The 44,904-nt window shown below is 68.5% G+C and carries 46 protein-coding genes, 1 tRNA gene and 1 pseudogene; 34 read left to right on the top strand and 14 right to left on the bottom strand.

What is annotated here, in order from left to right:
• The first annotated feature begins 254 nt into the window (after positions 1-254).
• The 8 genes from AB0H36_RS20890 (at position 255) to AB0H36_RS20855 (ending at position 6,819) form a co-directional block, all read left to right on the top strand.
• The gene (locus tag AB0H36_RS20890) at positions 255-935 is read left to right on the top strand and encodes a hypothetical protein (protein ID WP_360525515.1); all 681 of its coding nucleotides are present in this window, start codon (positions 255-257) and stop codon (positions 933-935) included.
• Positions 932-1,072, top strand: coding sequence for a hypothetical protein (locus AB0H36_RS20885; RefSeq protein WP_360525512.1), 141 nt, complete (start codon positions 932-934; stop codon positions 1,070-1,072). Before AB0H36_RS20890 ends, AB0H36_RS20885 begins: the two co-directional genes overlap by 4 nt.
• Complete coding sequence (locus AB0H36_RS20880; protein ID WP_360525509.1) at positions 1,069-1,548, top strand: GNAT family N-acetyltransferase; 480 nt, start codon at positions 1,069-1,071, stop codon at positions 1,546-1,548. Before AB0H36_RS20885 ends, AB0H36_RS20880 begins: the two co-directional genes overlap by 4 nt.
• Before the next feature lie 170 nt (positions 1,549-1,718).
• Positions 1,719-2,711 carry a hydroxyacid dehydrogenase gene (locus tag AB0H36_RS20875; protein ID WP_360525506.1) on the top strand — a complete coding sequence of 331 codons (993 nt, stop codon included), beginning with the start codon at positions 1,719-1,721 and terminating at the stop codon, positions 2,709-2,711.
• Between the two features lie 114 nt (positions 2,712-2,825).
• Positions 2,826-3,767, top strand: coding sequence for an ABC transporter permease subunit (locus tag AB0H36_RS20870; RefSeq protein ID WP_360525503.1), 942 nt, complete (start codon positions 2,826-2,828; stop codon positions 3,765-3,767).
• Between the two features lie 5 nt (positions 3,768-3,772).
• Positions 3,773-4,684, top strand: coding sequence for a carbohydrate ABC transporter permease (locus AB0H36_RS20865; RefSeq protein WP_360525533.1), 912 nt, complete (start codon positions 3,773-3,775; stop codon positions 4,682-4,684).
• Between the two features lie 34 nt (positions 4,685-4,718).
• The gene (locus AB0H36_RS20860; RefSeq protein WP_360525500.1) at positions 4,719-6,272 is read left to right on the top strand and encodes an ABC transporter substrate-binding protein; all 1,554 of its coding nucleotides are present in this window, start codon (positions 4,719-4,721) and stop codon (positions 6,270-6,272) included.
• A gap of 10 nt (positions 6,273-6,282) precedes the next feature.
• Positions 6,283-6,819 carry a LacI family DNA-binding transcriptional regulator gene (locus tag AB0H36_RS20855; protein ID WP_360525498.1) on the top strand — a complete coding sequence of 179 codons (537 nt, stop codon included), beginning with the start codon at positions 6,283-6,285 and terminating at the stop codon, positions 6,817-6,819.
• Here AB0H36_RS20855 and AB0H36_RS20850 read toward each other — a convergent pair.
• The 5 genes from AB0H36_RS20850 to AB0H36_RS20830 form a co-directional block, all read right to left on the bottom strand.
• Entirely contained in the window at positions 6,799-7,890 is a 1,092-nt protein-coding gene (locus AB0H36_RS20850; RefSeq protein ID WP_360525495.1) for a LacI family DNA-binding transcriptional regulator, read from the bottom strand. The genes AB0H36_RS20855 and AB0H36_RS20850 overlap by 21 nt on opposite strands.
• 104 nt (positions 7,891-7,994) lie before the next feature.
• Entirely contained in the window at positions 7,995-9,020 is a 1,026-nt protein-coding gene (locus tag AB0H36_RS20845) for a LacI family DNA-binding transcriptional regulator (protein ID WP_360525492.1), read from the bottom strand.
• A 405-nt stretch (positions 9,021-9,425) separates the two neighbouring features.
• Positions 9,426-9,812: a large conductance mechanosensitive channel protein MscL gene (gene mscL / locus AB0H36_RS20840; RefSeq protein ID WP_360525489.1), complete on the bottom strand. Its 387-nt coding sequence runs from the start codon at positions 9,810-9,812 to the stop codon at positions 9,426-9,428.
• Between the two features lie 121 nt (positions 9,813-9,933).
• The gene (locus AB0H36_RS20835) at positions 9,934-10,551 is read right to left on the bottom strand and encodes a hypothetical protein (protein WP_360525486.1); all 618 of its coding nucleotides are present in this window, start codon (positions 10,549-10,551) and stop codon (positions 9,934-9,936) included.
• A 60-nt stretch (positions 10,552-10,611) separates the two neighbouring features.
• A complete protein-coding gene (locus tag AB0H36_RS20830) occupies positions 10,612-10,926 on the bottom strand; it encodes an FmdB family zinc ribbon protein (RefSeq protein WP_360525483.1) in 315 nt (104 codons plus the stop codon).
• A gap of 187 nt (positions 10,927-11,113) precedes the next feature.
• On the opposite strand from AB0H36_RS20830, the gene AB0H36_RS20825 reads away from it, so the two are divergent.
• Positions 11,114-13,651, top strand: a complete 2,538-nt coding sequence (locus AB0H36_RS20825) for a penicillin acylase family protein (protein WP_360525480.1) — start codon at positions 11,114-11,116, stop codon at positions 13,649-13,651.
• A gap of 3 nt (positions 13,652-13,654) precedes the next feature.
• Here the strand turns inward: AB0H36_RS20825 and AB0H36_RS20820 are convergent, their stop codons facing one another.
• Genes AB0H36_RS20820 through AB0H36_RS20810 form a run of 3 tightly spaced genes read right to left on the bottom strand, consistent with a single transcriptional unit; the run spans position 13,655 to position 16,186 of the window.
• Positions 13,655-14,719 carry a serine hydrolase domain-containing protein gene (locus AB0H36_RS20820; protein WP_360525477.1) on the bottom strand — a complete coding sequence of 355 codons (1,065 nt, stop codon included), beginning with the start codon at positions 14,717-14,719 and terminating at the stop codon, positions 13,655-13,657.
• Positions 14,719-15,627 (bottom strand): phosphotransferase, encoded by a 909-nt coding sequence (locus AB0H36_RS20815; RefSeq protein ID WP_360525474.1) that lies wholly within the window; start codon positions 15,625-15,627, stop codon positions 14,719-14,721. The genes AB0H36_RS20820 and AB0H36_RS20815 overlap by 1 nt, the downstream gene beginning before the upstream one ends.
• Positions 15,620-16,186, bottom strand: coding sequence for a 5-formyltetrahydrofolate cyclo-ligase (locus tag AB0H36_RS20810; protein WP_360525471.1), 567 nt, complete (start codon positions 16,184-16,186; stop codon positions 15,620-15,622). Before AB0H36_RS20810 ends, AB0H36_RS20815 begins: the two co-directional genes overlap by 8 nt.
• A 65-nt stretch (positions 16,187-16,251) precedes the next feature.
• Here AB0H36_RS20810 and AB0H36_RS20805 point away from each other — a divergent pair, with 65 nt between their 5' ends.
• The 17 genes and pseudogenes from AB0H36_RS20805 (at position 16,252) to AB0H36_RS20725 (ending at position 30,283) form a co-directional block, all read left to right on the top strand.
• Positions 16,252-17,640, top strand: a complete 1,389-nt coding sequence (locus tag AB0H36_RS20805; protein ID WP_360525468.1) for a UTP--glucose-1-phosphate uridylyltransferase — start codon at positions 16,252-16,254, stop codon at positions 17,638-17,640.
• A 21-nt stretch (positions 17,641-17,661) separates the two neighbouring features.
• Positions 17,662-18,132, top strand: a complete 471-nt coding sequence (locus tag AB0H36_RS20800) for a GNAT family N-acetyltransferase (RefSeq protein WP_360525465.1) — start codon at positions 17,662-17,664, stop codon at positions 18,130-18,132.
• 33 nt (positions 18,133-18,165) lie between these two features.
• Positions 18,166-19,392, top strand: coding sequence for a gephyrin-like molybdotransferase Glp (glp, locus tag AB0H36_RS20795; RefSeq protein WP_360525462.1), 1,227 nt, complete (start codon positions 18,166-18,168; stop codon positions 19,390-19,392).
• A complete protein-coding gene (gene moaC, locus AB0H36_RS20790) occupies positions 19,389-19,895 on the top strand; it encodes a cyclic pyranopterin monophosphate synthase MoaC (protein WP_360525459.1) in 507 nt (168 codons plus the stop codon). Before glp ends, moaC begins: the two co-directional genes overlap by 4 nt.
• Positions 19,892-20,380 carry a MogA/MoaB family molybdenum cofactor biosynthesis protein gene (locus tag AB0H36_RS20785; protein ID WP_360525456.1) on the top strand — a complete coding sequence of 163 codons (489 nt, stop codon included), beginning with the start codon at positions 19,892-19,894 and terminating at the stop codon, positions 20,378-20,380. Before moaC ends, AB0H36_RS20785 begins: the two co-directional genes overlap by 4 nt.
• Complete coding sequence (locus tag AB0H36_RS20780) at positions 20,380-20,997, top strand: GNAT family protein (RefSeq protein WP_360525453.1); 618 nt, start codon at positions 20,380-20,382, stop codon at positions 20,995-20,997. The genes AB0H36_RS20785 and AB0H36_RS20780 overlap by 1 nt, the downstream gene beginning before the upstream one ends.
• Before the next feature lie 97 nt (positions 20,998-21,094).
• Positions 21,095-21,916, top strand: coding sequence for a hypothetical protein (locus AB0H36_RS20775; protein ID WP_360525450.1), 822 nt, complete (start codon positions 21,095-21,097; stop codon positions 21,914-21,916).
• Between the two features lie 85 nt (positions 21,917-22,001).
• A tRNA-Ala gene (locus tag AB0H36_RS20770) sits at positions 22,002-22,074 on the top strand.
• Positions 22,075-22,506: 432 nt separating this feature from the next.
• Positions 22,507-23,181: a hypothetical protein gene (locus tag AB0H36_RS20765; protein ID WP_360525447.1), complete on the top strand. Its 675-nt coding sequence runs from the start codon at positions 22,507-22,509 to the stop codon at positions 23,179-23,181.
• A 958-nt stretch (positions 23,182-24,139) separates the two neighbouring features.
• Positions 24,140-24,376, top strand: a complete 237-nt coding sequence (locus AB0H36_RS20760) for a hypothetical protein (protein ID WP_360525444.1) — start codon at positions 24,140-24,142, stop codon at positions 24,374-24,376.
• Between the two features lie 60 nt (positions 24,377-24,436).
• On the top strand, positions 24,437-25,411 hold the full coding sequence (locus AB0H36_RS20755; RefSeq protein ID WP_360525530.1) for a phosphotransferase: 975 nt from the start codon (positions 24,437-24,439) through the stop codon (positions 25,409-25,411).
• Positions 25,411-26,178, top strand: a complete 768-nt coding sequence (locus AB0H36_RS20750) for a Type 1 glutamine amidotransferase-like domain-containing protein (protein ID WP_360525441.1) — start codon at positions 25,411-25,413, stop codon at positions 26,176-26,178. Before AB0H36_RS20755 ends, AB0H36_RS20750 begins: the two co-directional genes overlap by 1 nt.
• Before the next feature lie 137 nt (positions 26,179-26,315).
• Positions 26,316-26,747 (top strand): Fur family transcriptional regulator, encoded by a 432-nt coding sequence (locus AB0H36_RS20745; RefSeq protein ID WP_360525438.1) that lies wholly within the window; start codon positions 26,316-26,318, stop codon positions 26,745-26,747.
• 33 nt (positions 26,748-26,780) lie between these two features.
• Positions 26,781-29,000, top strand: coding sequence for a catalase/peroxidase HPI (gene katG, locus AB0H36_RS20740; protein WP_360525435.1), 2,220 nt, complete (start codon positions 26,781-26,783; stop codon positions 28,998-29,000).
• 107 nt (positions 29,001-29,107) lie between these two features.
• On the top strand, positions 29,108-29,626 hold the full coding sequence (locus AB0H36_RS20735) for a helix-turn-helix transcriptional regulator (protein ID WP_360525432.1): 519 nt from the start codon (positions 29,108-29,110) through the stop codon (positions 29,624-29,626).
• Between the two features lie 59 nt (positions 29,627-29,685).
• Positions 29,686-29,862, top strand: a pseudogene (locus AB0H36_RS20730) (nucleotidyl transferase AbiEii/AbiGii toxin family protein); the annotation flags it as partial.
• Between the two features lie 61 nt (positions 29,863-29,923).
• A complete protein-coding gene (locus tag AB0H36_RS20725) occupies positions 29,924-30,283 on the top strand; it encodes a nucleotidyl transferase AbiEii/AbiGii toxin family protein (protein ID WP_360525527.1) in 360 nt (119 codons plus the stop codon).
• A 41-nt stretch (positions 30,284-30,324) separates the two neighbouring features.
• Here the strand turns inward: AB0H36_RS20725 and AB0H36_RS20720 are convergent, their stop codons facing one another.
• Positions 30,325-30,846: a sigma factor-like helix-turn-helix DNA-binding protein gene (locus AB0H36_RS20720; protein ID WP_360525524.1), complete on the bottom strand. Its 522-nt coding sequence runs from the start codon at positions 30,844-30,846 to the stop codon at positions 30,325-30,327.
• Positions 30,847-30,927: 81 nt separating this feature from the next.
• Positions 30,928-31,878, bottom strand: a complete 951-nt coding sequence (locus tag AB0H36_RS20715; protein ID WP_360525429.1) for a phosphotransferase — start codon at positions 31,876-31,878, stop codon at positions 30,928-30,930.
• Positions 31,879-31,948: 70 nt separating this feature from the next.
• On the opposite strand from AB0H36_RS20715, the gene AB0H36_RS20710 reads away from it, so the two are divergent.
• A complete protein-coding gene (locus AB0H36_RS20710; protein ID WP_360525426.1) occupies positions 31,949-33,385 on the top strand; it encodes a GuaB1 family IMP dehydrogenase-related protein in 1,437 nt (478 codons plus the stop codon).
• Between the two features lie 342 nt (positions 33,386-33,727).
• On the opposite strand, the gene AB0H36_RS20705 is transcribed toward AB0H36_RS20710, so the two are convergent.
• Positions 33,728-34,786, bottom strand: coding sequence for a hypothetical protein (locus AB0H36_RS20705; RefSeq protein ID WP_360525423.1), 1,059 nt, complete (start codon positions 34,784-34,786; stop codon positions 33,728-33,730).
• A 150-nt stretch (positions 34,787-34,936) separates the two neighbouring features.
• On the opposite strand from AB0H36_RS20705, the gene AB0H36_RS20700 reads away from it, so the two are divergent.
• Together AB0H36_RS20700 and AB0H36_RS20695 are read left to right on the top strand one after the other, a co-directional pair.
• Entirely contained in the window at positions 34,937-35,776 is an 840-nt protein-coding gene (locus AB0H36_RS20700; RefSeq protein ID WP_360525420.1) for a hypothetical protein, read from the top strand.
• A 31-nt stretch (positions 35,777-35,807) separates the two neighbouring features.
• Positions 35,808-36,791 carry a LuxR C-terminal-related transcriptional regulator gene (locus AB0H36_RS20695; protein WP_360525417.1) on the top strand — a complete coding sequence of 328 codons (984 nt, stop codon included), beginning with the start codon at positions 35,808-35,810 and terminating at the stop codon, positions 36,789-36,791.
• Between the two features lie 76 nt (positions 36,792-36,867).
• On the opposite strand, the gene AB0H36_RS20690 is transcribed toward AB0H36_RS20695, so the two are convergent.
• The 3 genes from AB0H36_RS20690 to AB0H36_RS20680 are packed head-to-tail and all read right to left on the bottom strand — an operon-like array spanning position 36,868 to position 40,684.
• A complete protein-coding gene (locus AB0H36_RS20690; protein WP_360525414.1) occupies positions 36,868-39,084 on the bottom strand; it encodes an NADP-dependent isocitrate dehydrogenase in 2,217 nt (738 codons plus the stop codon).
• A 51-nt stretch (positions 39,085-39,135) separates the two neighbouring features.
• Positions 39,136-39,810, bottom strand: a complete 675-nt coding sequence (locus tag AB0H36_RS20685; protein WP_360525411.1) for a pentapeptide repeat-containing protein — start codon at positions 39,808-39,810, stop codon at positions 39,136-39,138.
• Between the two features lie 31 nt (positions 39,811-39,841).
• Positions 39,842-40,684 carry an ROK family protein gene (locus AB0H36_RS20680; RefSeq protein ID WP_360525408.1) on the bottom strand — a complete coding sequence of 281 codons (843 nt, stop codon included), beginning with the start codon at positions 40,682-40,684 and terminating at the stop codon, positions 39,842-39,844.
• A 135-nt stretch (positions 40,685-40,819) separates the two neighbouring features.
• On the opposite strand from AB0H36_RS20680, the gene AB0H36_RS20675 reads away from it, so the two are divergent.
• From AB0H36_RS20675 to AB0H36_RS20655, 5 genes are read left to right on the top strand one after another with little or no spacing between them, the layout of a single operon-like run.
• Complete coding sequence (locus AB0H36_RS20675; protein WP_360525405.1) at positions 40,820-41,650, top strand: alpha/beta hydrolase; 831 nt, start codon at positions 40,820-40,822, stop codon at positions 41,648-41,650.
• 14 nt (positions 41,651-41,664) lie between these two features.
• Positions 41,665-42,198 (top strand): hypothetical protein, encoded by a 534-nt coding sequence (locus tag AB0H36_RS20670; RefSeq protein WP_360525402.1) that lies wholly within the window; start codon positions 41,665-41,667, stop codon positions 42,196-42,198.
• A gap of 52 nt (positions 42,199-42,250) precedes the next feature.
• Positions 42,251-42,952: a YcnI family protein gene (locus tag AB0H36_RS20665; RefSeq protein WP_360525399.1), complete on the top strand. Its 702-nt coding sequence runs from the start codon at positions 42,251-42,253 to the stop codon at positions 42,950-42,952.
• 2 nt (positions 42,953-42,954) lie between these two features.
• Positions 42,955-43,467, top strand: a complete 513-nt coding sequence (locus AB0H36_RS20660; protein WP_360525396.1) for a copper resistance protein CopC — start codon at positions 42,955-42,957, stop codon at positions 43,465-43,467.
• Positions 43,464-44,483: a CopD family protein gene (locus AB0H36_RS20655; RefSeq protein ID WP_360525393.1), complete on the top strand. Its 1,020-nt coding sequence runs from the start codon at positions 43,464-43,466 to the stop codon at positions 44,481-44,483. The genes AB0H36_RS20660 and AB0H36_RS20655 overlap by 4 nt, the downstream gene beginning before the upstream one ends.
• Positions 44,484-44,904 lie beyond the last annotated feature (421 nt).

Below are 44,904 nucleotides of genomic sequence, written 5' to 3'. Positions count from 1 at the left end.
GAGGCGGGACGTCCCACCACGCCACACCCAGCCGACCCTGCAGCGCATCGAGAATCAGCCACCCACGCCAGGCCGGTCGGTGGATCGAGGCTAAACCATCACGGCGGCGCGTCGTTCCGGTCACGCAGCCCGATCGTGCGCCAACCGAGGCACACCTGTAACGCGCACGCGCTGGTAGGGCGTGTCTGGCGATCCATCGCCTACTGCGCTGGATCACCAGACACGCCCTTCGACCCCGATTACGATCTCTTGTCGTGGGCCGGAAGAAGAACGCCGAGGCGACGGCGCAGCGTGAGCGGGACGAGTGGAAGCTCGGGATCGACTGGGCGCGCTGGCTGCTGGCCGGCAACAGTCCGCAGCCGCTGACCATGTACGGCCTGGTCCTCGAGTCCGGTGAGGTCGCCTACGTCAACACCCCGGCGCACTACGCGCGGCTGTACGGCGGCAGTGGTCGCTACACGCACAACAGCGGACTGTTCATCGGCAAGCCGGGTGTCGTGCTCGGGATGATGGCGGCCAACGCGGCGATCAACGCGAGCCGGAAGGCCGCGGCCAAACGGGACATGCAGCTGCTGTGGCGCGACCTGCAGGAAGTCCCGACCGTGGTGACGAACTACCGGATCCTGTGCATGCTGCCGCAGCGTGGCTGGCTGAGCTTCTACTACAGCGCCGTGCAGGAGTTCTACCCCGATCCGGTGAACTGGATGATCACCTTCGGTTTCCAGAACGCGGAGCCGTTGCGGCTGGCCGGCCTGGCGGCACCGACACTGTCCGTGCTGACCGCGTGGTGCGTGCTCGGAAACGACCGCTGGCAAGGCGAACCGGGGATTGCGCCGCTGCTGCAGGCCGCTGCCGAACCACAGTTGCCGCCGGGCGTCGTACCGGGTGAATTGGATACCGGAGAGCCGCGTCGACTCGGTAATCTGGAGCCATGACGAGCCCGTACGAAGACGACGAGCCGCTGCTGCCCGACCAGACCCGCGACGACGACCCGCGGTCGTGGGGCGACAACGACTTCGGTGCCGACGACGACGAGCGCATCCTGCGCGAGGTCCCGCCGCACCACGAATGAGGCAGCTCCGGGGGGTGCACGAGGGGTACGACGGCCAGGTGGCCGGATGGGCCCGGACACCGCGCGAGGTGGGGTTGCTGTGCGGCCGGGAGGAATACCCGTTTCCCGCCGACGCCGTCACCAGTTGGCGGAAGCTCGAGCCTGACATCCAGGCGTACGTGTACTTCGACGGCGACGAGCCGATCGGGTACGGCGAAGTGTGGCTCGACGACGACGAGGACGAGGTCGAACTGGCCCGGATCATCGTGGATCCGGAACGGCGAGGGCAGGGGATCGGGGCCGAGCTGGTCCGCGCCCTGCTGACACCAGCGATCGCGGCCGGGCACCCGGACATTTTCTTGCGGGTGCGGCCGGACAACGCGCCGGCGATCCGGACCTATCTGGGGGTGGGCTTCGTGGACGTCTCCCAGCACGAAATGGACGAGTGGAACGCGGGACAGCCGCTGGCCTACCGCTGGATGCGGTACGCCGGATAGAAAACGTTCGCCTAACCATACGGTGACCCGAGGGGGCTGACAAGCCTCCTCGGCGGCTGCATGCCCGCATCGCCTTCATTCATGGAGCATTTCCCACGTTGACGTTCCCGATCCTGGCGGCCTAGCGTAGATAGCGCTTTCTATCCCTGACTCTGATCGGAGAACCGCCCGTGACCGATCGCCCGGTGGCGCTGTTCGCCCTCGCCGCGGAGCACTGGCCGATGCTGTTTCCGCCGCTCGTCCGGCAGCGGCTCGGCGAGCTCGCCGACATCGACACCGGCCTGGTCGTCGACGACTTCGACGACCCGCGGGTGGCCGGCCGGCTGGACGACCTCGAGGTGCTGATCACCGGCTGGGGCTGCCCGCCGCTGGACGAGGCGTTCCTCGCCAGAGCGCCGAAGCTGCGGGCGGTCCTGCACGCCGCCGGCAGCGTGAAGGCGCACGTCACCACGGGTGTCTGGGAGCGCGGCATCCTGGTCTCGTCGGCCGCCGCCGCGAACGCGATCCCGGTCGCGGAGTACGCGCTCGGCGCGATCCTGCTGGCCGGCAAGGGCGTCTTCGCGCTCCGCGAGCACTACCGCAGCGGGCGATCGTTCACCCTCGCCTACATCCATCCCGACATCGGGAACTACGGTCGCCGGGTCGGCATCATCGGCGCGTCGCGGATCGGCCGGCAGGTGATCGAGCTGCTCCGGCCGTTCGACTTCGAGGTCAGCCTCTACGACCCGTACGCCGACGACGTCGACATCCCGCGGGTGAGCCTGCCGGAGTTGCTGGCGTCCAGCGACATCGTCAGCGTGCACGCGCCGTCGACCGCGGAGACGTACCGGATGATCGACCGGGCCGGACTCGGGCTGCTGCCGGACGGCGCCGTACTGATCAACACCGCTCGGGGCGAGCTGGTCGAGACCGAGGCGCTGGTCGACGAGCTGCGCAGTGGGCGGATCTCCGCCGTGCTCGACGTCACCGATCCCGAACCGTTGCCGCCGGGGTCGGCGCTGTTCGACCTGCCCAACGTCTTCGTCACCCCGCACATCGCGGGGTCGCACGGCAACGAGCTGGCCCGGCTGGGCACCTGCGCGGTGGACGAGCTGGCCCGTCTGGTGGCCGGCCGGCCGTTGCTGCACGAGGTCACGCTGGCCGATCTCGAGCGGGTGGCCTGAGGTGCGCATAGACAACGTTTGCCATCCGGCGACTCCGTTCTTGACAGGCCTATGCGCCGGAGCTATGTTTCCGGCACTGGAAAGCGCTTTCTATCCAATCGAGGGGATCTCGCGATGAGTACCCGATCCAGTCGCAGCCGGCGGTGGGTGACCCTGCGGGGCAGTCTGTGGGTGGGCACCCTGGCACTGCCGGCGGTCGCGTTCTTCCTGGTCTTCAGCTACGCGCCGATGGCGGGCCTGGTGGTCGCCTTCAAGGAGTTCGACATCAGCCGCGGCATCTTCGGCAGCCCGTGGAACGGCCTGGACAACTTCCGCTACTTCTTCAGCTCCGGTGACGCCCAGCGGATCCTGGTCAACACGCTGGTGCTGAACACGCTGTTCCTCGCCGCCACACTCGCGGCCGGCGTGACGCTCGCGATCATGCTGAACGAGATCCGCGGCCGGTACTTCAAGCGGGTCTCCCAGTCGGTGATCTTCTTCCCGTACTTCGTCTCGCCGGTCGTCATCGCGATCATGCTGCAGGTGCTGCTGTCCGGCCCGCAGGGTTCGGGCGGCCTGGTCAACGACGCGTTCACCGGCCTCGGCCTGCCGACGCTGGACTGGTACAGCGAGCCCGGCCCCTGGCCGTGGATCCTCACCGTGGTGAAGGTCTGGCAGCTCGGCGGCTACATGAGCATCATCTTCCTGGCCGCGATCACCTCGATCCCCGAGGAGGTCTACGAGGCCGGCCAGATCGACGGCGCCAGCCGGGCTCAGATGGCGTGGCGGATCACCCTGCCGCTGCTGAAGCCGACTGCCGCGGTGCTGCTGGTGCTCGGCGTCGGCCGGATCTTCTACGGCGACTTCGGCACCATCTACGCGATCATCGGCGACAACGGCACGCTCTTCCCGACCACCGATGTGATCGACACCTACGTGTTCCGGTCGCTGCGCCAGATCGGCGACTTCGGCACCACGGCCGCGGTCGGCCTGTTCCAGTCGGTCGTCGGCTTCGTCCTGGTGACGACCGCGGTGCTGGTCCAGCGCCGCTACTCGAAGGAGACGAGCCTGCTGTGACCACGATGACTTCGAGTGTCGCCAAGGTGACCAGTCGCGCCACGACGCGCAAACGCCGTACCCGGCCCGAGCCCTTCACCATCGTCAGCCTGATCGGGGTCGGACTGTTCATGGTGGTCTGCGTGGTGCCGTTCTGGATGATCGTGTCCGGGTCGTTCACCGACGAGCAGAAGCTCGCCACCACCGGCTACAGCCTGCTGCCCAAGCCGTTCTCGCTGGCGTCGTACGAGCTGATCTTCACCGGCCCGACGGTGCTCAGCGCCTACACCGCGAGCGTCTTCATCACGGTCGTCGGTACGGCGCTCGCCCTCGCCTTCACGTCCGGACTCAGCTGGGTGATCGCCCGCCGGCTGCCGTACGTGAGCCGCCCGCTGGCGGTCTTCGCCTATATCCCGATGCTGTTCACCGGCGGACTGGTCCCGCTCTACCTGCTGGTGACGCAGTACCTGAAGCTGCAGAACACGTACTTCGCGGTCATCCTGCCGTTGCTGATCGCCCCTTTCCTGGTGTTCATCCAGGTCAGCGCGTTCCGCCAGCTGCCCGAGGAGATCATGGAGTCCGCCCGGATCGACGGCGCCGGGGAGATGCAGATCTTCTTCCGGATCGGGCTGCCGCTGTCCAAGCCGATCCTCGCGGTGGTCGGCCTGTTCTACGCCGTGCACTACTGGAACGAGTGGTTCACGGCCCTGCTGTTCATCTCCGAGACGGACAAGTACCCCCTTCCGCTGCTGTTGCAGAACCTCGTCTCGAACGTGTCGTTCTCGCAGATGCTGCCCACCTCGTCGGGGCAGTCCACGCCGGTCTACCAGCTCCGGCTGGCGCTGACGGTCGTCACCATCGGCCCGATCCTGCTCGCCTACCCGTTCGCGCAGCGCTACTTCGTCAAAGGCATCACGTTGGGTGCCACCAAAGGCTGATCCCCAGCCACTCCATCCTTTTTCAGGAGGCATTGTGCCCGCCACGCAACTCTCCCGGCGCGGTTTCCTGGCCGCGGCCGGCGGCCTGTCGATCGGTGCCGTGCTCGGCCTCAGCGGCTGCGGCGACTCGTCCACGTCCGGCTCGTCGTCGTCCGGCGGCGACACCTTGTCGCTGCTGCTGCCCGGTGATGTGCCGAAGGGCTGGGATCCGATCCTGGCCGAGGTGAACAAGAAGCTGAAGAACGACCTCGGCTTCACCATCGCCCCGCAGTTCATCGCCTGGTCGAACTACCAGCAGCAGGCGCTGCTGAAGTTCACCGCCGGCGAGAACTTCGACACCGCGCTGCAGGCGCGCTGGCTGAACATGGTCCAGCTGGTCGGCAGCAAGTCGGTGGTCGCGGTCGACGAGCTGATCGGCAAGTACCCGAACCTGAGCAAGAACCTCGACCCGCAGCTGATCGAGCAGAACAAGTGGTCCGGCAAGCTGTACGGCATCCCGCAGGTCAACTCCGCCGCCCGGTTGCACCACTTCACCATCCGGCAGGACCTGGCCGACAAGCACGGTCTCGGCAACATCACCACGTTCGACCAGCTGGAGAAGTACTGGTACGACGTGAAGCAGAAGGAGAAGCTGACTCCGATCGGCATCACGTCCAACATGCCCGACCTGCTGATCGCGTTCGCGCCCGTCGGCTGGCTGAACCGGCACGACTGGGAGAACCCGCACGTCAGCGTGCAGTTCTTCAGCGGTGGCTCGTTCCCGTTCTACCTGGCCCAGGACGGCAAGACCACCGGGTCGTCCAACCCGATCCCGTTCTGGGAGGCGCCGGGCGTGATGGACGCGCTCCGGACCGTTCGGAAGTACTACCAGGACGGCATCATCAACAAGGACGCGCTGAACGTCGACTCCAACGCGGTCAAGACCCAGTTCGAGTCCGGCCGCATCGCGACCCGGTGGGCGATGACGGACGGGCTGTCGTCGCAGTCGCTCGCGCCGCTGCGTAAGGCCGTCCCGACTGCGCAGCTGGCGAACGTCGTACCGCTGCGGGGTGGCAAGAACGCCAAGCCGAACCAGACCTTCCAGGCCGACAACTTCGTGGTGCTGAACGCGAAGGGCCGCAACAACGAGCGGGCCATGCAGCTCGAGGACTGGGTGTCGATCAAGGAGAACCACGACCTGCTCAGCTACGGCGTCGAGGGCAAGGACTGGAAGCCGGTCGGCACGGACCGGATCGAGCAGCTGTCCGGGTACAGCTTCCCGGGATACGCGCTCTGCTGGCGGCAGCAGCTGGAGAAGAAGGTCAAGGACATCACGCCCACCGAGAACGAGTGGTTCGACTGGGCCCAGGACTACGACAACTTCACCGTCGACCCGTACTCCTCGTTCGTCCCCGACGTGACGCCGGTGAAGCGCGAGGACAGCCAGATCACCGCGGCGATGACGCAGTACGGCAACCCGCTGTGGATCGGCGCGGTCGACGTCGACAAGGGGCTGGACCAGCTGAAGAAGGCCGTGGACAAGGCGGGGCTGAGCAAGCTGCAGGCCGAGATGGCCAAGCAGGCCGACGCGTACCTCAAGGGTCAGTAGGACCGGATCGATGACCGCGCGATCGAAACTGGCGGTCGTCGCCCGGGAGGCCGGCGTCTCGGTGTCCACGGTGTCGAAGGTGCTCCGCGCCTACCCGGACGTCGCGCCGGCCACCCGGGCCCGGGTCCGGGACGTACTGCGGCAACGTGGGTACTCCGGAGATGTGAGCGCGGCCGGTCATCGGCCGGCCGCCTTGGTCGACGTGGTCGTGGCCAGTCCGGCACCGGCCGGTGCGGTGCTGAACTCTTTCGACATGGAGGCACGCCGTACCGGTCTGTCGGTCGTGGTGACGACGGTTATTCCTGATCGGCCGGTGCCGCGGCATTGGCTCGATCAGGTGTCGGCGCGGGGGACTCGGGGTGTCGTGGGGGTGCTGGTCGACTTCACTCAGGCGCAACTCGGGTACCTGGCGACTCACGACGTGCCGCTGGTGCTGATCGCTCCGCCGGGGCGCTCGCCGCGGCACGTGACTACGTTTGCTCTTGGCAACGATCTCGGGGAGACGGCGCGCCGGGCGCTGGCTGAGTTAGTCCCTTCTGGCGACTGAGTCGCGGACGACCACGTGGGTCTTCAGGGTGACCTGGAGGCCCGGCCAGTCCTCGCGCTGGTGGTCCTCGTCGGCGGCGACCTTGGCGGCGATCCGGCCGAGTTCCTCGTACGGGACGTGGACCGACGTCATCCTCGGACGGAGATCCTGCGCCAGCTCGATATCGTCGTACCCGACGATCGAGATGTCGTCCGGGACGCTCAGGCCGGCCTCGGTGACCGCGGCGTAGACGCCGGCGGCCATCACGTCGGTCGCGGCGAACACCGCGGTGAAGTCGCGGCTCCCGGTCAGTTGCTTCTTGGTGAGCTGGTAGCCGGCGGCGCGGGTGAAGACGCCGTGCTCGACCAGGCCGGGATCGAACTCCACGCCGAATGTGCTGAGGGCACGGCGGTAGCCGTCGAGGCGGCCCATGCTCGTGGTGTGCCGCTCCTCGCCGCCCAGGAACAGGATGCGCCGGTGTCCTTGTGCCAGCACGTGGCTGGTGATCGCGTACGCGCCTTCCTCGTTGTCGTAGCCGATCACGGCCGCGGGAACGCCTTTGGCGAGCGGCGGGCGGCCGCAGAGCACGAGCAGGGAGCCCGCAGCCCGCAGCGAATGCGCGAGCTCGGTCATCTGCTCGTCGTAGTCGTCGGCGTCCGCGACTCCACCGATCAGTACGACCGCTCCGGCGCGCTGCTCTCGCATCAGCCGAACGATCGCGAGCTCACGGTCGGGATCGCCCTGGGTGGTGCCGATCAGGCACAGCCAGCCGAGTCGCGCGGCCTCTTGCTCGACGCCGTGCGCGGCCTCGGCGAACGACGGTCCGCGTACGTCGGCCAGCACGAAGGCGATCGTCTTGGTCTGGACGCCGGCCAGCGCTCTCGCGTGAGTGTTGGCGACGTAGTTGAGCTCGCGGATCGAGCGGAGGACGCGCTGACGGGCCGAGCGGGAGACCGGGTAGTTGCCTGCCAGGACGCGGGAAACGGTCGCAGGTGAGACGCCGGCGTGGGTCGCGACATCGCCGAGCGTCGCAGCGGCCTTCCGGCGCGACGACGATGCGCTGTCGTCGGCTGTCCGCGGGGTGCGTGGCATCGATGTCCCCTCCTGAATCGGCGGGCCGAGTCTACGTTCTCCCGGCGTGGAGCCGGGCCGGTTACTGGGTGGTGGCGCCGGGCCGGCTGCCGGGGCTGGCCCGGCTATTGGTGTGGTGCCGGGCCGGTCGAGTCGCGGATGACGAGATGTGTGCCGAGGACGACGTGCTGGTCGAGGGCGTGCTGGTCGCGGTGCAGTGCGAGGCGGATCGCGGTCCGGCCGAGCTCCTCGTGGGGGAGGTGGACCGTGCTCAGTCCTGGTGTCAGGTCGGCCGCCAGCGGGATGTCGTCGTACCCGATCACCGAGACGTCCTCGGGGACGCGACGACCGGCCTCGCGCAGCGCGAGCAGGACGCCGCTGGCGACCACGTCGGTGATCGCGAAGACCGCGGTGAACGGAATGCCTTGGTCGATCAGCGCCTTGGTGTGCTGGTATCCGGACTCGCGGTCGTAGTCACCGGGCAGGACAAGCTCCGGCGCGACCTCGAGACCGCGTGCCTTGTGTGCTCGCGTGTAGCCGTCGAAGCGCGCCTTCGTGGTGGTGTGCTCGGGTACGCCGGTGCCGATGATGGCGATCTGGCGATGACCGAGTGAGATCAGGTAGCTCGTGGCGGCGAACGCGCCGCCCTCGTTGTCGTACTCGACCACTGTCGACGGCACGTCAGCGCCGATCGGTGGGCGGCCGCAGAGCACCAGCCGGGAGCCGGTCCGGTCCAGGGCGTTCGCGAGCTGCGTCATCCGCTCGAGGTTGGACGCCGTACGGACACCACCACCGACCAGTACGACGGCCTCGGCCTGCTGCTCGCGCATCAGCTCGATCAGCTCGAGCTCGCGGTCGGGGTCGCCGTTGTGGGTGCAGACCAGGCAGAGCCGCCCCTCGGCCGTCGTCTGCTGCTCGACGCCTTGGCCGATGTAGGCGAACAACGGGCCGACCAGGTCGCGGATGATGAAGGCGACCGTGCGCGGACCGCCGCCGACGAGGGCGCGGGCCTGTGCGTTCGCGACGTAGTCGAGCTGCTGGACCGCACGCATCACGCGGCCGCGGGTGGTGGCGGCGACCGGGTAGTTGCCGGCGAGCACCCGGGAGACCGTCGTGGCCGAGACGCCGGCGATCGCCGCGACGTCCTTCACTGTGGGGCGATCCCCTGACGACAGTCTGGCCACCGGCTCCGCCCTTCAGAAAGCGCTCACCGAAATTGTGCCACGAAGGACACCGCTAGGCCGCATCGTGCGCGGTACTGATCTGCTCGAATCGCATTGCCTGTTTGACGGAATGGGTCTCCTGGGCGGTCTGGCTCGCTCCCGAGGAGGCCGTGGAAAACGTTGACCTGCAGGGAGCAGGGAGCAGGGAGCAGGGAGCAGGGAGTGGGAGCAGGGAGCTGGGGAGTGGGGAGCTGGGGAGTGGGGAGCTGGGGAGTGGGGAGCTGGGGAGTGGGGAGCTGGGGAGTGGGGAGCTGGGAAGTGGGGGGTGGGGAGTGGTGGGCGGTTGGCGAGCTCAGAGGCTGAGGTTTGGGCGCCCACCCGCTCCCGGCGCCGTCAGGGCCGGCGGGCGAGCTGGTCGCGGATCTCGGTGAGGAGCTGCTGGTCGGTGGTCAGCGGGTCGGGCTCGGGCTCGATCCCGCGGGCGCGGCGCTCGGCGAGCTTGTTCAGCGGCATCACGATCACGAAGTAGATGGCGGCGGCGACGAACAGGAAGTTGAGTATCTCCTGCAGGACCGCACCGATCGAGAACTTCGCGTTGTTGATCGTGAAGGTCAGCACGCCGCTGATGTCGGGCTTGCCGAAGATCGCCGCGATGAGCGGGTTGATCAGGTTGTCCACGATCGCGGTCACGACCTGGCCGAACGCGGCGCCGATGACGACCGCGACCGCGAGGTCGACGACGTTGCCGCGCATGATGAATTCCTTGAAGCCCTTGAGCATGTGGGTATTCCTCCACTGAGCGGGTGATGTTCCCGGTCAACGTAGGGCCACTGCCCTGCCCATGCGAGCGAGCGCACCGCAACACCACGGATCGTGTCCAGTTGTGTCCGGTAAGTGACCGTCAGCTGGTGTCCGGGGTGAGGGCGACGGTGAGTTTGGAGTTGGTGGTGGCTTGGGCCAGGCGGGTCGCGGTTTCGGGGGTGGTCGCGACCACGATCAGCGCGCCGGTGGTCGTCGTACGCGGGGTTGGGAGGGCGACCACGCGGACGGCTCGGGCTAGGAGGTTTGCGGAGTCGGTTGGGGTGCTGGTGGCGGCGTACAGATTGATGTGGTCGCCGACGCGGAGCAGGGCGCTGATGTCGGCGTCGTCGATGCGGAACGGGTAGGCGAGCTCGCCCTTGGGGACGGCGGCCGGGGCCAGGAAGCGGGCGTCGGTGAGTGGTTCGCCGGATCTGACCGGGCTGGTGAGCACGCGGGCGGTCAGGTCGGCGCCGGGTTTGAGGACGCCGTCGGGCACGGCCTCGGGTGGGAGGTCGAGCGTGCGGAGGTCGGCGCCGGTGGGCACAGCTCCGCCGACCAGGTCGCGCGCTGCCGCCAGCACGGCGATGGTCGGCGGGGGTGGTGGGGAGAGGGCGACGAGGCCGAAGTACACAGCTGCCGCGGCGGCCACACCGGCCAGGAGCCGGCGGTGCCACCTGACAGCACGCAACAGTTCACGAAGTGCGAAGGGCTTTCTCATGCCAGAGAAAGTACGAGTTTCCCCGCACCCCACCTGTCAGTTATCCACAGGCGGCTGAGCTCAGGCGGCGCTGGTGTTGGTGGTCGAGGAGGAGGTGGTGCTGGGGGACGGCTTTGAGGAGTCCGAGGTGGAGGAGGTGGTCGTCGAGGGGGTGTCGGACTTGGAGTCGGACTTGGCTGCGACGGTGCCCTTGCCGGAGTTGCGGCTGTCGGTGCGGTAGAAGCCGGAGCCCTTGAAGACGACGCCGACGGCGTTGAAGACCTTGCGCAGGGTGCCCTGGCAGGCGGGGCAGACGGTCAGCGCGTCGTCCGTGAAGCTCTGCCGCACCTCGAGCGCCTCACCACAGTCGGTGCACTGGTACTGGTACGTCGGCACGGTTCGTTCCCTTCAGGCCGTTGGCACTCCTACTACTCGACTGCTAATAATGCGCCAGGACCCCGAAGTATTCCAAGTCGGGCGCGTGTTACCTCAACTCTGCGTGGATGTCCACCGGACGCAGAGCAACGCAAAGTTGTGCGGCACCCCATTTGGGGCGCGGGGCCGGATTCTCTACGGTTGGTCCGTGCGTCGCCTGCTACGAGTCGTCATCATGAGCGGAATCGCCCTCGCCACCGTCCTGTTGGTGATCGCCGGTACCGTCGTTTTCGTCGTCCGCCACTCGTTCCCCACGTACGACGGATCGATCGAGCTGACCGGCCTCGAGGGCGACGTGGAGGTGGTCCGGGACGCCAACGGCATTCCACAAATCTACGCCGACACCCCGAGTGACCTGTTCGCCGCGCAGGGTTACGTGGCTGCGCAGGACCGGTTCTTCGAGATGGACTTCCGCCGGCACGTCACCTCCGGCCGGCTGTCGGAGCTGTTCGGGAAGGACGCGCTGGAGACCGACAAGTTCGTCCGCACCCTCGGCTGGCGCCGGGTCGCGGAGAAGGAGCTCGGCCTGCTGACCCCGTCCACCCGGCAGTACCTGGACGACTACGCCCGCGGCGTGAACGCGTACCTGGACACCCACAGCGGCTCCGGCCTCAGCCTCGAGTACGCCGTCCTGTCGGTTCAGCCCAACGGACCAGAGAACTACCGCCCGGAGCCGTGGACCGCGGCCGACTCGCTGGCCTGGCTGAAGGCGATGGCGTGGGATCTCGGCGGCAACATGGACGAGGAGATCACCCGGACGAAGCTGCTCGCGTCGTTCCCCTCGCGCAACATCGAGAGCCTCTACCCGCCGTACCCGTACGACCGGAACGAGCCGATCATGGCCTCCGGCTCGGTCCGGGACGGCAAGTTCAGCAGCGCGCCGATCGCCTCCGAGGCCCGGCGCGGGATGCTGACGAAGGACCTGCTGAAGTCGCTGGACTCCGTCGACAAGGTCGCCAAGGGCCTCCCGCAGTTGCTCGGCCGCGGTGACGGCATCGGCTCGAACTCGTGGGTCGTCTCCGGCGACCACACCACCACCGGCAAGCCGCTGCTGGCCAACGACCCGCACCTCGGCGCGACCATGCCGGGCATCTGGACCCAGGTCGGCCTGCACTGCAACAACGTCGGCAAGGCCTGCCCGTACGACGTCTCCGGCTTCAGCTTCTCCGGGTTGCCCGGGGTGGTGATCGGCCACAACAACGCGATCTCCTGGGGATTCACCAACCTGGACCCGGACGTCACCGACCTCTACCTCGAGCGCATCGACGGCGACAACGTCCTCTACAACAACAAGTGGCGGGCGATGGCGACCCGCGAGGAGACGTTCAAGGTCGCCGGCCAGGACGAACCGGTCAAGATCACGGTCCGCGAGACCCGGCACGGTCCACTCATCTCCGACGTCGGCGACGACCAGCGCGAGACCGGTGACCTGGCCGCGAAACAGGGCAAGTACGCCACGCCGTACGGCGTCGCGATCCAGTGGACCGCGCTGAACCCAGGTCGCACCGCGGACGCGCTGTTCGCGATGAACCGGGCGCAGAACTGGACCCAGTTCCGATCCGCGGCGCAGCTGTTCCAGGTGCCGTCGCAGAACCTCGTGTACGCCGACACCGAAGGACACATCGGCTACCAGGCGCCCGGCCTGATCCCGATCCGCAAGACCGGGCGCGGCGACTGGCCGGTGCCGGGCTGGGATCCGAAGTATCACTGGACCGGGTACGTCCCGTTCGAGGCGTTACCCACGGAGTTCGATCCCGCGGACGGGATCATCGTGACCGCGAACCAGGCGGTAGTGCCGCGGACGTACACCTACTACCTGACCAACGACTGGGACTACGGGTACCGGTCGCAGCAGATCGTGGACCGGATCAAGACCGCCGGGAAGCTGGACGCGAACGCGATGGCGTCGATCCAGCTCGACACCAAGAACCGGGCCGCCGAGATGCTGGTGCCGTACCTGCTCCAGATCGGCATCGACGACGAGTTCGAGCGCCAGGGCCAGGACACGCTGCGGAACTGGGACTTCACCCAGCCGGCCGACTCCGCGGCGGCGGCGTACTTCAACGTGGTCTGGCGCAACCTGCTCGCGCTGACCTTCCACGACCAGCTGCCCGAGGGCACCTGGCCGGACGGCGGATCGCGCTGGTTCGAGGTGATCCGCACGCTGCTGTCGCAGCCGAACAGCGGCTGGTGGGACGACCTGCGGACCGGGCAGCACGAGAGCCGGGACGACATCCTGCGCGAGGCGATGATCGACGCGCGGCAGGAGATCACCCAGAAGATGGCGCGCGACCCGGCCAACTGGAAGTGGGGTCAGCTGCACAAGCTCACGCTGACCAACCAGACGCTCGGCAAGTCCGGCATCGGGGCGGTGGACAAGCTGTTCAACCGCGGTCCGTACGAGCTGGGCGGCGGCTCCTCGATCGTCAACGCGACCGCGTGGGACGCCTCGAAGGGGTACGGCGTGACCGCGACGCCGTCGATGCGGATGGTCGTGGACCTGTCCGACTTCGACAAGTCCCGGTGGATCAACCTGACCGGTGTGTCCGGGCACGCGTTCTCGTCGAACTACACGGACCAGACGGACCTGTGGGTGCGCGGTGAGACGCTGCCGTGGGCCTACACCAAGGGCGCAGTCGAGGCGGTCCGCGAGCACACGCTCACCTTCACCAAGCCCGAGCCGTAGCAGTCACCAGGCGGGGGAGTTGGCCTCGGCGAACAGCTCCTCCGGCCAGGTCCACAGCGCTCGCTGGGTCAGCAGGATCGAGATCGTCTGGTGGGCCGGAGTGGTCGACCAGAGCGTGCCCAGTCCGCCGGCCCAGCCGTAGCGGTCGGCGCTGACCGAGAGCCCATAGCCCCACCCGGTGTCCGGGCCGAGGAAGTCGGCGGCCGCCGTACGCTGGCCGGCCGTCAGGTGGTCCGTCGTCATCTCTGCGACCGCCGCCGGTGACAGGATGCGGTCGCCGCCGGTCAGCAGCATCTGGGCGAACGCGTGGAAGTCATCCGCCGTCGAGATCAGCCCACCACTCGCGTCGGGGAACGACGGCGGCTGCAGCCACTGGCTCGCCGCCGCGGGGTCGAGCAGGTCGTCGCCGACGTACGCCGTGGTCAGTCGCGTGGGGTCGGGGGCGGTGAAACCCGTGTCCCGCATCCCGAGCGGCTCGAACAGCCGCTCCTGCAGGAACTCCTCCAGCGGCTGCTCTGTGGCTCGTGCGATCAGTACGCCGAGCAAGTGCGAGCCAGTCGAGTACATCCAGCGCTGACCAGGCTGGTACTGCAGCGGCAGCGTCGCGAACCGTCGCATCCACTCGTCCGGCTCGAGCGGAGTGCGCGGCACCGGCGGCCCGAACGTCCGCAGCTCCAGCTCGTCCTCCCGCTGCCGGATGCCCGGGTGGTCCGTCTCACCCAGCCCCTGCCGGAAGGTCAACAGGTCCCGCAGCGTGATCGGCCGTTCCAGCGGGACAACGTCGTCGACCGGCCCGTCCGGACTGCGCAGCACCCGCGTCGCGGCCAGTTCGGGCAGCAGGGTGTCGACCCGTCCGTCCATGGACAGCCGAAGCTCGTCGACCAGGATCATCGCGGCCGCAGCGACGATCGGCTTGGTGAACGAGGCGACCCGGAACAGGCTGTCCCGCTGCATCGGCGGGCCGTCGAAGGCGGTGTTGCCCAGTACCTCGACGCGCGTCTCACCGGCCCGGCTCACCAGCGATACCAATCCCGGGAGGTCGCCGTTGTCGACGTACTGGCTCAGCATCAGCCCAGTCCACCAGCGAACGGGGTGTCCCGCCACTGCCCGACGAACATCCGGATCCCGTCCGCCAGCGCGGGCAGCAAGGGCACCATCGACGTGCACGCGATGACCTGCAGCACCCGTGCCGTGTCCATGACCTGCTGGACCCGCTCGTCCAGCAGCGGGCGCCCCAGCGCAGCCGCAGCCTCGTTGTAGACCTTCCCGAGGTCCGGACCGAACCCGGCCATGTCCCACTCGATCGGACCGAGCGTGGTGTCCTCGAAGTCGGACCACAGCACGCCGTCCGCGGTGGGGATCACGTTGTACGACGGTGCGTCGCCGTGGATCGTCTGGATCGTCGCCGACGGGAAGACCTCCTCGAAGGCGCTCCGACTGGTCAGGAGCGGCTTCAGCACCTCCCACTCGGCTCGTGCCCGGTCCAGGTCCTCCTGCTCGAGCAGACCCGGCACAGCCTCCAGCACGGCGAGCGCCGACGGCACTGCGAGGAGCGGCGTCATCCACGGCAGTTCCTGCGGGTAGTCCGCGAGTACGGCGTGCAGCTCGGCAGCCCGCGCAGTCCCGGCGAGGAAGTCGAGCTCCACGGACTTGTCCTGCTCAACGAACTGCCAGAACGTCATCGAGAACCCGTCCTGCTGCACCGGCTCCAGCGGCACCAGCGGGCTCGGTGTCACGCACGGCTTGCCCTGCGCCACCAGCCACGCGGTCACGTCCACCTCACGCTGCATCCGCCGTACGGCGACCTCCGGCTGCATCAGGGGTTCTGGCAGGGCCAGAGGGACCCGCGCGACCACCGGTGACGGCTTGAGGTGGACCACCACGGAGAACGCGTCGTACAGAACGGTCGGGTCGTCGACAGTCAGGCCCAGGCTCCGTGCGGCTGCCGCGGCAGCTTGCACTGCGTTCTCAGTCATCCGCCGATCTTCTCAGCGCGATCAACCGATTTGGCGTCAGCGCTGCGTGCACCAGGTGGTCGTGCGTGTCGGACGGGAGCTCGTCGACGACCTCTGGGTCGTACACCGCGGCCCAGATCGGAGTACCAGGGCTGACGCGGGCCAGGGCGCGGTCGTACGACCCGCCGCCGCGGCCGAGACGCACACCGTCGCGGGCGACCGCGACCGCTGGGCAGATGACCAGGTCGGCTGTGGCGATAGCGTCCGGGCCAAGGTCGGCAGGTGGCTCCCGCAGGCCGAGCCGGCCGGGTACGAGGTCGGCGGCGCCCGGTGCGACACCCCAACCGAGGTCGTTGTCGGCGTACAGGATCGGCAGCAGCACCTCACGGCCAGTAGCCAGTAGCCAGTCGATCAGCGCCCCGGTCTGCGGCTCCGCGCCCATCGACACGTACAGAGCGATCCGCCGCGCCGCCTGCACCTCAGGCTGCGCCTGAGCAGTCTCCAGCAGGTCGCCCGTGTGCGGACGAGCCCTGCGGGCGCTCAGCAGGTGCTGACGTGCAGCGGCCTTGGACGGGAACACTCCCTGATCGTAAGCACGTGACGCGGATAACACGGTGATTACCCGGCGTCCCCTAGGGTTGGGACATGAGTGAGGCAGGTCTACGACAAGCGCAGGACAAGATGCGCGCGGCCGGCGCTGCCGAGGTCGCGATCCGGGTCTTCACCCACTACTACCGGCTGCTCGAGTCGGGTCAGCAGGGCAAGATCCGCGAGGACGACATCGAGCCGGTGGGGGACTTGCCGCAGCTGGACCATCTCGACGCCGAGCCGGCGGCGATGCGGGCCGCGCTGGCCGAGACCGTGGTGATCAAGCTCAACGGTGGCCTCGGCACGTCGATGGGCGTGACCGGGCCGAAGTCGGCGCTCCCGGTCAAGGACGGGCTGAGCTTCCTCGACATCATCGCCCGCCAGATCCTCAGCACCCGCGCGGAGTACGACGTACCGCTGCCGCTCGTGCTGATGAACTCCTTCCGGACCAAGGAGGAGTCGCTGCAGATCCTGAGCGAGTACGACGGCCTCGCGCTCGACGGCCTCCCGCTCGACTTCCTGCAGAACATGGAGCCCAAGCTGCTCGCCGACGACCTGACGCCGGCCGAATGGCCGCCGGACCCGGAGCTGGCCTGGTGCCCGCCCGGTCACGGCGACCTGTTCACCGCGCTGGTTGCCTCCGGCACCCTGGACGCGCTGCGCGAGCGCGGTTTCCGGCACGCGTTCATCTCGAACGCCGACAACCTCGGCGCCACCCCGGACGCCCGGATCGCCGCCTGGATGGCCGAGCACGACGTGCCGTTCGGGATGGAGGTCTGCCGGCGGACCCGGTCCGACCGCAAGGGCGGGCACGTCGCGGTGCGCAAGTCCGACGGCCGGCTGATCCTGCGGGACAGCGCGCAGGTCGCCGACGAGGACGGCAAGCACTTCCAGGACATCACCCGGCACAAGACGTTCAACACCAACAACCTGTGGATCGACCTGGACCGGCTGGCCGAGCTGATGGCCGGGCACGACGGGATCCTCGGGCTGCCGATCATCGTGAACCGCAAGACCGTCGACCCGGCCGACCCGTCGTCGCCGAAGGTGATCCAGCTGGAGACCGGGATGGGCACCGCGATCGAGACCTTCGAGGGCTCCCAGGCGGTGCTGGTGGACCGCAGCCGGTTCAAGCCGGTGAAGACCACGAACGACCTGCTGGTGCTGCGGTCCGACGTCTACGAGCTGACCGAGGCCGGCGACCTGACCACGACCCACGAGGGTGACGAGCCGTACGTCGACCTGGACCCGGAGTTCTTCAAGATCCTGGCCGACTTCGAGGCCCGGTTCCCGGCCGGGCCGCCGTCGCTGGTCCGGGCCGACCGGCTCGAGGTCCGCGGTGACGTTGCCTTCGGCAAAGAGGTGACGGTGGTCGGTGACGTCGAGATCGCCGCGGCGGAGGGTGAGCGCCGGGAGATCCCGGACGGCGCCGAGCTCGGCGGCTGACGCTCGTACCTGGGGGAGCATGTGGACGACCTGCTGATCCGGCCGCTGGAGCCGTACGACACCGACGAGGCGGCCCGGCTGTGGTGGCGCTCGCGGCACGCAGACCCGGCGCAGCTGCCCGCCGCGATCCACAGCCTCGACCAGGTGGCCACCTGGTTCGCCGACGTACTGCTGCCCGACGCCCAGACGTGGGTCGCGCTCGACGACGGCCGCATCGTCGCAGTCCTCACCCTGGACGGTGACGACCTTGACCAGTTGTACGTCGACCCGGACGCGCACGGACTCGGCATCGGCTCCGCGCTGGTGGACCTCGCCAAGGACCTCCGGCCCGGCGGTCTGGCGCTGTGGACCTTCCAGTCCAACCTCCGGGCGCAGGCCTTCTACCAGGCGCACGGCTTCACCGAGGTACGCCGTACCGACGGCTCCGCGAACGAGGAGCGCGCTCCGGACATCCGGATGACCTGGGGGAACCACCCCGAATCCACCGGCTGAGCCGCGGCGGCCCGCTTGGATTAGGGTCGGGGCGTGAGACGGAGTGTGGATGAACACCTGGAAGTGGTGCTGGGGAGGGTGCGGGCGCTGCCGGCGTTCGAGCAGCCGTTGATGGAGGCTGTCGGGCTGGTGCTCTGCGAGGACGTCGTCTCGGGGCTGAGCCTGCCGGGGTTCGACAACTCCGCGATGGACGGGTACGCCGTCCAGGCTGCCGACCTGGCGGGGGCGACCCAGGACAACCCGGTCACGCTGCCCGTGGTCGGTGAGATCGCGGCCGGCCGGGTCGAGCCGATCGTGGTGACGCCCAGGACGTGCGTGCGGATCATGACCGGCGCACCGATGCCACGTGGCGCCGACAGCGTCGTACCGGTCGAGTGGACCGACGGTGGCACGGCGAATGTGCGCATTGCTCAGCAGCCCGCACTGGGCGCGTCGGTGCGGCGAGCCGGTGAGGACGTGCAGGCGGGGGAGAAGGTGCTGGACGCCGACACCCTGATCGGTCCGCGGCAGGTCGCCTTACTGGCCGCTGTCGGCCGGGCCCGGGTCAAGGCGCGGCCGCGGCCGCGGGTAGTGGTCGTGTCGACCGGAGCTGAGCTGCGTGAGCCGGGCAGCAAGCTGCACGAGGGGCAGATCTACGACTCGAACAGCTACACGCTGGCCGCCGCGGCGCGGGACGCCGGAGCGGTGGTGTACCGCGTCGGGATCGTCGGCGACGACCCGAAGCGCATCATGGACACCCTGTCCGACCAGCTCGTCCGCGCCGACCTGGTGATCACCACCGGTGGCGTCAGCATGGGCGCGTACGACGTGGTCAAGGAGGTCCTCACCAAGACCGGCACAGTCGACTTCCCGCAGGTCGCGATGCAGCCGGGGAAGCCGCAGGGGTTCGGTGTCCTCGGTGAGGAGGAGGTGCCGATCTTCACGCTGCCCGGGAACCCGGTGTCGGCGTACGTGTCCTTCGAGGTGTTCGTCCGGCCAGCGCTGCGCAAGCTGATGGGGCAGATGCCGTACCGCCGACAGCCGGTGCACGGGGTCTCGCTGGACAGCTTCAACTCGCCGGGCGGGAAGCGTCAGTTCGTCCGCGCTGCGGCCACGTCCGGCGACGAGGGCTGGATGGCCAGTACAGTCGGCGGGCACGGCTCACACCTGCTCGGCGGGCTGAGCCGCTCGAACGCGCTGATCGTGGTGCCCGAGGACGTGACGTCGGTCCGGGCCGGTGACCAGGTGGAGCTCATGCTGCTGGACGAGGAGACGGGATGACGGACCCCGGGCGCGAGACCGGTACGACGCCTGCCACCGGACTGACCCACGTCGACGAGACCGGGGCCGCGCGGATGGTGGACGTCTCGGCCAAGTCGGCGGGCAGCCGCCGAGCCGTTGCCAGCGGCAAGGTTTACGTCTCGGCCGAGGTGGTGACTGCGCTGCGCGGCGAGGGTGTGCCCAAGGGGGACGCGCTCGGCGTGGCCCGGATCGCCGGGATCATGGGCGCCAAGCGCACGCCGGACCTGGTTCCGCTCTGCCACCCGATCGCGATCACCGGGGCGAAGGTGGACCTCGAGGTGGCGGACGACGCCGTACTGATCACCGCTGCGGTGAAGACGACGGACCGGACCGGTGTCGAGATGGAGGCGCTGACCGCAGTGGCGGTCGCCGGGCTCGCAGTGATCGACATGGTGAAGGCGATCGACCCGGCCGCGGTGCTGTCCGACGTACGCGTCGAGCTGAAAGAAGGCGGCAAGACCGGGCACTGGGAGCGGCCGTGAGGGCTCTGGTCGTCAGCGTGTCCAACCGCGCCGCCGCCGGTGTCTACACCGACACCACAGGTCCACTGATCGCTTCCCGGCTGGCTGAGTGGGGCTTCGAGGTCTCCGGTCCTGAAGTGGTGCCCGACGGTGCGCCAGTAGGTGATGCGCTGCGCGCAGGTGTCTCGGCGTCGTACGACGTGATCCTCACGACCGGCGGGACCGGGATCTCGCCGACCGACGCGACGCCCGAGGAGACGGCTGCTGTCCTGGACCGCGTCATCCCTGGGATCGCCGAGTCGATTCGCGCGTATGGCGTGGTGAACGGCGTACCGACTGCTGCTCTGTCGCGCGGCCTGGCCGGTGTCGCGGGTACGACGATCATCGTGAACCTGCCCGGGTCGCGTGGCGGGGTGAAGGACGGGCTGGCCGTGCTGGAGCCGTTGCTGCGGCACGCCGTCGACCAGGTCCGCGGTGGCGACCACGTCAGGACGGACACCGACTGATGGCCATCGTCCACTGGCCCGTCGAGCTTCGGCACGGGCAGGTCGGGCTCCGGCCGTTGCGTGCCGGCGACGGCGCCGAGTGGGCCGCCGCACGCCAACGCAACGTCAGCTGGCTGCGTCCGTGGGACGCCACCCAGCCGCCGGGCGCGGAGGACGGCGCACGCACGTTCCGCGCGATGGCACGCGACTGGAACCGGCAGGCCCGCTACGGGCGCATGCTGCCGTTCGTCATTACCTACGGCGGTGCTGCAGGAGCTGGTGGACGGGCGAAGTGGCCGTTGGTCGGGCAGCTCACCGTGTCCGGAATCACCTATGGCTCAGCGCGTTGGGCGAACCTCGGCTACTGGGTCGACGAGCAGTACGCCGGCCGCGGCATCGTGCCGACCGCGGTCGCGATGGCCGCGGACCACTGCTGGTTCACCCTCGGCCTGCATAGGATCGAGGTGGCGATCCGCCCCGAGAACAAGGCGAGTCTGCGGGTCGTGGAGAAGCTCGGCTTCCGGTACGAGGGCGAGCGGCCGCGGTTCCTGCACATCGACGGCGACTGGCGCGACCACCGCATCTTCGCCCTCAACGTCGAGGAAGTCGGGCCCGGTCTCGTATCGCGACTGACCTGACTACGCTGCGTGCTGTTCACACCAGTCACACGAGTTCTCTTGCGACACACCGGCGGACATGCCTCATCTGGCCCTCGCTGGGTCTTAGCGTCGTCGCATGGGGACGACAGGGCTGATCTATGTGGCGATCGTCGCCGCGTGGGCCGCCTACCTCGTCCCGATGATGCTGAAGCGTGGAGACGAGGCCCGGCGCCAGCCGGTGTCATCGGCCGCTGACGCACGGGTGCTTTCGCGCGACCCGTCGCGGCCGCGGTACGTCGTACGCCCGGCTGGTGCCTCGGCTTCGGGGGCTGCCTCGGGTGCTGCTGCCGGCTCGGCTTCGGGTGCGGTCGAGGAGGACCTGCCGCCGCCGGTTCGGCACCGCTACGTCCCGAACCGTGCCCGCCGGGTGGCCGCGATGCGCCGCCGGCGGGTCCTGTCGATCCTGACCCTCTCGCTGTTGTCGGTGACCGCACTGGCCGGCCTGGAGATCCTGCTCTGGTGGACGGTCGCGATCCCGGGCGCGCTGATCGTCGCGTTCGTCGTACTCACCCGGGTGCAGCTACGGCGCCAGGCGCGCGAGCGTGCCCGCATCGCCGCCGAGCGCCGGGCCCGCGCCCAGGCCCGACACGACCGCGGTCCCGCCGGCAAGCCCGCTCCGTCGCCCGACGAGGAGCTGACCATCGAGGTCAAGCTCCCCGCTTCATCGCCCGCGCCCGCCGAAAAGCCCGCCGCGTCCGAGGGCCTGTGGGACCCGGTGCCCGTCACGCTGCCGACGTACGTCATGAAGGAGAAGGCCCCCGACCGCACGGTCCGCACCATCTCCCTCACCGACGACGAGGTCTTCTCCAGCGCCCGTACGACGGACCCCGCCGAGAAGCCCGCCGAACCGGTGGTGACCCCCGTCGAGCCCGAGGTCAAGCGCGCCGTCGGCGACTGAAACCCACTCGACAACCTCGGTTTTAACCAGCGACCATGTGCGTGTTAGAGTTTCGCGGTCGCCAGGGAAACCCGGCGCACCGCTCGGGGCTGTGGCGCAGTTGGTAGCGCGCTTCGTTCGCAACGAAGAGGCCAGGGGTTCGAATCCCCTCAGCTCCACGAAGGCGATAGGCGAGGTGTGTCGCGCAGTTTCTGCGCTGACCGCCTCGCCTTCGTCGTGTTGTGCGGCTGCGCTTCGCTTGCCGCAGGCGGGGGCTCCGCCACCCGCACCCCCTAGCGCCCTCGCTTCGCTCGGCGGCGTCGGTTGGGCGCGGCGGTCGGGTGGCGCCGTCGCTTCGCTCGGCGGCGTCGGTTGGGCGCCGCCCCCGGACGCCGTAGCCGCTACGCCCGCTCCTGCGTCGCGCACTCGCGGCTTGCTGCAACCGCCTCGTACGGGCTCATGCCGGTTGCCTGCCTCGTGTGCCAGAGTGAGGGGGCCTGGATGAGACTTCGATTTGCCTCCGTCTGGTCGGCCGTGTGAAGATTGCGGTCTAGCTCCCCACCGTCCTCCGGGACTGGTGGGGTTTTTCATTTCCTGGGGGATAACGCCTGATGCCCGACCTGCGTGCTGTTGTGGTGATCGACTACCAGAACGTGCACCTCACCGGACACCAACGCTTCGAGAAGACCAAGTACGGGCCGAAGCACGAGGTACTGGTCGATCCACTGTTCTTCGCTCAGCAGTTGCTTCACGTGCGCAATTCACGGCAGCGTCCGGGATATCCACATGCTGTGCTTCGACGGGTGGATGTGTATCGCGGCGAGCCGAGCCCCGATCACGAGCCGAAGGCCTACGCCCGGAATCAGGCACAGAAAGCACACTGGGAACGCGACAAGCGAGTCACGGTGACCCTCCGTCCGCTGAAGTACCGCTACCTGTACGACGGCGACGGAAAGGCGCTCCGCGATCCGGTCACCGGAACCAAGATCCCGTCCGGTCCACCATCGGAGAAGGGCGTCGACGTGCTGTGCGCACTCGCGTTGGTGCGGCACGCACTGCGCGACGATGTCGATCTGGTGATTCTCGCGTCACTGGACAGCGACCTGGTTCCTGCGATCGACGAGGTGCTGGCCCTGCGCGCGGCGAAGGTCGAGACGTTCTCCTGGTACGTGCCCGGCGACAACTCCTACGAGCTGCGACCAAGTGACCGGACGCAATGGATCTGGAACACCCGGCTGACTGAGACGAACTTCCTGAACTGCCTCGACCGTACCCACTACAGCTGACTACCTCACGCGTCGTCACCCGAGGCGCAGCTGTGTCGATCGATGCTTGGCGCAACGAACTTCAGTGGAGAGTGAGTTCGGTCGATGGGGTCAGGCGTTGAGGGCCCTTGTTTGGGCGAGGGCGGGGGGAGGTTTGTAGTTGGTCCAGTAGGACCCAGAGGCGGGATGCGCGGTACTGGGCGCCGTTGGGGATCGGGTCGAATGGGGGAATGCGTGGACCCAGGTCGTAGATTGCGTGGGGTCGAGTCGTGTCCTCGGTTGGTGGGATGTCGGGCCAGCGTTCAGGAGGCTGGGGACCACCTCGGCGGTGCGGACTCGGTGGATGCGGTGGACTGAGCCTTGCCATCGGAATGCGATGAAGTTGGGTGGTTCGGTTGGCCAGCCGCTGACGCCGTACGGGTGGAAGTAGCAGCGTTCGTCGGTGACGAACTGGCGGAACGTGTGTGGGCCGCTGCGACCGGGTTGTTGGTCGTTCACGGCGACGCAGTATGTCCAGCTGTCGGCCACGCTTCGCACGTTGACCACTCCTGCGGTAGGTGTCGAGCTGGTCGAGCCAGAAGCGCTCGCGACCGCGGCAGGCGGACCGCACCGCGACGATGTCGGCCAGAACGTGCCGCCACGGCAGATGGACCACAGGTATCCCATCGATCTCCGCTGGCAGCTGGGTCCTGGCCAGCGCCTCGCTGGTGGGACAGTGTGACCAGAGCGCCGCCGTGGGCTCGAACCGGGGCGCGTAGCTCGCGAGCTGGGCGACCGACGGCAAGAGCCAGCCGCGTTTGGCCTCGAAGACGAGTAGGGCACGATGGCGGCGGCCCACCGCGCGAGACCCCGCCGGGCCGGCGCTTCTTTATCTTGTGCGGTTCCAGGCCCGCGGGAGTCGGCTGGTCAAGATTGGGCTCACCACGCCTGGCCTTGGGCGGCTGGACTCCCATTTGCGGATCGGCTCGGTGCTCGCGTCGTGCAGGTCGTCGAGGCTCGCTTCGACAAGGTCGCCTCAGCTGAGAAGCACATCATCGAACTCTGCGCTGGCCACCGCACCGAGCCGCACGCGTTCATGAGTCACTTCGGGACCAAGGAGACCTTCCGAATGGGTGCACAGGCCCTGATCGGTGATCTCACCACGTACGTCGGGCGTCGCGGTCGCGACCGTACCGATGACTGGCGGCAGCGGGCGATTCAGCGCAGGGGGAGATAGGCGCACTGTGGTTTCTGGCGGCGGTTGAGGATTCGGGGGTACCGTGCGCGGGTGTCGGGGATGGTGTCGAGGCGTGGGCAGGTTGCGCGGGTTCGGCGTACTGCTTTGCGGGCGTTGGGGGACTTTCCGGTTGGTGAGGCGCGGCTGACGTTTGTTGCGCATGGGGAGAACACGACGTTTCGGGTCGACTCGGGTGATGGGCGATTTCTGATGCGGGTCCACCGGCCGAACCGGCATGGGCCGGGAGTTGACTCGCGGATCGCGGTGGGCTCGGAGTTGGACTGGCTGGCTGCGTTGCAGGCGGATACGGAACTGAGTGTGCCGACGCCGATTCGGGCGCGCAGCGGAGAATGGACAGCCGTTGCTGATGGCCGGGTCTGTTCGGTCCTCGGGTGGCAGCGCGGTCGGATGCAGGCGGCACATCCGCGGGCCGTGCACTTCCGGCGGTTGGGTGGCATCCTCGCTCGCCTGCACGATCACGCTTCGGCGTGGGCGCCGCCGTCCGGGTTCGTGCGTATGCGGTGGGACTGGGAGACGTTCTTCGGCAACACCATGGAGTACGGCGGGGTGTCCGCGGCCGGGTGCTGGACTCTGCTGCCGGCGCCGGTGCACGGGCAGTTCGACGAGGTTGCGCGCCGGATGCGTGTTGTCATGGCGGGGCTGGGATCGCAGCCGGACGCGTTCGGGCTGATCCATGCCGACCTGCATTTGGGGAATGCTCTGTTCGACGGCGATGCGGTACGCGTGATCGACTTCGACGACTGCGGATTCGGTTACTGGCTCTACGACCTCGCTGTACCGCTGTGGGAATACCGTGATCGGACTGATTTCGATGCGATCCGTGCGGCGCTTCTCGATGGGTACGGCGAACGTCGCGAATTGCCCGATATCACCTACCTGGACGACTTCATCGCCACTCGATTTGTGGCCTTCGGACTGTGGTTCGCCGGGATGGCTCAGGTCAATCCGGCCTTCGGCGCCGACCTGGACAAGGTGATGGGCTGGATCCAGCGGTCGCTCGATCGAATGTTGTGATGAGAACTTGGGAAGGTAAGGGAATGCGAGCTCTTCTGACGTCTGGTGGGATCAAGAACGACAGCATCCGGGATGCGTTGGTTGATTTGTTGGGGAAACCGATCGAGGAGTCTGACGCGCTCTTCGTTCCCACTGCTATCTATCCGTTCCCTGGTGGAGCCGGGGCGGCGTGGCGGGCGTTGTCTGGTCAGGGGCCTTCGCGGTTGGCTGAGCTGGGCTGGAAGTCGTTGGGGATCTTGGAGCTGTCGGTGCTGCCGAGCATTGACGAGGAGGCTTGGGTGCCGACGGTCCGGGAGGCCGATGCGCTGCTGGTCTGGGGTGGTGACCCGTTGTTCCTCGCCAATTGGATGCGGCGGTCGGGGCTGGCCGATCTCTTGCCGACGTTGCGCTCTGAGGCGGTGTACGTGGGGGTGAGCGCGGGCAGCATCGCGGCTACCGCCACGTTCGTCGAGACGTACGTCGATCCGCCTCGTGGGAACGATGGACCGTTGAAGTCGGAAGAGGTGGTCTTCAGCACGCCCGAGGGCGACATCGACAGGATCCTGGTCACTGGCCAGGGGACCGGACTCGTCGACTTCGGGGTGATCCCGCACCTTGAGCACGAACACCACCCCGACGCTTCGTTTGCCAACGCCGAGAAGTGGGCGGCACGGATTCCTGCCCCGACGTACGCAATCGACGACGACAGCGCGATCAAGGTGGTCGACGGCACCGTCGAGGTCGTCTCCGAAGGCCAGTGGAAACTCTTCCAGCCAGCCAGTTCCTGAGGGCGAGGCTCGGCGCGACCACGGTGTAGTCGAGCATGTGGCAGCCGCGCACGGAGGGTGGGCGTGGGCGGCGACACCAGCAACATGCCGTGGAAGCTAATCTTGACTGGTTCCAGAAAAGGGGGCAGACTTCGGGCGTGCCGTCGGGTGAGGAGCTTCAGGGGTTGTTGCGGGGCGCTGCGTTGCGGGTGACTCGGCCGCGGTTGGCTGTGCTGGGCGCCGTACATGCGCATCCGCATGCCGACACGGACTCGATTATCGGTGCCGTGCGCAACGAACTTCCCGAGGTCTCGCACCAGGCGGTGTACGACTCGCTGCACACGTTGACCGCAGCCGGGCTGGTACGGCGGATTCAGCCGCACGGCCTGGTCGCGCGGTACGAGTCGCGGGTGGGGGACAACCATCATCACGTCGTCTGCCGGTCGTGCGGTGTCATCGCCGATGTCGACTGTGCGGTCGGTCATGCGCCGTGCCTGACCGCGTCCGACGACCACGGGTTCGTCATCGACGAGGCCGAGGTCATCTACTGGGGCCTGTGCTCCGACTGCTCCACCGCACGTAGTTCATGACTTCCTCGAAACGTCCAGTCTGGAAGGGATCCGATGTCTGAGAACCACCCGCCGCTGCCGGCGGAAGCGTCCACGGAGAGCCAGGGCAAGTGCCCGGTCGCGCACACCACCCGGGCGCCGCACCCGACCCAGGGCGGCGGCAACCGGGGCTGGTGGCCGGAGCGGCTCAACCTGAAGATCCTCGCGAAGAACCCGGCCGTGGCGAACCCGCTCGGCGAGGAGTTCGACTACGCGGCCGAGTTCAAGACCCTCGACCTGGCTGCGGTGAAGGCGGACATCGCCGAGGTGCTGACCACGTCCCAGGACTGGTGGCCGGCCGACTTCGGGAACTACGGCCCGTTCATGATCCGGATGGCCTGGCACAGCGCGGGCACGTACCGGATCAGCGACGGCCGCGGTGGCGCCGGCGCGGGCCAGCAGCGGTTCGCGCCGCTGAACAGCTGGCCGGACAACGGCAACCTGGACAAGGCCCGCCGGCTGCTGTGGCCGGTGAAGAAGAAGTACGGCCAGAAGATCTCCTGGGCCGACCTGATGATCCTGACCGGGAACGTCGCGCTGGAGACGATGGGCTTCGAGACCTTCGGGTTCGCCGGCGGCCGCGCGGACGTGTGGGAGCCGGACGAGGATGTGTACTGGGGTCCGGAGACCACGTGGCTGGGTGACGAGCGCTACACCGGCGACCGCGAGCTGGAGAGCCCGCTCGGCGCCGTACAGATGGGTCTCATCTACGTGAACCCGGAAGGCCCGAACGGCAACCCGGACCCGATCGCCGCGGCGCGCGACATCCGCGAGACGTTCGGCCGGATGGCGATGAACGACGAGGAGACCGTCGCGCTGATCGCCGGCGGCCACTCGTTCGGCAAGACCCACGGCGCCGGTCCGGCCGACCACGTCGGGGTGGAGCCGGAGGGTGCGCCGATCGAGGCGCAGGGGCTCGGCTGGAAGAGCACCTACGGCACCGGCAAGGGCAAGGACGCGATCACCAGCGGCCTCGAGGTCACCTGGACCACGACGCCGACCCAGTGGAGCAACGACTTCTTCGAGATCCTGTTCGGCTACGAGTGGGAGCTGACCAAGTCCCCGGCCGGCGCGCACCAGTGGGTGGCGAAGGACTCCGAGGACATCATCCCGGACGCCTACGACGCGGCGAAGAAGCAGAAGCCGACGATGCTGACGACCGATCTGTCGCTGCGCTTCGACCCGATCTACGAGGAGATCTCGCGGCGCTTCAAGGACAACCCGGACCAGTTCGCGGACGCGTTCGCCCGCGCCTGGTTCAAGCTGACCCACCGCGACATGGGTCCGGTCGTGCGTTACCTCGGCTCGGAGGTTCCGAGCGAGACGCTGATCTGGCAGGACCCGCTGCCGGCGGTCGAGGGCGAGCTCATCGACGCCGCCGACATCGACGCCCTGAAGGCTCAGGTCACCGCGTCGGGCCTGTCGGTCGCGCAGCTGGTCTCGACCGCGTGGGCGGCGGCGTCGTCGTTCCGCGGCAGTGACAAGCGCGGCGGCGCGAACGGCGCCCGCATCCGCCTCGAGCCGCAGAGCGGCTGGGAGGTCAACAACCCGGACGAGCTGGCCACCGTGCTGAACACGCTCGAGGGCATCCAGAAGTCCTTCAACGCCGCCGGCGGCAAGCGGGTCTCGCTGGCCGACCTGATCGTGCTCGCCGGTACGGCGGGTGTCGAAGCGGCGGCCAAGAACGCCGGGTACGACGTACAGGTCGGCTTCACGCCGGGCCGCGTGGACGCGTCGCCGGAGCAGACCGATGTCGACTCCTTCGCCGCGCTCGAGCCGGCCGCGGACGGGTTCCGCAACTACTACGCCAAGGGCAACCGGCTGCCGGCCGAGTACCTGCTGCTCGACAAGGCCAACCTGCTCACCCTGAGCGCGCCCGAGCTGACCGTCCTGGTCGGCGGCCTGCGTGTGCTGGGCGCGAACTACGACGGCTCGAAGCTGGGCGTCTTCACCGACACCCCGGGTTCGCTGACCAACGACTTCTTCGTGAACCTTCTCGACCTGGGCACGGAGTGGACCGCGGTCGACGACAGCCAGGAGGTCTTCGAGGCCCGTGACGCGTCGGGTGAGGTCAAGTGGACCGGCACCCGCGCCGACCTGGTCTTCGGCTCCAACTCCGAACTGCGCGCCGTCGCCGAGGTCTACGCCAGCGACGACGCGAAGCAGAAGTTCGCCGAGGACTTCGCCGCCGCCTGGACCAAGGTCATGGAGCTCGACCGCTTCGACCTCCGCTGACCGCCGTACCAGCACACAGGCCGGCTCCCTCACGCCAGAGGGAGCCGGCCTTCTGCTGTCTGAAATCTGTGAGGTATCCTTTCGGATACATCGAGGGTGGTGGATCCATGAGCACAGCGGAGATACTGCGACGCGCTCGGCGGGCGGCGGGCCTGAACCAGGAGGAGCTTGCCCGACGGGCCGGTACGTCGCGCCCGACCTTGTCGGCCTACGAACACGGCAGGAAGTCGCCAACGCTGGAGACAGCGACGCGACTGCTCGGAGAAGCCGGCTTCGAGCTGGACATCCGACCGCGGGTGACCTTCGTCGAGCGTGGAACGTCCCGGGGTCGTGTGATCGTGGTGCCTACGACACTGCCCAGACTCCCGATCCAGGAGGCGCTGGCATCCGTCAAGCTCCCGCTGCATCTGAACTGGTCCGACCCGGGAAGGCAGTTCAACCTGCGGGACCGGGCGCAGCGAGCGCGGGCGTACGAGATCGTCTTGCGCGAAGGCGGCCCTGAAGACATCCTCAAGTACGTCGATGGTGCCCTTCTCATCGACCTGTGGGACGACCTGGTGCTCCCGCGCGCGGTCCGTGCCGCCTGGGCAGAAACGGTTGAGGACGCGATCGTGGCGGCGGCGTGACCGCCGATTCGGCCGATGTCCCAGGCGGTCTGACCCCGTTCCAGCTCGACGTCGCGCAGATGTTCTTCAGTCTGCCGGCCAGCGCCGGGTTCCTGCTCGCCGGAGGCGCAGCGCTGGCAGCCCAGCGCCTCACCAGCCGGCCGACCCGGGATCTCGACTTCTTCACCGGGCCTGGTCGTGGGGACGTTGCGGCGGCCCGAGATGCCTTCGAGGCTGCGGTGCAGGCCCGAGGCTGGACGGTAGATCGGGTGCATGACAGCGACACGTTCTGCCGGATCGTAGTCTGCGGCCCCGAAGATCTGCTGGTCGACCTCGCGCTCGACTCGGCGCCCAACGGGCCATCAAACTGCGAGCGTCGCGGGCCCGACGTTCGGTCTCGAAGACCATGCCGGCCGCAAGGTGATCGCGCTCTTCGATCGAGGCGAGGCCCGGGATTTCGCGGACGTGTACGTCTTGGCGCAGCGGTACGACAAGGACCGCCTGCTGGCCTGGGCCGCCGAGGTGGACGCCGGGTTCAGCCTAGCTGTCTTCGCTGACATGACCGGTGCGGTGTCCCGGTTCGGCGACGACGAACTGCCCGTGAATGCTGAGGAAACCGCTGCGTTGCGGAAGTTCTTTACAGCCTGGGCGGCCGAGCTGCGAACGCCTGAGTCTTAGCTGACAGAAGTCCGACCCTGCGTCCCGCGGAGCCGGTTTTGTCAGATTCGGGTGAGTTTGTCGGGGTTGGTGATGGAGTAGACGCCGGTGATGTGGGGGCCGTCGAGGTCGAGGATCAGGACGGCGAACGGGGAGTCGGCGGTGAAGAGGATGGCTGATGGGTCGCCGTTGATGTTGCGGTAGGCAACGGTTGCGTCGGCGGGGACGTTGGCGGCGACGGTGATCAGCAGGTCGGCGACGATGTCGCGGCCGTGCACAGGGAGCAGGCTGGTGGCGGGGCCCTTGCCGCCGCCGTCGGTCCACAGCGTGACGTCGGGGGCCAGGACGTCGAGCAGGGCTTCGAGGTCGCCGCCGAGGGTCGCTTCGATGAAGCGCTCGGTCGCCTTCTGCTGGACGCGGGCGGTGACTCGGTAGCGGGGGCGCTGGGCGGTGACATGCTCGCGAGCCCGATGGGCGACCTGGCGGATCGCTTCGGGCGTGCGGCCGAGCATGTCGGCGATCTCGGTGTACGGGTAGGCGAACGCCTGGTGCAGGACGAAGACCGCAGGTTCGGCCGGACTCAGGGACTGGTGAGGCGGCGGGGGTGCCGGTCGTCGACGTGCCGGGAGTCGGGGTGTCGGTTGCCGGCCGCCGGGGGCTGTCGCCTAGAGGTGGTCGAGGCCTGGGCGGGCGTGCTGGGCCCACCACATCAGGTCGGCGTGGGCTTGGGTGCGGGTTTGGGGGTGTTTGTGGGTGGTGGCGTCTAGGGCCTTGTTCCAGGCGAGGTCGAGCAGGCCGGCTAGGAGGGCGAGGTTTATGTCGGCTTCGGTGACCTGACCATTCAGGGCTCGGAAGTGGGTGATGAGGGATTCGCGGGTGGGGGTGATGTGGGCGGCGGAGCCGGAGAGGAAGATGGCTAGGTCCAAGGCGGGTGGGCCTTCGGTGGCTAGGGCCCAGTCCAGGAAGACGAGCTCGTCGGGGAGTAAGGCGAGGTTGACGGGCCAGAGGTCGGCATGGAGGAGGGTGGTGCCGCCGCGGCGGAGCGCCGTCGCCAGAGTGGCCGGGTTCGCGTGCAGGGCGAAGACTGCGTCGACGACTGACGGGTCGAGGAGGTCGGCGAAGTGGTCCCAGCCGCGCAGGATGAGGCGGGGCAGTTCGCCGGGTTGGGAGCCTGCGACCTCAGGGGACAGCAGAGTCAGCCGCGTTTCCAACGGGCAGAGGCCGGCAGGAGCGTCCCCAGCGAAGGCACGATGCATACCCACCAGGGCAGTGAGGATGCGATCGCACTCACCCGTGGTGAGCGTGCGTTTCCAGCCCGGTACGGCGTCGCCCAGGTCGCGCATCACGGTGACCGTCGTACCGTCCTCGTCGGAGACGTCGACAATCGCGTGACCGAGGCCCGCCGGCAGCCGGTCGAGGACGCCCGACGACCACAACAGACGCTCGCGATCGACACCGCCAGTGAGCGCAACGGTGAGGTCTGCAGCAGGATCGGCGTACTTGACGACGAGCCGGGTCCCGTCGTCGAGGCGGACGCGTTCGAGGCGCGCGCCGGAGCGGCCGTCGTGGTCGTCGAGGATGGTGCGCTCGACCACTCGTTCGAGGATTGCGCTCATCGCCCGGCTCCCGACCCAGCTGGTACTGCGTGGGACCATGGTGACGCCATCCGCCGGAAGGGGCCATGCCATGCGCTTTCACCATGATCGAGAGCCGGCCGGGGATCTGACGTTCAGTGACGTCTTCCTGGTCCCGAACCGGTCCGCGGTGGCTTCGCGGCTGGACGTGGACCTGTCCACGAGCGACGGCAGCGGGACGTCGATCCCGGTCGTCGCGGCGAACATGACTGCGGTGTCCGGCCGCCGGATGGCCGAGACGATCGCGCGCTGCGGCGGGCTGGCGGTGATCCCGCAGGACATCCCGGTCGATGTGGTCGCCGATGTCGTTGCCTGGATCAAGGAACGGCACACCGTCCACGACACCGCGCTGGTGCTGCCGCCGACCGGGACCGTCGGCGAGGCGCTGAACCTGCTACCGAAGCGCGGTCACAACGCGGTGATCGTGGTCGACGACGGCCGCCCGGTCGGGGTGGTGACCGACGCCGACTGCGCCGGCGTGGACCGCTTCACCCAGTTGGACGGGATCATGTCCCGCGAGCTGCAGACCCTGCCCGCCGGGATCGATCCCGAGCATGCCTTCGACCTGCTGCACGACGGTCGCCACCGGCTCGCGCCCGTGGTCGATGCGGACGGCACCATCGTCGGCATCCTCACCCGGCAGCGGGCGCTGCGGGCGACCCTGTACGACCCGGCCGTCGACGCCAACGGGAAGCTCCGGATCGCCGCCGCGATCGGGATCAACCGCGACGCCGAGCAGAAGGCGAAGGCGCTGCTGGACGTCGGAATCGACGTACTGGTCATCGACACTGCGCATGGTCACCAGGAGCGGATGCTCGAGGTGCTCAAACAGGTCCGCGCCCTCGGGCCCGACGTCCCGATCGTCGCCGGGAACGTGGTCACCGCCGAGGGCGTCAGCGACCTGGTCGCGGCCGGTGCGGACATCATCAAGGTCGGCGTCGGACCGGGTGCGATGTGTACGACGCGGATGCAGACGGCCGTGGGCCGGCCGCAGTTCTCCGCCGTACTGGAGTGTGCCGAGCGGGCGCGTCAGCTCGGCAAGCATGTGTGGGCGGACGGCGGCGTACGGCATCCGCGGGACGTCGCGCTGGCGCTGGCCGCGGGGGCATCGAGTGTGATGATCGGGTCCTGGTTCGCGGGGACGTACGAGTCGCCCGGCGACCCGCATCGCGACAGCGACGGCCGGATCTACAAGGAGAGCTTCGGGATGGCCTCGGCCCGCGCGGTGCGGTCGCGGACGGCTGACGACACCCCGTTCCAGCGGGCCCGGAAGGGCTTCTTCGGCGAGGGCATCTCGACCGCCCGGATGTACCTCGACGCCGAGCGCCCGAGCGTCGAGGACGTGCTCGACTCGATCGTCTCCGGCATCCGGAGCTCGTGCACGTACGTCGGCGCCGGCACCCTCGAGGAGTTCCACCAGCGCGCCGTCGTCGGCATCCAGACCGCCGCCGGCTACACCGAAGGCAAGCCTCTCGACACCAGTTGGTGACAGTGGCGTTTCCGCCGGACGGCGATTTCCGCGCTTCGACGGTTGCGTAAACGACTACAGAGAGTCTCATTCCCGGGGTGACGTCCAGGCCAGAACGGCTTCATTCCCAGGGCGATAGGCAGGCGGTGACGCCCGTGGCACTGTGTAGTCAACGGGGTGGAGGGGAGGACGCCGCAGACACTGTCCGGGGTCGCCGATCTCGCAGGGGGCGTGGGATCGAACGACGCGGGGGGCTCACAGCTAGGCGTCCCACACCGTGGTCGCGGGTGGTGGTGTTCAGTTCGACCGAGGCTTGGGAGGGCGACTCGGGAACTCGGACCCACCACCCGCGACTGCTGTGGCTCAGCCTTCCACGGTGCCGGCGGCCGGTCGGGCGTGGGTCTCGGGTCTGGGTAGCGCCTGTGCCGGAGCCTCCGGCCGGGCGACGACGGCCGACTTGCCCGGCACACGGGCGAGGACCGCCTCGGCCTGATGGTCGATGAGTCCAGTGAAGAGTTGCTGGGCATACCCGAACAGCAGCGCGTACGCGAGCACCTGGGCCTGCGAGTCCAATGCGCTCAGGCCTGGTACGAACTCGCCCCGAATGGCAATCAGGCCTGCGATCGCGGTGACCACCCCGAACGGAACCTTGAGCACGGCAAGCGCGATCGGGACGTGGTACGGCGTTGACGTACCCGTGACCTTCCTGATCGCCAGCGAGGCTGCGATCGCGGCACCGAGGAGTCCGAGCAGGGCGACCACGAGGACGTCGTCGCTGGAGGGCTGTCCGCCGGTCGGGCAGTACTGCGGCCCGTCCGCGTCGGGCTGAAAACACAGCGGTACGGCGGTCGGGTTCATGGCGACCGCGAGTACGAAGAGGCCGACGAAAACACCGAGGATGATCGCGGACAACAAGATCATGTTGCGGAAACTGCGCAGCCGGGAATGTTGCCGGTCTGCAGCGGCGTAACCGATCTCGATCAATTTGCTCAGTAACACCGCCCTGTCCGACTCCGGCGGCATCGTGAGGATCCTTCGCGCATCCCGTCGGCGTAGGTCGTCGCGATGCAGTGAGACCTCGACTCGGCCGACGGCCTCCGGGATCTCTGCCTCGACCTCTTCGGAGCTGTAGTGCGCCGCCAGGATCGCCTCGGCAGCATGCAGGTTCTGGTACGCCGCCTCGATGAGCGTGCCTCGCACCCAGTTCCCGACCCGCGTCGGTATGGGATTGTCGCGATAGGCCGCGTCCTTGGCCCGGCGGATCAACTCTTCGGCGCCGTCGAGCAACTCGTCGACCGTCGTGTCGCCCGACTGCCGTGCGCGGATCGCCCTCAGCTTCGCTTCCAGCACGGTGGCGTTGACGGCGACATTCTGTACCCAGACCCGCTTGCGGAGCTTTTCTCCCTCCCGGAATTTCTCCATGGTTCCCCCCACGGTTCGCACATTCTTTTGTAAATCCCACTTCATGTGAGGGTGACACTGCGTAGCCATCCCGTCCAGAGGGTGGCCGGCCTCGATTGGGTCACGCGGTAATCAGGTGCAGTGCGCCAGTGGGGGTGAGAGAGTCTTGGCGTGGTGGATGCAGCGCGGGTGGAGCCGGTGGGGGCTCTCGAGGTCGCGTGTGACGAGTCCGGGTACGAAGGGGAGAAGCTCGTCGGTGGTGTGACCGACGTGTTCGCGCATGCGAGCGTTTGTATCAGCGAGGCCGACGCGGCCGCCTGTGTCGCCGAGTTGCGGCGGCGGATCCGGTCGCCCGCGACGATGTACAAAGCCACTCATCTGCTCAGGTCCAAGCACCGCGCGGTGTTGCTGTGGCTGCTCGGGGACGACGGTCCGTTGCTCGGCAACGCACGGGTGTTCCTGGTCGACAAGACGTACTTCCTGGCCGATGCGCTCGTCACCTGGCTCGGCGCCCGTCCGGAGCTGACCCGGTTCCTGTACGACGCCTCCCGCCGTACGGCGGAAGCCGAAGCGTTCCTGATCGCGGCCAACGACTTTCTCCGGATCACGCTCCGCGACGAGCAACCCGTCGTCTCGCCGCTCGACCCGCTGCTGCCCGCGATCGTCCGGGCCGTCGAGTACTGGGGCGCCGGCGGCCGGCCGGTCGCGGTCGCGCACGACCGCCAGACCACGTTGTCCCCCGAGCGCGTCCGCACCTTGCGGGCCGCGAACTTCGCCGGCCTCGAGCAGGTGGACTCGTTCACGGACTCACGAGTCCAGGTGGCCGACTTCCTCGCCGGAGTGGCGCGCAAGATCGCCTCCGACCAGCTCAAGGGATCCGACGACGCCGAGGTGAGCGCGCTGCTTCGCCCGTACGTCGATCCCGCGTCGATCTGGATCGACAACGCCAGTTGGTCTCGCCTGACGGGCAGCCCTTGGCAACAACCGAAGTACGGCGGCATAGTCGAGTGATCGATACAGCAGAGTATCGGGAGCCGCTGTCGTGGAAGGGGAGAAGGGCGTCCCGCTGCGGGTTGACGCCGAGACCGCGATCATCCTGCGCGAGGCGTACCACAAGATCGAGGCATTGTTCCGAAGCGACCACTACGGTCTGTACGACTACGTACGCGTGGTGGCCGGCAAGTTCGCACGTGTCGACACGTTCTTCGTCGGCTTCCTGCAGGGCAACAGCCGGGTCCGCTACCCCTATGGGTACGACGACGGCCTGTACGTCGACCCGGACACGCACATCTTCGGGCCGAACGGCCAGACCGCGTGGCTGGTACGGCGCCGGCAGACGTACCGGTTCGCCTACGACAACGGGGCCGCTCTGCATGCCGGCGTACCGATCGGGGATGTGAAGAAGCGGTCGGCGGACGCCGTCACGGTGCCGATCTTCCGGCCGGTGAAGGAAGGTCCGGACCAGTTGTTCGGGATGCTGTCGATGCAGAGCTACGCGGCGAGCACCTACGACGACAACGCGATCCGGGCGTTCGAGTGGTTGTGCGGGGTGGTCGAGCGGGTGCTGACCCGGGAAGGCGAGGACCGGGAGGCGCTGCGCCGGCTGCCGGCCGGCGACGTCGGGCCGAACGTGCTGACGTCCGACCACGTGATGGAGTACCTGGCGCACCGGGTGGCGTCGATCCGGGAGATCGCGGCGGAGGCCCTGAACGAGGCCGAGCCGACCGCGGCGGTGCAGAGCCACCTGTCCCGGATCGTCGACGCCACCGAGCACATCCAGTCCGAGCTGATCGAGATGCTGATGGACACCGACGAGGGTCCGGAGCACCGGTACCTGAGCCTGACCAAGGCTCAGCAGGGGGTCGCCGTACTGCTCGTCGACGGCCTCGACAACGACCAGCTCGCGGCCGAGCTCGGGATCAGCCTCAACACCGTCAAGACCCACCTCAGCGCCATTCTCCGCAAGTACGGGATGGCCAACCGGGCCCAGGTCGCCGACGACGTCCGCAAGTACCTGGCCCGCTGATCCCGCACAGCGAGGTCACGGCCAAGAGTTCGGCCTCCAGCTCCGGACCGGAGCTGGAGGCCGAGCCTTACAACGGTCAGAGCGACGCGAGCGCGTCGTTCCAGGTCTTCGACGGGCGCATGGCCGCGGCGGCCTTGGCCGGGTCGGGCTGGTAGTAGCCGCCGAGGTCGACCGGGTTGCCCTGGACGGCGATCAGCTCGTCGACGATGGCCTGCTCGTTCGTCGCCAGAGTCTCGGCCAGCGGGGCGAACGCCTTGGCCAGCTCGGCGTCGTCGGTCTGCTTGGCCAGCTCCTGGGCCCAGTACAGGGACAGGTAGAAGTGGCTGCCGCGGTTGTCGATCCCGCCCACCCGGCGGGTCGGCGACTTGTCCTCCTCGAGGAACGTCGCGGTGGCCCGGTCGAGGGTGTCGGCGAGGATCTGCGCGCGGGCGTTGCCGGCCGCCTGGGCCAGGTGCTCGAAGCTCGCGGCCAGCGCGAAGAACTCACCCAGGCTGTCCCAGCGCAGGTAGTTCTCCTTGACCAGCTGCTGCACGTGCTTCGGCGCCGAGCCGCCGGCCCCGGTCTCGAACAGGCCGCCGCCGGCCATCAGCGGGACGACCGACAGCATCTTCGCGCTGGTGCCGAGCTCGAGGATCGGGAACAGGTCGGTCAGGTAGTCGCGGAGCACGTTGCCGGTCACCGAGATCGTGTTCTCGCCGCGGCGGATCCGCTCCAGCGACAGCTTGATCGCGTCCACCGGCGCCAGGATGCGCAGATCGAGGCCCTCGGTGTCGTGGTCGAACAGGTACTGCTGGACCTTCGTGATGATCTGAGCGTCGTGCGCCCGGGTCTCGTCCAGCCAGAACACCGCCGGGTCGCCGGTGGCCCGGGCCCGGGTGACGGCCAGCTTGACCCAGTCGCGGATCGGGTCGTCCTTGGTCTGGCAGGCGCGGAAGATGTCACCGGCCGACACGGTCTGCTCCAGGACGACGTTCCCGGTCTCGTCCACGAGCCGGACGGTGCCGGTGGTCTGGATCTCGAACGTCTTGTCGTGCGAGCCGTACTCCTCGGCCTTCTGCGCCATCAGGCCGACGTTCGGCACCGAGCCCATCGTGGCCGGGTCGAACGCGCCGTTCGCGCGGCAGTCGTCGAGGACGACCTGGTAGATGCCGGCGTAGCTGCTGTCCGGCAGTACGGCGAGGGTGTCGTGCTCCTGCCCGTCCGGGCCCCACATGTGGCCGGAGGTGCGGATCATGGCCGGCATCGAGGCGTCCACGATCACGTCGGACGGCACGTGCAGGTTGGTGATCCCCTTGTCGGAGTCGACCATCGCCAGCGCCGGGCCGGCGGCCAGTTCGGCGTCGAAGGAGGCCTTGATCTCGGCGCCCTCCGGCAGCGCGGCGATGCCGTTCAGGATGCCGCCGAGCCCGTCGTTCGGGGTCAGGCCGGCCTTGGCGAGCACCTCGCCGTACTGCGCGAAGGTGTTCGGGAAGAAGGCGCGGACCACGTGGCCGAAGACGATCGGGTCGGAGACCTTCATCATGGTGGCCTTCAGGTGCACCGAGAACAGCACGTCGTCGGCCTTCGCCCGGGCGATCTGGGCGGTCAGGAACTCGCGCAGCGCCGCCACGTGCATGACGGACGCGTCGACGACCTCACCGGCCAGCACCGGGACGGACTCACGCAGTACGGTCGTGGTGCCGTCGTCGCCGACCAGCTCGATCCGCAGCGAGCCGTCGGCCTCGATCACGGTGGACTTCTCGGTGGAGCGGAAGTCGTCCTGGCCCATCGTCGCGACGTTGGTCTTCGACTCGGCGCTCCAGGCGCCCATCCGGTGCGGGTGCGCCTTGGCGTAGTTCTTCACCGAGGCGGGCGCGCGGCGGTCGGAGTTGCCCTCGCGCAGGACCGGGTTCACCGCGGAGCCCTTGACCTTGTCGTACCGGGCGCGGAGGTCGCGCTCCTCGTCGGTCTTCGGCTCGTCCGGGTACGCCGGCAGTGCGTAGCCCTGGCTCTGCAGCTCGGCGATCGCGGCCTTGAGCTGCGGGATCGAGGCGGAGACGTTCGGCAGCTTGATGATGTTCGCGGCCGGCGTCTTGGCCAGGTCGCCGAGCTCGGCCAGCGCGTCCGGGATCCGCTGGCTGTCCTGGAGGTACTCCGGGAAGACGGCGAGGATGCGTCCGGCCAGTGAGATGTCCCGGGTCTCCACCCGGACTCCGGCCTGACCGGCGTACGCCTGGATCACGGGGAGGAACGAGTACGTCGCCAGCGCGGGCGCCTCGTCGGTGTGGGTGTAGATGATCGTCGAGTCAGTCACAGCCCCACCCTAATGGGCGCCCCGCCCGCCACCGCCGCCACGTGGGCAGGCTCACCTTCCGTCGAGGTCGTCCGGGTGCGTGAGCTTGATCCCGGTCGCCGTGGTGACCGCGGTGGTGAAGGTGAGGGTGTCGATGGGGGAGGAGGCGGCGACGGTCGCGCCGGACAGCGAGGTGAGACCGCGGGCGGCGTCCCAGGTGCAGTCGACGAAGACCGCGCCCGCTGCCTTGACCTGGGAGAACTCGGCGCCGGTGAAGTCGCAGCCGCGGAAGACTGTGCCGCTCAGGTCGGCGGAGACGAAGTCGGCGTTCTGCAGCCGGCAGTCGGTGAGCTCGACCTTGACGAACTTCGCGAACCGGAACGAGCCGAAGTCCAGCACGCTGTCACGGATCGTGGCGTGCTGGAGGCTCATCCCCGGTCCGGCGAACCCGGTCAGCCGGGACGAGGTGATCGCCAGCCGGGTGACCGCAGCGTCCGCCCAGCGGGCGTTCGCGACATCGCACTGGGTCAGCTCGGAGTCGACCAGGATCAGCTTGTCCAGGTCCGACCCGGCGAGCTTGACCCGGGTCAGCCGGCAGCCGCTGAGCTCGACGTGCTCGGCGGCCACATCGCTCAGATCCACATCCTCCAGCGCGAGATCGAGCAGCCGGGTCTCGTCGTCGATGTCGTCCTGGGTGAGCGACGCCGGGTCGAGTTGGGCGCGCAACCGGGGTGCGGCGATCTTCATGACGCCGACCGTAGCCAGCGCCGCCGACAGTTCACTGCGACCGGAGGTAGTGCGCGGCGGCGCCGATCAGGGCCGAGTGCTCGGTGTCCTCGGTCGCCGCGACCTCGAAATCGAACACCTCGCGGACGATGTCGAACGCCCCGGAGATCGAGCCGCCCAGCACCACCTTCGTCACCCCGAACCGCTCCAGCCAAGGCGTCAAAGCAGCAGCCAGTACGCCGAAGGCCTCGAGCAGCACGTCACGCGCGTCCTCCGCGCCGCCCCGAGCCCGGTCGGCGATCTCCTTCACCCCGATCTCCGGCTCCTCCCGGCCGGTCCGGGCGAAGTAGGCGCGCAGGATCGCCCGGGCGGAGATCGAGTCCTCCAGCGGGCGGCCGGCGTACGACGTCTTGTAGAGCTCACCGCCCGGCGGCACGGTCGCGCCCTCGCGGACCACGTGGCCGTCGGCGAGGAACGCCGTACCGATGCCGGTGCCGATGGTGACGCCGACGCAGCGAGCCAGGCCGCGGACCTCGCCGGCCGTCCACTCGCCGACCGCGAACGCCTCGGCGTCGTTCATGAACAGGATCTGGTCGAGGTCCAGCAGGTCGCGGAGGCGGTCGCCGACGTTGTAGCCGTAGAGGTTGTCGAACTTGCCCTGGCCGCGGTACCAGGCGACGCCGGTCGCGAAGTCGAACGGACCCGGCAGCGCGACCGCGAGACCGTTTGCCAACGGCAACTTCCGGGCCGCCGTGGCCAGCTGGTCCATGACCACCTCGGCCGCCTTCTGCGACTCCAGATCGGCCCGCTCCACCACGTTCACGGCCCAGGTGTCCGCCGTCACGACCGCTGCCGTCACGTGGCTGCCCCCGACCTCCAGCACCGGTACGTCCATCCGGTCATCATCTCAGGTGCGGGCCTCAGGCAAACTTCACTGGCCCGGTCTGCCTGGTCCACCCCGGCGCCCCCGGCGCGGAACTCGTGGTCTTCCCGGATGCCGTTCTGCGGTTCGCGTGCGGATAATTCTCATGTGCAGGAGTTAACGGTCGAGGGCCTGCGGGTCGCCTACCACCGCCACGGCACCGGTCCGGTGTGCGTGGTGATCCCGGGCGGCCCGGGCTTCGACTGGCGGTACGTGCGGCTGCCGATGCTCGAGGAACACCTGACGACGGTGTACGTCGAGCCGCCGGGCAGCGGTCACTCGGACCTGCTCCCCGGAGGCGACTACGCGATCGGGCGGTACGCATCCTTCGTCGACCGGCTCGTCTCGCACCTCGGCTCCGAGCAGGTGTTTCTGCTCGGCCACTCGCATGGTGCCTTCATCGCCCTGCAGGCCGCGCTGGACTTTCCCGATCGGCTGGCCGGGATCATGGTGTACGGCGGGGCCGCGTTCTACGGACCCGAGCTTTTCGAGCAGGCGTACCGCAACATCGAGGCGTTCGTCGCCGGCCGTCCGGCGGGGGATCCGCTGTCGGCCCAGATCGTCCAGGCCTGGCACGACGATCCGCCGGGACGTGAGGAGCACCTGGCCGCTTTTCTGCGGTTGTTGCCGATGTACTTCCACGACCGGGAGGCGGTGCACCGGCTCACCGACTGGGTGGACACGATCGACATCACGATGGATCCGGACCGGCAGGAGGAGCGCTGGGACATCCGCGAGCGGCTCGGCGAGGTCGCCGTACCGACGCTGGTGCTGGTGGGGGCGGCGGACTTCATCACGCCGGAGAACTCGGCGCGTGAACTGGCGGACGGGATCCCGAGGGCTGAGCTGGTCGTGTTCGCTTCCAGCGGGCACTTCACCCATCTGGAGGAGCCGGATGCGTTCCGGGACGCCGTACTACGCTTCGTCGTAGCCCACTGAAGACAGGACTGGACTTGCCCGCCGAGAGCAGTACGACGTCCGTGGTCGCGGCGCTGAGTGTCGTGGTCGCGATGGCCGGGCATGTTCTCGCAGGTGGCGGGTCGGTTCCGCTCGGGGTGGTTCCGCCGCTGCTGGCGTTGATGGGCGTCTGCTGGCTGCTCGGTGAGTATCTGGCCGGCGAACGCGTGCTGACTGCGCTGGTTCTGACCGGTGTGCAGCTCTTCGTCCACGTGACGCTGGATGCGTCCCATGCTGGGCACGCGGGGATGCATCGGGGGATCAGCGGCAGTCTGTTCATGACTGCCACCCACCTAGCCGCGCTGATGGCTGGGGTTCTGGCTGTCAGCCAGGCTCGTCGCTGGGTCCATCGCGTCGTACGCATCTTCGCGCGTCTCCTGCCGCGGCTCCCTGCTCTGGTCACGGTACGGCGGTCTGCCGCCGTGGCGACTGTTGTCTTGACGGCACCTCGGCTGCTCCAGCGCTGGCTGACGGCGAACGTCTCCCGGCGTGGACCGCCGGTCACACAAGACCTCCCGCTTCCGTTCTGACCCGGCGCCGTCGTACGCCGGGAGCACTCGTGTGACCGCGAAAGGTCCCTTCATGTCCAAGAGGTTCGTCCTGCGTGCCGCCGCGATCGTCGCGGCCTCCACGCTTGTCCTGGCCGGCGCCGCCACCTCGGCGTCGGCCCATGTCACGGTGTCGTCGCCGGACGCCAAGCCCGGCGGGTACGCCAAGCTGGTCTTCCGGGTCCCGACCGAGTCCGACGACACCAGCACGACCAAGCTCGTCGTCTCCCTGCCCAAGGACCGCCCGTTCGCGCACGTCGGCGCGCAGGTGAAGGACGGGTGGAAGGTCGAGAAGAAGACCGAGAAGTTGCCGACGCCGGTCAAGGTCGGGGACGTGACGCTGTCCGAGGCGGTCACCACCGTCACCTGGACCGCCACCGCCGCCGGCATCCCGCCGAACGACTTCGACGAGTTCGCGCTGTCCGTCGGACGGCTGCCCGAAGGCGTCGACTCGCTGACCTTCCCGGCCGACCAGACCTACAGCGACGGCGAGGTCGTCAAATGGGCCGACGGCGCTGAAGCCGAGCGCCCCGCCCCCACGCTCAAGCTGGCCGCCGCGACCACGCCGGTCGCTGCGACGACCTCGTCGGACCCGGTCGATCCGGTGGCCCGTTGGCTTGGCGGCGTCGGTCTGCTCGTCGGTCTGCTCGGTCTGGCCTTCGGCCTGGCGTTCGGCTTGCGGTCGCGGAAGGCCGCACAGGCTGGTACGGCGGACGCCGGAAAGGCACAGTCGTAATCGTGCGCCGGTTGATTGCAGTCCTTGTCGCGTCGCTGCTAGCCCTGGTGGTCTCCACCGGGGTGGCGGCGGCGCACGCCAAGCTCGAGTCGATCACCCCGGCCGACGGCTCGTCGATGGCGGCGCCGCCGACCCAGGTGGTACTGACGTTCAGCGAACCGATCGGCAGCAACGGCGCCCAGGTCCAGGTGAAGTCGCCCAGCGGCAAGAACGTCGCCTCCGGAGACGTACAGGTGATCGACAACAAGGTGACCCAGCCGGTCGGCGCGATGATCGAGGCCGGCCGCTACCAGGTCGACGCCCGCGTCGTTTCCGCCGACGGCCACCCGGTCACGGTCACCGCATCCTTCACCGTGACCCACGCCGGCCACCCACCGGAGCAACCGGCCGGCCCCACGCCGGCTGCCGGCGACAACAACTCGAACACAGTCACCATCGTCGCCATGTTCCTGGTCATGCTGGTCGTCGTCGCCCTGGCGGTAGTCATCGTCCGCCGCCGCCCGGCCTCCCAATGACCCGTCCCCACAGCCGCCGCCCGCTCTTGATCACGGCCATCCTCACCGCAGGCGTCGTCGTACTCGTCGTCGCCCTGATCGCCGCCGGCGGCGCTCCCCAACCCCCACCCCCCGGCCTGCTCACCGCCGGCCAACCCACCTCCTGGGCAGTCCCCCTCCTACGCTTCATCGCCGACATCTCCGCCATCACCACAGCCGGCGCCCTCCTAACCACCACCCTCTTGCTACCAGCAACCACCCCAAACCCAGCTGCCGGCGGGGAGCTTGGGTCGCAGGGGTTGCGGGCGTGTCAGGATGCGGCTGTTGCGGCGGGCGTCTGGGCAGTCGCGAGCATCGGTGGTCTGCTCACCTCCGCGGCGGTGATCCTCGGCATCCCGGTGTCCCACCTAGCCGATCACGCGTCCGCAGCGGGGGAGGTCGACCAGGTCCGGGCCCTCGCCGTGTCCGTCGTACTGACGGCAATCCTCGCAGTGATCCTCAGCGGCTGCCGGACGCAACGAGGAGCCCACTTCGCCTTGCTCCTCACCGCACTCGCCCTCATCCCACCGCTACTCACCGGCCACGGCGCGATCGAACGCACCACCTTCTGGTCGGTCCTCGCGACCACGTCCCTGGTCATCCACGTATTCGCGGCCACCGCGTGGATCGGCGGCCTAGGCGGCGTACTGCGCTACGCCCGCGAGCGAACCGCAGTCGAACGCTTCAGCCGCCTAGCCCTGATCTGCGCGATCACCATCGGAACCACCGGCCTCCTGACCGCCGAAATCCACCTAGGCGGCCGCGAAGACGGCTGGGCCCTGATCACCCAATGGGTGACAACCGGGTACGGCGCCCTCGTCCTCGCCAAAGCCATCGCCTTCGCCATCCTCGTCACGGTCGGCTGGTGGCACCGCCGCACAACCCTCCCCGACCTAGCCACCGGCAACCCCACCGCCTTCCGCCGCCTGGCCCTAGCAGAACTCCTAATCATGTCCGCCACCATCGGCCTAGCAGTAGCCCTATCCCGCACCCCCTGACTACCCCCCGCTCCGCGACGCCCACCCTGTCGTCCATCTCCGACGGCGCGAACTGTCTCCGCCATCGACCGCCTCGGCGCCAGCCTCCTGGGACAGCACGCCGCCCACCAAACACCGCCGCGCGACACCCGCCTGCCGACTGCCTCCGGGCGTGTTAGGCGCCTTGGCGTTTGCGGCACTGTCTCCGGCATCGGCCGTCTGGGCGCCGGGTGCTGGGTAGGTTGCGGGTCGCTTGGAGCACTCCGCCTCGCGGCGGTCGTCCTGTCGGCCGCCTTGGGCCGAGCCGGGGAGCGCACCCCCCGCTCCGGCCACGCCGCAGTACGACCGGAGGTGGTTCGTCGAGTTGTGGATTTCTGTTGTAGATCCGCTCGGAGAAGAACCGAAATCGACGACTCGGCAACCTCGCCGATCGGTCACCGCG

The organism is Kribbella sp. NPDC050820, from assembly GCF_040653975.1.
In the GTDB taxonomy this organism is placed as follows: Bacteria; Actinomycetota; Actinomycetes; order Propionibacteriales; family Kribbellaceae; genus Kribbella.
Note: the sequence above shows the minus strand (reverse complement) of the source record. Positions and strands in the feature narration are given on the sequence as shown.

Excerpts from the sequence above, each read along its gene's own strand:
- AB0H36_RS20835 (WP_360525486.1), bottom strand. The coding sequence starts at position 10,551 with ATGAGAAAGCCCTTCGCACTTCGTGAACTGTTGCGTGCTGTCAGGTGG.
- AB0H36_RS20665 (WP_360525399.1), top strand. The coding sequence starts at position 42,251 with ATGTCCAAGAGGTTCGTCCTGCGTGCCGCCGCGATCGTCGCGGCCTCC.
- AB0H36_RS20705 (WP_360525423.1), bottom strand. The coding sequence starts at position 34,786 with ATGGAGAAATTCCGGGAGGGAGAAAAGCTCCGCAAGCGGGTCTGGGTA.
- katG (WP_360525435.1), top strand. The coding sequence starts at position 26,781 with ATGTCTGAGAACCACCCGCCGCTGCCGGCGGAAGCGTCCACGGAGAGC.
- AB0H36_RS20885 (WP_360525512.1), top strand. The coding sequence starts at position 932 with ATGACGAGCCCGTACGAAGACGACGAGCCGCTGCTGCCCGACCAGACC.
- AB0H36_RS20755 (WP_360525530.1), top strand. The coding sequence starts at position 24,437 with ATGGTGTCGAGGCGTGGGCAGGTTGCGCGGGTTCGGCGTACTGCTTTG.
- AB0H36_RS20735 (WP_360525432.1), top strand. The coding sequence starts at position 29,108 with ATGAGCACAGCGGAGATACTGCGACGCGCTCGGCGGGCGGCGGGCCTG.
- AB0H36_RS20850 (WP_360525495.1), bottom strand. The coding sequence starts at position 7,890 with ATGCCACGCACCCCGCGGACAGCCGACGACAGCGCATCGTCGTCGCGC.
- AB0H36_RS20855 (WP_360525498.1), top strand. The coding sequence starts at position 6,283 with ATGACCGCGCGATCGAAACTGGCGGTCGTCGCCCGGGAGGCCGGCGTC.
- AB0H36_RS20880 (WP_360525509.1), top strand. The coding sequence starts at position 1,069 with ATGAGGCAGCTCCGGGGGGTGCACGAGGGGTACGACGGCCAGGTGGCC.
- AB0H36_RS20780 (WP_360525453.1), top strand. The coding sequence starts at position 20,380 with ATGGCCATCGTCCACTGGCCCGTCGAGCTTCGGCACGGGCAGGTCGGG.
- AB0H36_RS20715 (WP_360525429.1), bottom strand. The coding sequence starts at position 31,878 with ATGAGCGCAATCCTCGAACGAGTGGTCGAGCGCACCATCCTCGACGAC.
- AB0H36_RS20765 (WP_360525447.1), top strand. The coding sequence starts at position 22,507 with ATGCCCGACCTGCGTGCTGTTGTGGTGATCGACTACCAGAACGTGCAC.
- AB0H36_RS20750 (WP_360525441.1), top strand. The coding sequence starts at position 25,411 with ATGAGAACTTGGGAAGGTAAGGGAATGCGAGCTCTTCTGACGTCTGGT.
- AB0H36_RS20820 (WP_360525477.1), bottom strand. The coding sequence starts at position 14,719 with ATGCTGAGCCAGTACGTCGACAACGGCGACCTCCCGGGATTGGTATCG.
- mscL (WP_360525489.1), bottom strand. The coding sequence starts at position 9,812 with ATGCTCAAGGGCTTCAAGGAATTCATCATGCGCGGCAACGTCGTCGAC.
- AB0H36_RS20865 (WP_360525533.1), top strand. The coding sequence starts at position 3,773 with ATGACTTCGAGTGTCGCCAAGGTGACCAGTCGCGCCACGACGCGCAAA.
- AB0H36_RS20815 (WP_360525474.1), bottom strand. The coding sequence starts at position 15,627 with ATGACTGAGAACGCAGTGCAAGCTGCCGCGGCAGCCGCACGGAGCCTG.
- AB0H36_RS20870 (WP_360525503.1), top strand. The coding sequence starts at position 2,826 with ATGAGTACCCGATCCAGTCGCAGCCGGCGGTGGGTGACCCTGCGGGGC.
- AB0H36_RS20805 (WP_360525468.1), top strand. The coding sequence starts at position 16,252 with ATGAGTGAGGCAGGTCTACGACAAGCGCAGGACAAGATGCGCGCGGCC.
- AB0H36_RS20680 (WP_360525408.1), bottom strand. The coding sequence starts at position 40,684 with ATGGACGTACCGGTGCTGGAGGTCGGGGGCAGCCACGTGACGGCAGCG.
- AB0H36_RS20685 (WP_360525411.1), bottom strand. The coding sequence starts at position 39,810 with ATGAAGATCGCCGCACCCCGGTTGCGCGCCCAACTCGACCCGGCGTCG.
- AB0H36_RS20775 (WP_360525450.1), top strand. The coding sequence starts at position 21,095 with ATGGGGACGACAGGGCTGATCTATGTGGCGATCGTCGCCGCGTGGGCC.
- AB0H36_RS20655 (WP_360525393.1), top strand. The coding sequence starts at position 43,464 with ATGACCCGTCCCCACAGCCGCCGCCCGCTCTTGATCACGGCCATCCTC.
- moaC (WP_360525459.1), top strand. The coding sequence starts at position 19,389 with ATGACGGACCCCGGGCGCGAGACCGGTACGACGCCTGCCACCGGACTG.
- AB0H36_RS20710 (WP_360525426.1), top strand. The coding sequence starts at position 31,949 with ATGCGCTTTCACCATGATCGAGAGCCGGCCGGGGATCTGACGTTCAGT.